This is a genomic window from Corynebacterium sp. HMSC074C01, assembly GCF_001814605.1.
Taxonomy (GTDB): Bacteria; Actinomycetota; Actinomycetes; order Mycobacteriales; family Mycobacteriaceae; genus Corynebacterium.
In genome coordinates this window covers 24,720-82,390 of record NZ_KV817280.1, presented here as the reverse complement: position 1 = coordinate 82,390, position 57,671 = coordinate 24,720, and the positions used below count along the sequence as shown (strand labels likewise).

Sequence of the window (57,671 nt, the reverse complement as noted above, 5' to 3'; positions counted from 1 at the left end):
CCCAATGGTTCGCAGACCTGGGCCACCCTGACCCAGGAGTACCTGCAGAAGCAGGTGGCTATCACCCTTGACTCCGCCGTGATTTCCGCGCCGGTGATCCAAGGTGCGACCCCGGTTGGTTCTGCTACTTCCATCACCGGTGACTTCACGCAGGAGGAGGCCCAGAACCTGGCCAATAACCTCCGTTATGGTGCGCTCCCGCTGTCCTTTACCGGCGCTAACGGCGAGCCGGGCGGCACGGTAGAAACCGTTCCGCCATCGCTGGGTAAGGCAGCTCTTGAGGCAGCGCTCATCGCGGGCATCGTGGGCCTCATTCTGGTTTCGCTGTATTCCATCTACTACTTCCGTGCTCTGTCTTCGGTGGCCCTGTTGGTCCTCATCGCAACCTGCGTCCTGCTTTATGGCGCACTGGTTCTGCTGGGCCGGTGGATCGGTTACTCGCTTGACCTTTCCGGCATGGCGGGCTTGGTTATCGGTATTGGCGCCACGGCTGACTCCTTCGTGGTTTACTACGAGCGTATGAAGGATGAGCTCTTGAGCGGACGTACCTTCCGCTCCGCCACCCGCACTGGTTGGGAGCGTTCGCGAGCCACGATTGTCACCGGTAAGGCCGTGACCCTCATTGGCTCCGTGGTGGTCTACTTCTTGTCCATTGGCGCAGTCAAGGGCTTCGCCTTCACCATGGGCCTCACCACCATCTTCGACCTCGTCGTATCCTTCCTGATCATGGCACCGCTCATGCAGCTTCTTGGTAGCCGCCCGGCCTTTGCCAAGCCGTCCATGAACGGCCTGGGCGGTATTTACAACCTTGTGGAGGAGCGCCGTGAACGCGGCTTTTATGCCAAACCGGCCAAGAAACTCGTGGCTACTGCTACGGATGAGGAGAAGTAACCATGGCTGTCGAAACTACTAACCGCAAGATTTCCCGTTTTGACCGTCTCTATGTGGACGGCAGTGGATTTGACTTCGTGGGCCGGGCTAAGACCTGGTACACCATCGCCGGCGTGCTGCTTATTGCCTCGATCCTGGCTATCGTACTTCGCGGCTTCAATCTGTCTCTTGATTTTGAGGGCGGAACGAAGCTCAACATGCCTGCCGGCGATCTTTCTACTGAACAGGTAGAAGAAACCTTCACTGAAGCCACCGGTGTCACTCCGGAGCTGGTGCAGATTGTGGGTGCCGGTTCCTCGGAGACTCTGGAGATCACCTCCGAGCGCCTATCGCAGGAGGAGGTTAACCAGGCCCGCCAGGCCATCTTTGAGACGTACCAAGTCAAGGACGACAACGGCAAGCCGAGCCCGGATGCAATTGGCTCCTCGACGGTGTCGGAATCCTGGGGTTCGTCGATCACCCAACGCATGGTCGTTGCCATGGCGGTCTTCCTCGTACTGGCCACCATTTATGTGGCGGTCCGCTTGCAGCGCGATATGGCCTTTGCCGCAATCCTCGCGCTCATCTTTGACGGCGTCTTCATCGCGGGTATCTACGCGCTCTTCGGCTTCGAGGTGTCCCCGGCCGTCATCATCGGTCTGCTGACAGTTCTGACCTTCTCCCTCTACGATTCCGTCATTGTCTTCGACAAGGTGGATGAGAATACAACGGGCCTGGAAGGCCAACGCAGGAAGACCTACGCCGAGCTCACTAACTTGGCCGTTAACCAGACCGTGATGCGTTCCATCTCGACCTCCGTGATTTCGGCCTTGCCTATCATCGCGCTGTTCGTCGTCGCTGTGTGGTTGATGGGCATTGGTACTTTGCGAGATCTGGCATTGGTCCAGTTCATTGGCGTTATTGAAGGTGTCTTCTCCTCTATCTTCCTAGCCACCACGTTGCTGGTGACCTTGTCGAATCAGCGCAAGAGTGTCAAGAAGCACAACGAGGTGGTCGCTGCCTACCGTGCTGAGGGTGGGAGCGCCGAAGCAGAGGGTGAGGATGCGCCGAAGGCAACGCGCACCGTGGCATCCCCGGCCGCAGCTTCCGCACCAGCCGTAACGCAGACCGAATCCGGGCCGCGTAGCGACGAGTCTGGTAGGGCGTCCTGGCGCCCTGGGCGCTAAACCGTGCGTATTCCATCAGTCGCGGCGCTGCTTGCAGCCGTAGCGCTTGCTGTGACCGGATGCGGGGCACAGGAAGGCGGCACTGACAAAGACACACCACCTTCGCGCTTTGCGGTGCTGGCCGACGCCCCCATTGCCACCAGCAATGCCGCCACGGCGTGGGGGGATGCGGTGGGTGCTGCCCAGCTGGCAAGCCGCGTGTTCCCGGCACTCTACGTACCGGGCCCGGCGGGGCAGATGGTCCCTAATTCAGATCTCGCCGATGCTGAATTCTTCCCCGCCGAGGGGGAAAACGCTGGGGCGCACGTGGACTTTACGCTTACCGAGCAGGCGCGTTTTGCCGACGGCGAACCCGTGACCTGTGACGACTACCTTTTGGCCTTTACCGCCGGGCAGTTGAGCGAGACTTTCGGTTCCCACCTTCCACTGATGGAGGAAGTGACGGAGGTGGAATGCGCGCCCCATAGCAAGAAGTTCACCGTATGGTTTACACCCGATTCCGGTTCGCGGTGGCGCTACTTGTTTGGGCCGGGTTCGGTAGTCCCAGCACACGTGTTGGCCAAGCGGGCCGAAATGAGCATCGAAGAACTCAATGCAGCTCTGCATTCCCAGGACGTTGCGACTTTGCAGCCGGTAGCAGAGGCGTGGCGCTATGGTTTCTCTATGGAACCAGGCCGCTTTGACCCGGAGTTACAGGTTTCCTTCGGTCCTTATAAAATCGAACGCGTGGAGGATGACGGTGCTATCGTGCTGACCTCCAACGAAAACTATTACGGCGATAAGCCGACTCTGCGCGAAATCCTCATGCTTCCGAGAAGCGCAGACGCCGCCGCGTTTGTCGCCTCAGATGAGCTCCGCGTTGCCGAAGCCGCCACCGCGTCACCGTCGTGGTTCGACCGGGATGCAGAGGGCAAGCCAGTGGAGGTGACGTCTGTAGCGGGAAGTCTGACAGACACCTTAGTATTCTCCGATGCTGGGACTCTTTCCCAGCCGTGGGCACGCGCTGCCTTTGCGGCCTGTGTGGATGCACAGCGTTTGGCGCAGGTCTCGTCGAAGGAATCGGGCGTGGACGTTCCTGCTGTCACAGTCCGTACCGTGCGCAATGATGATCCGGTCGCGGCGCAGATGTCCTCGCTGACAACCGTTCCGCTAGACAATGCAACGGCATCCGGCCTATCCGGCTACACCATCGGAGTGGGTTACCTCGCGCCTAACCCGCGTTATAAGGCGATGGTGGAGGAGCTCCGCGCGGCGTGCGAACCGGCGGGAATCACGGTGGAGGACCGTTCCGGTGAGCGGGTTTCCCGTGCGCAATTGGCCGCAGATCCTGCAAGTGGGCTGCCGGAGATAGATGTCTACCTCGACGCCGTGGATCCGATGCGTGAGCATTCCGCGCCGTCCTCTAGCGTGAAGCACGCGGCGGCGCTGCGGAATCTGGAGCAGGAATTGTGGGAGGAGCTGCCTTCTATTCCCATCGCCGCGCAGCCTCGCACATTCATTGTCGACCGCGCTGTCACCGGCGTGGTGCCCTACACTGGCCTTGCGGGTATCGGGTGGAATCTCGACCGTTGGAGCTATAGCCCCACAACAGCAACTGAAACAAAGGAAGAGTCGTGAGCGAGATTTACGTCGCAGCAGCACAAGCCTTGAAGGATAAGGTGCGCCTTGTCCAGGATTTCCCAGAGGAGGGAATTCTTTTCGAGGATCTGACCCCGGTGTTGGCTGATGCTGATTCCTTCACCGCGGTTGTCGATGGCTTGGCAGAGGCCTGCAAGGAGCTTGGCGCTGACATGATCGGTGGCCTCGATGCACGCGGTTTCCTGCTGGGTTCAGCCGTAGCCTACAAGCTGGGACTAGGTATTTTGGCTATTCGCAAGAAGGGCAAGCTCCCGCCGCCCGTCTTGACCCAGGAGTACGAGCTGGAATACGGCACTGCAGCACTGGAGATCCCCAATAGCAGCATTGACATTAAGGGCAAGCGCATCGTGCTTGTCGACGACGTCCTCGCCACCGGCGGCACACTCCACGGCGCCACCTTGCTCTTGGAATCCGCTGGAGCTGAAGTCGTGGGCAACGTCGTGGTCTTAGAGGTTCAAGGACTTGAGGGCCGCGAGCGCCTGCAAGGTTCTCCGCTGATTGTGCTCAACCAGATGGGGTCGAAGGACTAAGGTTGTATGCCTAAGCTACTTCGCGGAGGCAGACATGACGACTGAAAAGCAGGACAAGACTGCATGGCGGCCAGGCAGCGTGCGCGGCATGTCCGCCCGCTTGGCCCGCTCCCTGACGGGTGGCCGAGTAAAGATTAACCCGGCGCTGGACCCTTTGATGTCTATCCACCGGGAATTTCATCCGAAGGCGGACGCGGAGCTGCTCAACAATGCCTACACCACGGCACAGCGCCTGCACGAAGGCGTTTTCCGTAAGTCCGGCGAGCCCTATATCACGCACCCGTTGGCGGTGGCGACCATTGCGGCTGAAATTGGTATGGACACCACGACTGTCGCGGCGGCTTTGCTCCACGACACGGTGGAAGATACTGACTATTCGCTGGAGGACCTTACCCGTGACTTCGGTCCCGAGGTGGCCCGGTTGGTCGACGGCGTAACGAAGCTCGACAAGGTCGCCCTCGGTGCCGCCGCGGAAGCAGAAACAATCCGCAAGATGATCGTGGCCATGGCCACCGACCCGCGCGTGCTCGTCATCAAGGTGTGCGACCGCCTGCACAACATGCGGACCATGCGCTTCCTGCCACCCGAGAAGCAAGCGAAGAAGGCACGCCAGACCCTCGATGTCATTGCGCCGCTGGCTCACCGCCTAGGAATGGCCAGCGTCAAATGGGAGCTTGAGGATCTGGCCTTCGCCATCCTGTACCCAAAGAAGTACGACGAAATCGTGCGCATGGTGGCGGATCGTGCTCCCTCACGTGATCGAGCGCTGAAGGAAATTAAGGCCCAGGTAGGCCAGGCCCTCAAGGCCAATGGCATTGAGGCCGAGGTCATGGGGCGCCCGAAGCACTATTGGTCGATTTACCAGAAGATGATCGTGCGCGGCCGTGACTTCGCGGAAATTTTTGACCTCGTGGGAATTCGCATCCTCGTCGATGACATCAATTCCTGCTACGCGGCCATTGGCGTGGTGCATTCGCTGTACCAAGCTCTTCCAGGGCGCTTTAAGGACTATATTTCCTCGCCGCGCTTCGGCGTCTACCAATCACTGCATACCACCGTGATCGGAGCGGGTGGGTCCACCCTTGAGGTGCAGGTGCGCACGCACGAGATGCACTATAACGCGGAGTTTGGCGTGGCCGCCCACTGGCGTTATAAGGAAACTAAGGGCAAGAATTCGGGCCACCAAGAAGAAGTGGACCAGATGGCGTGGATGCGTCAGCTGCTGGATTGGCAGAAGGAAGCTGCAGACCCCAACGAGTTCTTGGATTCCCTGCGCTATGACCTTACGGCCAAGCAGATTTTTGCCTTTACCCCCAAGGGTGACGTGGTTAACCTGCCCGCCGGTTCTACCCCTGTGGACTTCGCCTATGCGGTGCATACTGAGGTCGGGCATAGGTGCATCGGTGCCAAAGTCAACGGCAAGCTCGTAGCCCTGGAATCGGAGCTGAAATCTGGCGATAAGGTCGAGATCTTTACCTCTAAGGATCCGAATGCTGGTCCCTCGCGGGATTGGCAGGACTTCCTCGTATCACCTCGGGCAAAGACGAAGGTGCGGCAGTGGTTTGCCAAGGAGCGCCGTGAAGAGCACCTCGAGGCCGGGCGCGATGCCTTGGCTGCTGAGGTGCAACGCGGCGGCTTGCCCATGCACCGCCTGTTTACTGCCAGCTCCATGAAGCAGGTTGCTGAGCAGCTGCACTATCCAGATGTGGACGCTCTCTATACCGCTATTGGCGCGGGCCACGTGTCGGCGCAGCACGTTGCCAACCAGCTCATGGCTCTTTTCGGGGACCAAGACGATGCCGTCGATGCCTTGGCTTCGCGTACCCCACTGAGCGAGCTGGAAAACTCCCGCGCTCAGCACACGAAGGATTCCGCAGCCGGTACCGGCATTTTGGTGGAGGGCAGCCCAGACGTTATGGCCAAGCTGGCGAAGTGCTGCCAGCCTGTGCCTGGAGACGCCATCTTTGGCTTCGTGACCCGCGGCGGCGGTGTGTCCGTCCATCGAGCCGATTGCACCAATGCCGAAAAGCTGAAGTCTGAGCCGGAGCGCATGATGCAGGTGGAGTGGGCCGGCGGGCCGAAATCCTCCGGCGCATTCGCAGCAACCTTGCAATTGGAGGCGATCGACCGCCAAGGCCTGCTTTTTGAGCTCACGCGAATCTTCAGCGAGCAGAGCCTCAACGTGCTGTCGATGACGTCCAATCGCGGTGATGATCACATCGCCACCGTGCGCTTTTCTTTCTCGGTTTCCGATACCAAGCAGCTGGGGCAGCTCATGACAACGTTGCGCAACACGGAGGGTGTCTTCGACGTTTATCGCGTCACCGCTTAACCCGCCACCCCCTGATTCGGGGGTGCATGGCTGAACTCAAGGTTGCGCGTGGGTGAAACTGGGAAAGATCTTTGATGAACGCGCAGGTGGCGGATTCAACGTGCGCTGCGCCTTCGTGATGCATGCGTTATAAACACGTGGACAAGATTCCTCTCATTCTCAGGAGAACCACGTGAACTTCCGTCGCTTTGGCCAGCTACTGGCCGCTACCACAGTCACCGCCGTTGCACTCTCCGGCGCACCTGCTTTCGCCGCTGAAGCTGACCAGGTGACCATTTCCGTTACTAATTTCACCGACTTCCACGGCCACCTTGAACCTGCGAACGACCGTGCGGGCAATCCTGATGAGCTCGGTGCTGCACGTATGGCAGCCCTTATCAAGCACGTCAACCAGGACCAGGAATACGCGTTGACTTCCTCCGGCGACAACGTCGGTGGTTCTCCGTTCGTGTCTGCCATCACCGGTGACAAGTACACCACCCAGGCCTTGAACGCCATGGATCTGGATGCAACCGCCGTTGGTAACCACGAGTTCGATAAGGGCACCGAAGACCTTACCGGGCGCATCATGAAAGAGTCTGATTTCCCAATTCTTGGCGCCAACGTGATGAAGGACGGGAAGCGCCTGCTCGAGGCTTCCGCAGTCCGTGAGATCAACGGTGTGAAGGTCGGCTTCGTCGGTACCGTCACCGAGAACACTAAGTACAAGGTGTCCGCTGCGTCCATCCCGGGCGTCGAGTTCACCGATCCAGTACAGGCCACTAACGAGGAGGCCACCCGTCTGAAGGAATCCGGCGAGGCCGACGTTGTTGTCGCCTTGTTCCACGAGGATGCACAGGGCTTTGCCAAGGACTTCAACAAGGACGTTGACATCCTCTTTGGCGGAGATACCCACCAGAAGACTGTGGGCGAGGTTGAGCGTGAAGGTGCGCTCCCGCTGCAGTGGGCACAGGGCCACGAGTACGGAAAGCTTCTGAATGACGCCGACATTACCTGGGACAAAGCAGAGAAGAAGGTCACCAAGATTGAGCTGAAGCAGTACACAGCTGCCGACGCCGCAGAGCTTGCCGACGACCCAGAGGTTGCCGAGATCGTTGCTCAGGCCAAGGCCGAGTCTGACGAGGAAGGCAACAAGGTTGCCGCCACCATCGAGCAAGCCATGTACCGTGGTTCCGATGAGGGCGGCGAGCCAGGCTCCAACCGTGGTGTGGAATCTACCCTCAACAACTACATTGCGGATGGCCAGCGCTACGCACTGTCCCAGCAGATTGGCAAGGACATTGACCTTGGCATTATGAACGCCGGCGGCGTCCGCGCAGACCTCAAAGCAGGGGAGGTTACCTACAAGGACATCTTCGCGGTCCAGCCTTTCGGCAACCAAGTTATCACCGGCACCGTTTCCGGTCAGGAGTTTATCAACGCCCTAGAGAACCAGTGGCAGCCAGGCAGCGAGCGCGCTCGACTGGCTATGGGCCTGTCCAACAACGTCACCGTGGTTTATGACCAGAAGGCAGAGCAGGGCAACCGCGTCAAGGCAGTGACCATCAACGGCGAACCGCTCGATCCGAAGAAGGACTACACCATTGCGATGTCCTCTTTCCTCGCTCCGAGCGAGACCGAGAAGGGCGGCGATGGCTACTTCAACGCCGGTGCGCTGAAGGACCGCAACGACGTCGGCTACATGGACACCCAAGCGATGATTGACTATGCCAAGTCCGACAAGGCTGAGGTGCGCACCGGCCAAGGCCAGATCGGTGTCCACATCGAAGGTGATGTGAAGCCGGGTAACGAAATCGCTATTGACCTGTCCTCTCTGAACTACTCCAATGCGGAGGAACCGCAGGCTAAGAAGGTCAGCGTTGCTCTTGGTGATGCAAAGGCAGAGGCCGAAATCGACAACGCCGCGCAGGAAGGGGACAAGGGCTTCGGTGAGCGTGGCCGCGCAACCGTCAAGCTCACCATCCCGGAGGGGCTGAAGGGTGAGCAGAACCTCGTCATTACCACCGATGCGGGTACTGAGGCTGTTCTTCCGCTGTCCCTTGATGGCCAGGATGGCTCGCAGGATGGTGGCTCCGCTAAGGACGCCGGCTCCTCCATAGGCTTGGGAGTAGGCATCGCTGCCGCAATCGCTGCTGCCATCGCGGCAGTTATCGGTGCAATTAATATGCCGGTTGCTGCACTCCCAGCGCCGGTACAGCAGATGATTGAGCAGCTGCGAAAGCAGTTCAACATCTAGTCACTTCTAATGCACAGGCCCGCACTACGGTGCGGGCTTTAGCTTTTTCACCCGGAAGGTAGGGTAGTAGGTTGTGGATACACTGAGGCTTTTTGGACGCGAGGCAGTTTACCAGCTCGGCATTGAGCCTCACCGAATCCCCCTGGTGATGCTCGCTACGCTGGGTATCTATCTGGCCTTCATGGTCTTGGTCAAGCTTTTCGGCAGCCGTGTTCTGACATCCATCACTGCCTCTGACGCCGTCATCATCATTATGTTCGGTGCGGTCTCTGGCCGCGTCATCGTGGGAAACCCACCGACGCTCGCTGCGGGCGTCATCGGCCTTTTCACCCTGATGCTTTTGGAAGCTGCATTCGGTACCTTCCGGCAATTAGTGACGTGGTCACGGTTTATCGACCGTAGGCCTGTCTTGCTGGTCTATAAGGGGCAGTTGCAGGAAGACAACATGAGCTTCGCCCACATCACTGAAAGGGACATTAATTCCGCCGTGCGCAAGGCTGGCCTGGGTCGGCGCAGCGACGTCCAGTTGATGATCTTGGAGCCAACCGGCCAGATCTCCGTCATCCGTCGAGGCCAGCTCGTTGATGCCTCCGTGTTCAAGGATGTCCTTGGCGCCGAGCGCATCGAGGAAGTAGATGAACAGGACTAAGAACTGTCTTCCAGGTTGCAAGAGTAGCCGCGCTTAGAAGCCGCGTCGTGTTTGGATGTTGAATCCGCTGTTAGGAAAAACGAAAAATCTCCCCCTGCGCGGATTGCGCAAGGGGAGAGAGCGGCGCTTGTGGCTTACTTGATGCCAGCGAGCTTATCGCCGAGACGCAGAGCGTCATCCATGGCGCCGATGATGGAGGTGAAAACCTTGATCCACTCGCGGATCTCCTTCGGCGTAACGTTGCCTTCATCGTCGGAGGAGAGAGCGAAGAAAGCCTTGGAGGAACCCTCATCCTCAGTCGGAGCTGCGGAAGCAACTGCGGTACCGGAGAAAGCGATGGTTGCAGCGGTAGCAGCAGCAACGATGGACTTACGGGAGAAGAACTTCATAGTGTGTCCTAATCTGTCTCGAAGGTGAACGAAAAGTCTGACTTATGTGGTCTGACTTACTTAGCGAAGTTCTTGTTGTAGAAAGCAAAGACGGTGCCCAGGGCGCCGATGATGGCGGTGAAGACAGCGATCCAGTCACGGATCACCTTCGGGTCCATGTCGGAGAGCGAGGAGCCCTCGGAAACGCTGGAGGACTCTTCGTCCTTCTTCTTATTGCCGTCGGTGTTCTGATCCTTGTTCTTACCGTTCGCGGAGTCGTCGGTGTTCGGTGTGGCTGCGACCGGGGTACCCTCTGCAGGGGTCTCAGCAGTAGCAACGGTCACGCCGGACAGGGAAACGGTAGCGGCGGTAGCGGCGGCAACAAGTGCCTTACGGGAGAAGAGCTTCATTCTCGTTCCTTAGGTATCTCGGGAATTTCAAAGACCTCACAAATGCTACTGAGACGCTGTGTGTTTTGCAAGGGTTCTGTCATTTGGATGGCCAGTCTGGAGGACTGCTGACCGTCGCATGTGAGCTGGGTTTATCCCGATGTGACGCCTGTGACTAAGCATGGTTTGGCAAACGAACAGCTCAAGGCTAAGAAATTCTTAGTACGCGATGGATAGTGTGGGATGGGAAAGGAAAAGCCCCGCTCACTGAACGTGAGCGAGGCTGATCACCGTAAAGGGGGTAAAACTTAGCTTTCGATGGTGGCCTTAGTAATGCGAACCTCTTCAGCAGGTTCACCATCGGATTGCCCATCCTTGACGCCCTTAGCGGCAATGGCGTCGATGGTCTTCTGGCCCTTCTCCGTCAGGTTGCCAAAGTAGGTGTAGGCAGGCGGAAGCTCCGAATCCTTGTAGTTAATGAAGAACTGGGAACCATTGGTGTCCTCGCCGGCGTTAGCCATGGCGATGGAACCCTTCGGGTACAGAGCCGGCTGGGCCATTGCGGCGTCGTCAGCCTCATCGGTGGGGTACTCGTTGGCAAACTGGAATCCCGGTCCACCCGAACCCTTGCCGGACGGATCACCGCACTGCAGGACGAAGATGCCGCCATCAGTCATGCGGTGGCACACGGTGTCGTCGTAGTACTTCGCCGAAATCATGTCCGTAATCGCGTTGACGGTGCACGGAGCCAGGGAGCGATCAAGAGTCATTTCAATATCGCCTTGCTTGGTGGCGAAGTTGACGGTCACCTCACCCTTGGCAGGAATGTCCTTGCCCTCCGGAGTGGGGACCTCACGGGAAGCGTCGCCGGACTCGGGGTATTCACAGGTGACGGTCTCGCCAAGGGGCTTAGCGCGCTTGCCGCTCAAAGCCTCGGCAGTGGGGGCTTCGGTGGTGGTTTTCCCAGCGGAGGTCTCTTCTGCCTGGATTTCTTCTTCTGATGAGCGCGTGGACAGGAACCAGATACCGCCAACGAGGGCAACAATAACGACGGCGGCCATCAGAACGACGCCGAGCGGGCGGCTCTTCTGTTTACGGTCGCGGGATTTCAGCTCGCGATCGAGCTGGTTGAGCGCATCATCCAAGCGCTGGCTGTTAGTAGACACCTATGTTTCCTCCACAGTGGTGGTTTAAAAACTTTGACCCACCTATCCTAACCGCACGGTAGTACGCCGTGGCGCGCCGCCCCGCACGTCAGTACGCTTGGGTGCCATGGCTACTACGAATTTTCAGAATGAACCCGTCGAAACCAATGCTGATCTGCCGAAGGTCGGTGACGCCCTGCCGGACTTCACCCTCGTCGGCACTGACTTGTCTGAGCTGACCAATGCGGACTTCGCTGGTAAGCGCTTGGTGGTGTCCTGCTTCCCGTCCGTGGATACCGGCGTGTGTGCAGCGCAGCTGCGCAAGTTCAATCAAGAGGCGGCTGGTCTGGAGAACACCGTTGTCCTGTCCGTCTCCCGTGACCTGCCTTTCGCACAGGAGCGTTTCTGCGCTGCTGAAGGGATTGAGAACGTCGTCAGCGCTTCTGATTTCCGCTCCGATTTCGCCGACAAGCTGGGCCTCGTCCTGGAAGGCTCCCCGCTCAAGGGTCTGTTTGCCCGCGCGGTCATCGTTACCGATGAGAACCACAAGGTGACCTACACCGAGCTGGTTCCGGAGGTTACGACTGAACCGGACTACGACGCAGCTTTGGCAGCACTCAAGTAATGAGCGCTCCCGAAATCTACGGTTTCGCCGCTGGGCCCTATAAAACCAACACTTATGTGGTTGCTAACGGTTCCCGGGCGTTCATCGTGGACCCAGGGATGCACACGCGCGAGAAGCTCGAGCAGCTCGCGCGTGAGAAGTCCCTGGAGTTTGAAGCCGTCGTGCTCACCCACGGTCACATCGATCACACACGTGATGCCGCCGAGTTTGACCTACCGGTTTACATCCACCCGGATGACGCGTTCATGCTGGTGGATGGCTCCGGTGTGTCTCCCGAGTCGCAGATGCTCTTTGCTGCCGCCTCCATGAAGCAGGTAGCGGACCGCCGCGACTTGATCGGCGGAGAAACGTTGAGTCTAGTTGGCCTTGAATTCGATCTGCTCCATGCACCGGGGCATTCGCCGGGATGCGTCATCCTCGTGGCTGAGGGGATTGGCCTGACCGGCGACGTGCTGTTTAAGGGCTCCATCGGGCGCACTGACTTGCCGCACTCTGACCACGCCGCGATGCAGCGTTCACTGCGCGGTCCGGTGTGGGGACTTGATGACTCCCTTGCTATCTTGCCGGGCCACGGTCCAACGACGACCATGCGCCGCGAACGCGCGACTAATCCGTTTCTCCGTGCGGCGGGGGATGTACTCTAAAGGGCGTGAGTGATAAGAAGCAGTTCAAAGCCCTGTCCGCGCCCAAGGGTGTGCCGGACTACGTTCCGCCGCAATCGGCCATCTTTGCCAAGGTTCGTGAAACCTTCGTGCATCAGGCACATCTGTCCGGCTTCCAACACATCGAGCTCCCCGTCTTTGAGGACACCTCACTGTTCGCCCGCGGCGTGGGGGAGTCCACGGACGTCGTGTCGAAGGAGATGTACACCTTCGCCGATCGCGGCGACCGTTCCGTGACTCTGCGCCCCGAAGGCACCGCGGGTGTCATGCGCGCAGTTATCGAGCACAACCTCGACCGCGGCCAGCTTCCAGTGAAGCTCAACTATTTCGGCCCTTTCTTCCGCTACGAGCGCCCGCAGGCGGGCCGCTACCGCCAGCTGCAGCAGGTCGGCGTCGAGGCCATTGGTGTCGATGATCCGGCGCTGGACGCGGAAATCATCGCGCTGGCGGATCGCTCCTACCGCAGCTTGGGGCTTAGCCAGTTCCGCCTCGAGCTGACCAGCTTGGGTGACCACGACTGCCGCCCGGCCTACCGTGAGAAGCTGCAGGAGTTCCTGTTCAAGCTGGATCTAGATGAGGAGACCAAGGCCCGCGCGGAGCTTAATCCCCTGCGCGTGCTCGATGACAAGCGCCCAGAGGTCCAAGAGCAGCTTGTCGACGCCCCCCTGATGCTCGACCACCTCAATGCCGAGTGCCGCGAGCACTTTGAAACGGTCACCGGCCTGCTCGATGACATGAGCGTGCCGTACACCATCAACCCGCGCATGGTCCGCGGTCTTGACTACTACACGAAGACCTGTTTCGAGTTTGTCCACGATGGCCTTGGCGCGCAGTCCGGCATCGGTGGTGGCGGCCGCTACGACGGCCTCATGGCCCAGCTTGGTGGGCAGGAACTGTCCGGCATCGGCTATGGCCTTGGTGTGGACCGCACTATTCTGGCCCTCGAGGCAGAGGGCGTCGAGCTTGAGGGCGTCGAAGAACGCGTGGCCGTCTACGGTGTAGCTCTGGGCGCTGCGGCAAAGCAGAAAATGGTCAGCATCATTAATGACCTGCGCAAGGCCGGCATTTCTGCCGATATGTCCTTCGGTGACCGCGGCCTTAAGGGAGCGATGAAGGGCGCTGACCGCGCCAACGCCCGCTTCGCGCTCGTCCTCGGTGACCAAGAGTTAGAGGCTGGTTCCGTGGCGCTCAAGGACCTGCGCGCGCACGAGCAGCACGACGTCCCCGTTGGGGACATCGTCAACCAGCTCCGTCAGCTGGTTTAGCACTCCACCTGGGAGACGGTGAAGCCCATCGTCTTCGCTAGGCCGCCGAGCGAAGTCTCCTTGTACTTGGAGAGCATGTCGCGTCCAGTTTCGGCCATGGTGCGCACCGCGTTATCGAGGGTAACGTGGTGCGTTCCCTCACCCATGCGGGCAAGGCGCGCAGCGTTGATGGACTTGACCGCGCCGATGGCGTTGCGCTCGATGCAGGGGATCTGCACGAGGCCGCCGACGGGGTCGCAGGTCAGACCAAGGTTGTGCTCGAGTGCGATCTCGGCGGCGTTTTCCACCTGTTCTGGGGTTGCACCGAGCAGCTCAGCCATGCCAGCCGCCGCCATGGAGGAGGCGGAGCCTACCTCACCCTGGCAGCCCACCTCAGCGCCGGAGATGGAGGCATTGGACTTGATAATGATGCCCACGGCACCCGCAGTGAGCAGGTAGCGGCGAGCATCGGCGCGCGTAAAGTCCGCCATGAAGTCGCGGGCATAATGGAGTACCGCCGGTATGATGCCACAGGCGCCATTCGTCGGCGCAGTAATGACGCGGCCGCCGGCGGCGTTCTGCTCGTTGACGGCGAGCGCGTAGAGGTTTACCCATTCCATCGCGGAAAAGCCACAGGACTCGTCGTCTTGCTTGGCCAACAACTGCTGGTACATCTGCGGCGCGCGGCGGTTGACGCGGAGACCACCAGGCAAGATTCCCTTGGTGGAAATTCCTTCGGTCACGCATTCGCGCATGATGTCCCACACAAGGTCGAGGTGCTGGTAGACGTAGTCGAGCCCACCTTCTTCGCGGTGCAGGACTGCCTCATTGGCGGCGACGATTTCCCAAATGGCCATGTCGTTGGCCGCGCACAGGTGAAGCAGGTGCTCACCAGATTGGAATTCATAAGGAACGGTGTCCTCGGCGGTAGCCGCAGCGACACCGGCCGGAACGCCAGTGTCGGTTTCGAGCTGGGCGTTGTACTCCTCGCGGGACAGAATGAAGCCGCCGCCGACGGAGAAGTATTCCGCGTTCTCGGCGAGGATGGAGCCATCTTCGTCCCAAGCGGTGAAAATGAGGCAGTTCGGGTGCTCTGGCACCGGCTCGTTGTTGAACTCGATGATGTACTGCACATCGCCTGCAGGGCCTGAGATGGAGCCCTCGCTAGGGATGAAGGCATCAGCGCGCGGCTCGGCGTCGAGCGGTACTGACAGCGGGTCCCAACCAGCAAGGCCCAAAATTACGGCGCGATCCGTAGCGTGGCCGCGGCCGGTAGCAGAGAGCGAGCCGCGCAGCACGACGTGGACCTTTGCAGGGTGTTCATCCAGTGTCTCGAGGAAAGCCTTGGCGGCACGCATGGGGCCGACGGTATGAGAGGAGGAAGGGCCGATGCCGATGGAGAAGATATCGGTCACGCTAATTGTCATGTGGGGTCAAACCTCCTTAGAAGCGTTAAATAAGTTACGTCTTACGATAGTACCGAGAGCCCTCCATACCTGTTTAGTCCGGTTGGCCGTCGTGGCGGGACAGGAGTGCGCGGAAACTGGCAGGATCCGAATCCAGTATGGCTTCGGAACTGTCCTGCGGCGTTTCCTGCGTTTCGCTGAGGGGGCCGGTAAGCCCAGCGACGCGGTCGAGCGGGCGCACCATGAGGTCCGCTAATTCCCCAGCGGCGCGCTCGATGCGCCTTTCATTACGCGCGCCTTCCGCGGTGCCATAGTCCTCCGTGGCTTGGAAGACGCCGGTAGGGACCACCGTGGCGTGCAGGTAATTGAGTAGAGGCCGCAGGGCATAGTCCAGGACCAGTGCGTGCCGGCTGGAGCCGCCTGTGGCCGCGATGAGGGTAGGAAGCCCCTCCAGGGAATGCGGCTCCAAGGTATCGAAGAACATCTTGAACAGGCCCGAGTAGCTTCCTTGGAAGACTGGACTGACGGCGATGAGACCGTCGGCATTCAGCACGGCGGACTGTGCCGCGTTCAGACGAGGCGTAGGCGAGACCCAGTTGGTCATGGCTTCGGCCAGCTCACCCGCGAGCTCGCGTAGCTCCACGACGGTGATATCCACGCCCTCACCCCGGGCAGTGACGTGAGTGGTGGTGGCGGATGAAAGGGCGTCGCCAAGCGCGCGCGTCGACGACGGCGAGGACAGCCCAGCCGTAACAAGCACGAGTGAGCGCATTTATTTCTCCTCTCCAGGGCTGACCAGTGCGTGTGGGGCATAGGAGCCGAGCGTGGCGTGCGTTGGCGGGTCAGAAGGTACATGATCTGGGCGGCGTTCCTCAAAGCGGCGGCGCAGTTCCGGCACTACCTGGTTGCCGAGGATTTCGATCTGCTCAAGCACCACCTCTTGCGGCAGTCCGGCGTGATCGATGAGGAAAAGCTGGCGCTGATAGTCACCGACCCAATCAGCAAACTGCAGCGTGCGCTCTACCACTTGCTCTACGGTGCCTACCGTCAACGGGGTCTGAGCCGTGAATTCTTCTAGGGAAGGGCCGTGGCCGTAGACCGGAGCGTTGTCGAAGTAGGGGCGGAAGAAGTCCTTCGCTTCCTGCTCAGTAGACCCGATGAAAACATGTCCGCCGAGGCCCACGATGGCCTGATCGGCACGGCCGTGCCCATAGGATTCATAGCGGTTGCGGTAGAGGTTCACCATCTTCGCGGTGTGTTCTTTGTTCCAAAAGATGTTGTTGTGGAAGAAGCCATCGCCATAGTAGGCGGCCTGTTCGGCAATCTGTGGGGAGCGGATGGAGCCGTGCCAGACAAAGGGTGGGACGCCATCGAGAGGTGCGGGCGTGGAAGTAAAACCCTGCAGCGGGGTGCGGAACTTTCCTTGCCAGGACACGACGGGTTCGCGCCAGAGGCGGCGCAGTAGGTGGTAGTTCTCAACGGCGAGGGGAATGCCCTCACGGATGTCCTTGCCAAACCACGGGTAAACCGGGCCGGTGTTGCCGCGGCCTAGCATGAGGTCGACGCGCCCATCTGCCAGGTGCTGGAGGAAGGCGTAGTCCTCCGCGAGGCGGACGGGGTCGTTGGTAGTGATCAGCGTGGTGGCAGTAGAGAGTTGAAGGTTCTTTGTCTGTGCCGCGATATAGGCCAGGTGAGTGGTGGGTGCCGATGGGACGAAAGGTGGGTTGTGGTGCTCGCCGGTGGCGAAAACGTCGAGACCTACCTCCTCCGCCTTGAGCGCGATCTCCGTTATCGCGCGGATGCGCTCGGCCTCGGTGGGGGTGCGGCCGGTGGTGGGGTCTTGCGTGACGTCACCGATGCTGAATACTCCAAATTGCATGCCAATCTCCTTTCTGTGACGTGTCAACAATAATGTACCAGGAGATTATTCCCATTCGAGGGCGTCGACCAATACTGCGAGATCCCCCGGTGTCGCGATACCCAGCGGACGCTGCGAAGGCTTTCCGTGCTCGGTGAGGAGAACTGCGCTGGCATGGACGCCATCTGCGGTGGGCTCCGTGAGAGCGTCGATGACCTCTTGCGCGCTGGCTGTGCGAGGCAGAAATTCGGCGCGGTCCTTCTTCTCGGCGAATTCCAAAACGGCGCTAATCGACGCCGCGTTGACCACGCCATCGTCTCCCAAATCGGCCGCAATCCACCGCGCGATGACGTTGGTCGTGAGCAGCGCCTGGTATGCCCCCGACTCATAGATAGGTATCTGAGAATAGCCGGTCTGGTTAATGAGCCGCAAGGCCTCCATGATTGGGGTATCTGGGGCAAGGATCGTCACGTCACGGTCAGAAAGAAGGGACTGCGCCGTAGGCGGATCCGTGAGCAGGCGTCGCAGGTTTTCCAGCTGCGTGATGACCTGTGGGTGCGGGGTGGCGATGGGTGCGCCGTCGAAGTAGCGGCCATGGGCAATGGCATTGCGTAGGTTGCCAAAGTCTTTCAGTTGTTCTGCTTGGCGCTTGCCCAATAGATGCTTGTCGTGTGCGCGATCAACAATCCACCAGAAAGAATCTGAATTCTTCGCCCCAATAGCCTGGCGGAGAAATTGCTCAATGTCGTTGAAGGCGGAAAAGAATCTAGCCAGGGAGTTATCGCTCATGGGCACCCAGTGTACGGATCTGGCGGTGCGTGCTGTGCCCAGTCGCTAAAGCACAATCGCCGCGAGGTCCCCGGCTGATGGGGGCACTCGCGGCGATAGAGCACTATTGTGCTGTGCGCGTGATGCGCTGAAGTCTTAGAAGGCGACGCGCAGGATGGAAACCGTCACGGCTGCGATGGCAGCTGCTGCGGGGAGGGTGATGACCCACGCGAGGGCGATAGGCTTCATCAGCTTCCAGTTGGCGGCGCGGTTTACGATGCCGACACCAAGGACAGCACCGATGAGGATGTGGGTCGATGAGACCGGGAGGCCCAGGAGGGAGGCTGCCATGACGACGGCCGCGGCGGCCAGCTCAGCGGCGAAACCGGAGGAAGGGTGCATCTGAGTCAGGCCCGAACCGACCGTCTGGATAACGAAGCGTCCAATGAACCAGAGGCCAGAAATCAGGGCGATACCCATGGCCACCATGACTGGGAGGGGGACAGTGACTTCATTGGAAATCTGGTTCGTCTGCAGGACGTCGAAGACGGCGGCGAAGGGGCCAATCGCGTTAGCGATATCGTTCGAGCCATGTGAGAACGCGAAGGCCGAAGCAGTGAAGACCTGCATCCAAGAGAAGAGAAGGAAGGTCGATCGTGACAGGGACTTCTTCTTCAGGGAGCGGGCGAAGATGAACACTGCCATCCAAACCACGGCGCCAATCATGCCCATGACCAGGAAGGTCTCCAGGGTGGAGAAGTCAACGCCGGTGTTCTTCAGACCCTTGAAGAGCATCATCGCGGAGATAATGATGGCGCCCAAAGCGGCTAGCAGCGGGACCCAGTTCTCCAGTGCGCGATGCGCGTTGATGTCCTCGAGATCCTTGTTGAGGTTGTGCAAATCCCGGTAGTAGTCGGACTCGAGGGCCTCTGGGTCGTAATCATCTTCCGCGGTGAGGGCGGCATCACGGGCCATGGCGTTGGTGTAGGAAATCTGCTGTAGTTCGTTCATGCGCTCGAAGCGGGTCTTGTGCTCCTTGCGCAGCGCGGCGCGGCGAACCTTGATCTCGCGCAGGCGCTCGTCTGCGGTGTCGTTGTACACCAAGATGGACGTCTTGATCCACTTGAAGAGCAGGAAGGCGGCAACACCACCAAGAACTGGGGAAAGGACCCAGGAGAAAGCGATGGTGCCAATGCCGCCCCACTGCACCATATCCATGCCGCCCTTGCCGGTGATGAAGCCGACGGTCAGTGCGGCGCCGACGATACCGCCGACGATGGAGTGGGTCGTGGAAACTGGCCAGCCCATGCGGGTGGCGACGAGCAGCCAGATGGCAGCGCCAAGCAACGAGGCCATCATGATGTAGACGAACTCCATGGGGTCGAGCCCGTCAATCGCTTCCAGGTCCACGATGCCGGAGCGGACGGTATCGGTCACCTCGCCGCCTGCGAGGATGGCACCGGATACCTCGAAGACTGCTGCGACCGCGAGGGCCTGCTTCATCGACAAGGTTCCTGCACCCACGGAGGTACCGAAGGAGTTGGCGACGTCATTGCCGCCAATGTTGAAGGCCATGAATACGGCGAAGATGATCGCTGTAACCAGGACTACGCGATTAGCCCCCTCAGCAACTTCGCCGTTGCTCCAAATGATGAAGAAGATCAGCGTGACAGCGGTGATGGCGCCGAAGAACAAGTGCCAGATCCAGTCCTTGTTCTTGCCATTCATCGATTCGAGGTCAGGCATCGTCGGCGTGGCGGTGCTCAAAACGTCGTTCCTTTCATGAAGAGAACGTTGCGTGATGAGGAAGCGCGGGCTGCCGCGGGCAGGGCGGATGCGCCGTGAAAGCAGGGGATAGTGTGCCTGTCGCGGTGCAGGGTGATGGCATCACGCATGGTTCTTTTATGCTTTTAAAGACAGAGCGGAACCCACCGCAAACCGGCGGGAACTTGATCAGGGTAAAGCATCAAGATTGCCAGCAGGTAAACACTTCATGTATTTGAATTTAATCTGCATTTTTGTGGCACATTTGGGGGTGGTGCGACCTTGTGGCGACCGCACTAGCACTATTTAAGCTCAGTATTAAGACTTGTATACGCCTCGGCCCAAGGTGTCGCACTGTTCCATCTTGCCGGTGTTATATCCAGCGAGGAAGGCCTGAGCGCGGTCCTCGGAGGAGCCGTGCGTCCACATGTCTGGGCGTACTTCGCCGCCCGAGCGGCGCTGGATGTTGTCATCGCCCACAGCACGAGCGGTGTTCACGGCATCGGTTACTTGTTGTTCAGTAATCGTCTCGAGCAGAGCGTCTTCGCCCTCATCGGCGTAGTGTGCCCAGAGGCCGGCATAGCAATCAGCTTGCAGCTCAATCTTCACAGCGTTGGAATCCTCGCCGGGCTCGTTGTAATTGGACAAGCTGAGCGTGCCTTCCAGCTTTTGAATGTGGTGGCCAAATTCGTGGGCCACGATGTACATCTGTGCCAGAGGAGCATTCTCGCCGCCGAAATTGCGGAGCTGATCAAAGAAGGCGGTGTCGAAGTAGGCCGACTCATCGGCCGGGCAGTAGAACGGGCCCGTGGCGCCGGAGGCTTGGCCACAGCCGGACATGGTGGTGTTGTTGAAGATGACGCGGCCCGGTTCGATGTACTCGATGCCTGCCTGATCCGGCAACTGCTGGGCCCAGACCTTATCGACGGACTGGGCGGCAAACATGACGCGGCAATCGTCGTACTTATTGCCGTCCTCGGCAGTTTGGCAATGCGCAAATGCGTCTTCGCCGCTTTCCTCTGGTCCCACCTGGGTCTGGTCGGTCTGGGGATCGCTTCCGGTGATGGCGCCAGGATCGCCGCCGAGTAGTAGATAGAGACCAATAAGAAGGAGAGAGCCAATGCCGCCGCCGGTAGCGATCATGCCGCCGCGGCCTCCACCGCCGGAGCTAGCTCGCTTACCATCAAAATTGGCGCCAGATTTAAAAGTCATGCCAGAGATTTTGCCACAAGCTGTAGGTGGTGTCTGCTCGATAAGTGGACTGCCGACAAGCACATGGTGTTCACCCTAGCGCTGAGCAAGTCCGGTGCGGGCGGTAGACTTGGGCCGTTCAAGTACTTGCATCCCTCGGCGCGTGCTGTCTACGCGTGGCGTGAGTGGGTGCGAGCGTCAACGATGAGAAGGGATTGAACGAAAGTGCTGCGTACACATTTGGCAGGCGAACTGCGCAAGGAGATGGCGGGGGAGACCGTCACCCTGACGGGTTGGGTAGCACGCCGTCGCGACCACGGTGGTGTTATCTTCATTGACCTGCGTGACCGTTCCGGCGTTGCCCAGGTAGTTTTCCGCGAGACCGAGGTGGCTGAGCGTGCCCACGACCTGCGTTCTGAGTACTGCGTGAAGGTCACAGGCGTTGTGGAGCCGCGCCCTGAGGGTTCGGCTAACCCGAACCTGGCCTCCGGTGAGATTGAGGTCAACGTCACCGATCTGGAGATGCTCAACAAGTCCGCAGCACTGCCGTTCCAGATTGATGATCCGTCTTCTTCCGGCGAAGTCGGTGAGGAAACCCGACTGAAGTACCGCTACCTGGACCTGCGCCGCGAGCGTCAGCACGAGGCGCTGCGTCTGCGCTCGGCAGCGAACCGCGCCGCCCGCGAAGTTCTGGACAGCCACGACTTCACCGAGATCGAAACCCCGACCCTGACTCGTTCCACCCCGGAGGGCGCTCGTGACTTCCTCGTGCCCGCCCGCCTCAAGCCGGGTAGCTGGTACGCACTTCCGCAGTCCCCGCAGCTGTTTAAGCAGCTACTCATGGTGGCCGGCATGGAGCGTTACTACCAGATCGCTCGCTGCTACCGCGATGAGGATTTCCGCGCGGACCGCCAGCCTGAATTTACGCAGCTTGACGTTGAGATGTCCTTCGTGGACCAGGACGATGTTATTGCCCTAGCGGAAGAGATTGTATCCGCTCTCTGGAAGCTCATCGGCTACGAGATTAAGACGCCCATCCCGCGCATGACCTACGCCGATGCCATGAAGTACTACGGCTCTGATAAGCCGGACCTGCGCTTCGACATCAAGATCGTGGAGTGCACTGAGTTCTTCAAGGACACCACCTTCCGTGTCTTCCAGAACGAATACGTCGGTGCTGTTGTCATGGACGGCGGAGCTTCCCAGCCGCGCCGCCAGTTCGACGCTTGGCAGGAATGGGCAAAGCAACGCGGTGCGAAGGGCCTGGCTTATATCACGATCGCCGAGGATGGCACCCTGGGTGGCCCAGTGGCCAAGAACATTACTGATGCCGAGCGCGAGGGCATTGCCGAGCACGTCGGTGCTAAGCCGGGTGACGCCATCTTCTTCGCCGCAGGTGACGTAAAGTCTTCCCGTGCTTTGCTGGGCGCAGCGCGCGGTGAGATTGCAAAGAAGCTGGACCTCATCAAGGACGGCGACTGGGCCTTCACCTGGGTTGTGGACGCACCGCTCTTCGAGCCGGCCGCTGATGCCACCGCTTCGGGCGACGTTGCTCTGGGCCACTCCAAGTGGACGGCAGTCCACCACGCCTTTACCTCGCCGAAGCCGGAGTACCTGGATAACTTTGATGAGAATCCGGGAGAGGCCTTGGCCTACGCCTATGACATCGTCTGCAACGGCAACGAGATCGGCGGCGGCTCCATCCGTATCCACGACCAGGATGTGCAAAAGCGCGTCTTCGATGTCATGGGCATTGGTGAAGAGGAAGCACAGGAGAAGTTCGGCTTCCTACTCGAGGCTTTCCAGTTCGGTGCTCCGCCGCATGGCGGCATCGCTTTCGGCTGGGACCGCATCGTCTCCCTGCTGGGCGGATTCGATTCCATCCGTGACGTCATTGCCTTCCCGAAGTCGGGTGGCGGCGTAGATCCCTTGACCGATGCTCCGGGCACCATCCCTGCTGAGCAGCGCAAGGAGACCGGCGTAGACTTCAAGCCGGAAAAGGCCGCTAAGGCTGCACAAGGGGAGAAGGCTGGGAAGGAGTCTTAAGACCGCGCAGCGCCGGTAATGTAGTTGGGCCTACGACAAGTGGAGGCAGGCAAGCAAGTGAATTCGATGGGACACGAGTCCATGAATAGTTCTGCGGCTGATGCCGTGGTGACGGAAGCATCGCTGATGATTTCCCGCCGCTATGGCGGCGAGCCTGAGCTGAGTGACATTCAACAGCTCACCGGCTCGGGCAATGCTGTGGTACTTCGTGCCCGCACGACACCAAGTGCCTTCTTTCCACATCGGTCGGTCGTCATCAAGTACAACCCGGTCACCGGGCACACTATTGATGACGCTGCGCTTCTACGCGAAGTGGTGGCCTATCAATTCACCACGGCGCTGTCTGAAGAGGTCCGCCCAGGCCCAGTCCTGCTTGCGCACGATGTGGAAAAGCGCATCCTCGTGCTTACCGACGCCGGCGATGGCGACACCTTGGCGGATACCCTCGCCCACAGCAGCGATGAGGATCGCGGTGAGCTGCTCCGATCCCTGGGCAGCGCGCTGGGCAAGATGCACGCAGGAACGGCGGGGCGCGAAGAGGATTACGAGGCCCTGCTGAACCGTCAGCTGCGCCGGCATCCCGAATATGCTGAGCACCAGGCGCTGCGTGATGATTCGCTGAAGCGCTCCATTATGATCGGCGCTGACATTCTCAGTGAGGCCGGACTGGAACCGCCGGAGCACGTCCGCGACTTGGCTCGCAGCGCCATGCAGAGCTTTAGCTCTGGCCGCAACCGCGCTTTTACTCCCTTCGATCTGTCCCCAGACAACATCATTGCGGGGACAACGTTGACCTTCCTGGATTATGAGTGGGCTGGTTTCCGTAACGTTGGTTTCGACGTGGCCTGCGTTGTTGCTGGCTTCCCGCAATTCCTGTTCTCACGGCCGATTACTGATAGTGAAGCGGATGTCTTCATCCAAGCCTGGCAGCGCCGCATCGTCGATGTATGGCCCCAGTTTGCTGATGAGAAGACACTGCATGAATTGCTCGTGGCCTGCCTCATCGGTTGGGCTCTGTCGAGCGTGACAACCATGTATGCCGGTGGGATCGAAGGTGTTGTAGCTCTGGCGGAGGGCAATGCCGAGATTTATCGTGACCCGCGTCGCTCGCTGCTTCGCCGCTCCGATCAAGGGCCCTTCACCGAAGATGAGGCCCTCATCCGCCGTGATCTTTATGAAACCTTCGAGGCGCTGTCGCGGTTTGCCGCGCAGTGCAAGAATGATGGATGCTCCGCGGTGGCCGCATTTGGCCGCGCAGTAGCTTCCCGTCTCCGGGAGTCCTGATGGGGCAGGAGTCACTCTTCGGCGATGACCAGTCAGCGCCACGCCTGCCGGGTGGCCCCGATATGTTTGCAACTCATTCCGGCTCACCCCTTGCCGCTCGTATGCGGCCGCAGAGCCTTGATGAAGTGGTGGGGCAGAAGCACCTACTGGAGCCGGGGACCCCGTTGCGCCGGCTGGTGGAGGGCTCGGGGGAGGCCTCAGTCATCCTCTACGGCCCGCCGGGAACCGGAAAGACAACGCTAGCCTCCCTCATCGCTTCCTCCTTGGGGGATAACTTCATTGGGCTTTCTGCCCTAGACTCTGGGGTTAAGCAAGTCCGCGAAGTGATTACTCATGCGCGCCGCGAGCTCATCGAGGGCCGCCGCACGGTGCTCTTTATCGATGAGGTACATCGCTTCTCCAAAACCCAGCAGGATGCATTGCTGGCTGCCGTGGAGAACCGCACTGTCCTTCTCGTGGCCGCGACCACCGAGAATCCTTCGTTCTCTGTGGTGGCGCCGCTGCTTTCGCGTTCGCTGCTGCTGCACTTGGAGCCGCTTGACGACGCCTCCCTCCGCAGCCTCGCGGAACGGGCGCTGAGGAGTGAGCGCGGTTTGGCGGGGCGAATAACCGCATCGGAAGACGCTTTGGATCAGCTGGTGCTGCTCGCCGGCGGTGATGCGCGACGCACGCTGACCTATCTCGAGGCGGCTGCCGAAGCGGTACCGGATGGCGGCGAGCTCACCGTCGACATTCTCAAAGACAACGTCAACCGCGCGGTGGTGCGCTATGACCGTGACGGGGACCAACACTATGACGTTGTCTCCGCCTTTATTAAGTCCATCCGCGGCTCCGACGTGGACGCAGCGTTGCACTACCTCGCCCGCATGATTGAGGCCGGTGAAGACCCACGCTTCATCGCGCGCCGGCTCATCGTGCATGCCTCCGAAGACATCGGGATGGCGGATCCCACCGCTTTGCCCACCGCCGTGGCCGCGGCGGAGGCTGCGGCCCTGATTGGCCTGCCCGAGGCGCGCATTCCGCTGGCGCAGGCCACAATCCACCTGGCCACGGCGCCGAAGTCGAACTCTGTTATTAATGCCATCAACGCCGCCCAAGCCGATGTCCAGGCCGGTAAGAGCGGGCACGTGCCCGCGCACCTGCGCGACGGTCACTACGAGGGGGCTAAGCGCTTGGGAAACGCCGTCGGCTACCAGTACCCGCACGATGATCCACGCGGTGTGCTAGCCCAGCAGTATTTGCCGGAGACGCTGGCTGATGCCGAGTATTATCAGCCCACCGACCACGGCGCGGAAAAACGGGTGCGCGAGTACCTGGGGAGGTTGCGGGACATCATCCGGGGGCGGCGTCGCTAAGCACAGCACCGGACGGGTAAAGTTGAGCGCTGACTAGAAACCATTCAACAGTGAAGGACTTTTGCTCGTGAAGACTCATGAGATCCGGGAACGCTTTACCCAGCACTTCGTCAAGGCCGGCCACGAGGCTGTGCCCAGCGCATCGCTGATCCTGGATGACCCGAACCTGCTCTTCGTCAACGCCGGCATGGTTCCCTTCAAGCCCTACTTCTTGGGCCAGCAGAACCCGCCTTTTGCTAACGGTACGGCGACCTCTATCCAGAAATGCGTGCGCACCTTGGATATCGAGGAAGTAGGCATCACCCCCCGCCACAACACCTTCTTCCAGATGGCAGGCAACTTCTCCTTTGGCCAGTACTTCAAGGAGGGGGCCATTACCCACGCCTGGAACCTTCTGACGAACTCGGTAGAGGATGGCGGCTTGGGGCTCGACCCCGAGCGTTTATGGGTCACGGTCTACCTCGATGACGATGAGGCAGCTGATATCTGGCACAACAAGATCGGCGTTCCCCGCGAGCGCATCCAGCGCCTCGGAATGGAGGATAATTACTGGTCCATGGGTATCCCCGGCCCGTGCGGTCCGTGCTCCGAGATCTATTATGACCGCGGTCCGGAATATGGCCAGGACGGTGGTCCCGTCGCGGACGATAACCGCTACATGGAGATCTGGAACTTGGTCTTCATGCAGAACGAGCGCGGCGAAGGCATCGGCAAGGGCAACTTTGAAATCATTGGTGAGCTGCCCAAGAAGAATATCGATACCGGCATGGGCATCGAGCGCGTCGCCTGCATCCTGCAGGGCGTGGACAATGTTTATGAGACGGATCTGCTGCGCCCGGTTATCGACGTAGCCGAAGAGCTCACCGGTGCGAAGTACGTTCCGGATGCGCCGAAGGAAGACCTGATCCGTTTCCGCGTAGTGGCAGACCACTCGCGCACCGGCATGATGCTCATCTTGGATGGCGTTACCCCCGGTAACGAGGGGCGTGGCTACATTCTGCGTCGCCTGCTTCGTCGCATCATTCGCTCCGCTAAGTTGTTGGGCGCGAAGGGGGCGACCATGGAGCGTTTCATGAACACCATCATGGACACCATGACCCCGTCCTACCCGGAGATCGCAGAAAACCGCGAGCGTATTCTGCGCGTTGCCGTGGCGGAGGAGAAGGCCTTCCTGAAGACGCTGGAGTCGGGCACCAAGCTTTTCGACGAAGCCGTGACCGAGCTGAAGAACACCTCTCGTGCGGCCACTCCGAAGGTCCTCTCCGGCGAGAAGGCTTTTGAACTGCACGATACCTATGGTTTCCCCATCGACTTGACCCTGGAGATGGCGCAGGAAGCCGGTTTGACCGTAGATATGGACGGCTTCGACGCCGCCATGGGCGAGCAGCGCCGCCGTGCCAAGGCTGATAACCAGGCCAAGAAGCATGGTCATGCTGACTTGTCGCTCTACCGCGAGTGGGTGGATAATCACCCGACCCTGTTCACGGGCTATGAAACCTTGGAGTCCGAGGCCAAGGTCATCGGCCTTGTGCGCGATGGCGAGAAGGTCACTGAGGTCGAGACAGGAGACACCGTCGAGGTAATTCTGGACCAGTCGCCGCTCTACGCCGAAGCCGGCGGCCAGACCGCCGACCGGGGCCGCATTATCGCTGGCGAGACCCTCCTTGAGGTCAACGACGTGCAGAAGATCGGCAAGAAGCTGTGGGTCCACAAGGCCACGGTGACCGCCGGCGGCCTTGAGTTGGGCAACGGCGTGACGGCTGCCGTTGATGAACAATGGCGCCACGGCGCCGTGCAGGCGCACTCCGCCACGCACCTCATCCACGCCGCGCTGCGCCAGGTACTGGGCCCGACTGCAGTCCAGGCTGGTTCCTTGAACCGTCCGGGCTACCTGCGCTTTGACTTCAACTACACCGACCAGCTCACCCAGGAGCAGCTCGATGAGATCGCTTTGGTGACTAACCAGGCAGTGGACCAGCACTTCCCGGTCAATACCATCGAGACCTCCTTGGACAAGGCCAAGGAGATGGGCGCGATGGCCCTCTTTGGTGAGAACTACGGTTCTGAGGTCCGCGTCGTGGAGATGGGCGGACCCTTTTCCATCGAGCTTTGTGGTGGTACGCACGTAAAGAACACCGCAGAGATCGGCCCGGTGTCTGTCCTCGGCGAATCCTCCGTGGGCTCGGGCGCGCGCCGTATCGAGGCTTATTCGGGCCTGGATGCATTCCGCTACTACTCGAAGGAGACCGCCCTCGTAGAGGGGGTCTCCCGCGAGCTCAAAGTCCAGACTGAGGACCTGCCGGAGCGCATCGCGCAGTTGACGGAGAAGCTCAAAGCCGCTGAGAAGCAAATTGCCGAGCTTCACAAGGCCCGGCTCATGTCCCAGACCGCGGAGATGATCTCGACGGCGAAGACCATCAACGATTTCACCCTCGTGGCTGCCAAGCTACCAAAGGGCGTGAACGGCGGTGACCTGCGTACGCTGGCCTCCGATATCAAGAACCGCCTCGGCGATGTCGCTGCTGTGGTCGTCTTGGCGTCGGAGAATGAGGGCGGCAAGTTGCCATTCATCGTGGGGGCTACCAAGGCTGCCAACGAACGTGGTGTCAAGGCTGGGGACTTGGTTAAAGTGGTTTCCGGCTATGTTGACGGCAAGGGTGGCGGTAAGCCCGATATGGCACAAGGCTCCGGCGCCAACGTCGAAGGCCTCCAGCAGGCCTTCGACTCCGTCCGTGATGAGCTCGAAGCCCACTAACGAGCGCGCCTTAATTGGCGTGCAGTTGTAGCTGACTCGCAGAACCAGGAGGAGCACGATGGCCGTAGAACCCGACAAACCAGGTGTGGACGATCCCGGCCCGGGGCGCCGATTGGGCCTCGATGTCGGTACCGTCCGTATCGGCGTGGCGGTATCTGACCGGGACGCGCGCTTGGCCATGCCGGTCGAAACCGTCCGGCGTGAGACCGGGTTTAAGGATCGCGACAAGGGCGATATTGACCGTTTGCTTGACCTGATCCATGAGTATGACGCCGTCGAGGTGGCTGTTGGTTTGCCGCGTGATCTCAAAGGCAATGGCTCATCAAGTGTTAAACATGCCAAGGAAATCGCGTTTCGTATCCGCCGCCGCTTGGCAAAAGATGACAGGATGAAGGAACCTCCGCCCGTGCGAATGGTGGATGAGCGCCTCACTACGGTGGTGGCAACCTCTGCTTTGCGGGCCTCTGGCGTGTCAGAGAAGCGTGGCCGCTCGGTCATTGACCAAGCGGCCGCGGTGGAAATTTTGCAGTCCTGGCTGGATGCGCGCCATTTCGCGTTGAACGGCCACAGCCCTTCAAACGTAGGAGACGAAGTACGTGAGCCGTAAACCTTCACGCATCGGACGCTCGATGGAACCTCAATATGTCAAGCGCCGTCAGCGCGGCATGGCCGTGCTCATTGCGAGCTTGGTCCTCATCATCGGTGGACTCGGCTACATCGGTTTCCGCCTGTTGGGAGGAGGCAGCACCTTGGACTACGAGGGACAAGGTAATGGAGTAACCCAGCTCGTTCAGGTCCCAGAAGGCTCATCCATGGGTGAACTGGCACCCGAGCTGGCAGAAAAGAACGTGGTGAAGACATCCGAAGCTTTCTCCTCAGCGGCCAACTCCAACCCACGCGCAAGCCAAATCAAGCCCGGCTTCTACCGTCTCCAGGAGGAGATGAGCGCGAAGGCAGCCGTCGAAGCGCTGCTCGATGAAGCTAATATGGTGGACCTCCTCGACGTCCAAGGCGGTGCAACGCTGCTCGATGTCAATGTGCTCGGCGGTGATGTTCGCTACGGCATTTACTCCTTGATTTCCCAGGTTTCGTGTAAGGAAGGCGGCTGCGTTTCCGCTGAAGAGCTCGAGAAGATTGCGGCCACCGTGGACCCGGCTGAGCTGGGCGCACCGGAGTGGGCCCTGGAAGAGGTTCGCGCACGAGGCGAGGACCCGAAGCGCCTTGAGGGGCTGATTGCCCCAGGCCAGTATGTGCTCGACCCGAACATGGATGCCCAGGAGATTCTGACGGATCTGATCACCCGCTCGACGAAGAAGTACAACGACACCAACATCGTTGACCGCGCCCAAGCAATTGGTTTGAAGCCCTATGAGCTTCTGACTGCGGCTTCCCTGGTGGAGCGCGAGTCCCCGGCTGGTGAATTCGACAAGGTTGCTCGAGTGATCCTCAACCGTCTCGATGAGCCGATGCGCCTGGAGTTGGACTCCACCGTGAACTATGGCCTCGAGGACGTGGAGCTGGCCACCACCGATGAGGACCGCCACCGCGAGACGCCATGGAATACCTATGCCAAGGACGGTCTTCCTGATTCGCCGATTGCCTCTCCTTCGGAGGAAGCTATCCAGGCCATGGAGAACCCAGCGGAAGGTAACTGGCTCTTCTTTGTCACCGTCGATGACAAGGGCACCACGGTGTTTACCGATAACTACGATGAGCACCTCGCCAACGTTGATGATGCGGTGCGCTCCGGCATCCTGGACAGCCAGCGCGAGGCCGTTGGTGAGGCACCGGCCGAGGAGCAGTAATCTGATGCCGCGCGCCGCAGTCTTGGGCAGCCCCATTGCCCACTCGCTTTCACCAGTCCTGCATAACGCAGGGTATGAGGCCTTGAGCCTGAAGGAGTGGGACTATACCAAGCATGAGGTGACGGACTTGCCCGCCTTCCTCGCCGAAGTAGGCGAGGAGTACTGCGGTTTCTCCGTCACCATGCCGCTCAAGTTCGATGCCCTCGCCTGTGCTGATATCGTCAGCGATCGAGCTGAGCTCATCGGCTCCGCGAACACCTTGGTGCGCACCTCGGAAGGGTGGCGCGCGGATAACACGGATACCGAAGGCGTGCTGGGCGCGCTGGATGAGCTTCTGGGCTCTTCCCAGCCGTCTTCGGCGCTGCTCATCGGCGCCGGCGGTACCGCGCGGCCGGTCCTGTGGGGTCTGGCTCAGCGCGGCGTGAAGCATGTTACCGTGTTGAATCGCTCCGACCGTTTAGCAGAGCTGCGCCCGCTCGCTGAGGCCCTCGGTCTCACGCTCTATGCGGCAGACTTCGAGGATGATCTAGCAGGGCTTGCGAGAGCAGCAGATCTCCTTGTCTCCACCGTGCCCTCTGCTGCGGTGGAGGGATACCTGACGCAGCTGGCCAAGGCGCCGGTCTTTGACGTTATTTACGATCCGTGGCCTACTCCGCTCACAGTGTATGCGGCCGCTGATGGCTACCCGACCGTCGGCGGGCACATCATGCTGGCGAACCAGGCCTATTCACAGTTTGAGCAATTTACCGGGCACACCGCCCCGCGGGCAGAGATGCTGGCGGCGCTCAACAAGGCGCTCAAGCTGCTCTAAGCAATTCCCCGCAGCTTACCGCGTGCGTCTTGTCCGCCCACGCGGTAGGCTGCGGGACCATGGGGGACGTGCTTTTCTTGGCGTGGGGGTGCACCTTAATTATTTATGACCTGCGTTTCAAACGCCTGCCTAACTATTTGACCCTGCCTGCCGCCGTACTGTCGCTGTGGTGGTTCGACCCTGCCGGGCTGCTGTGGCCAGGACTTTATATTCTGGTTGCCTTGCTGAGCCGTGCCGGAAGCGTGGGCGGGGGAGACCTAAAGCTGGCGCTGCCGCTAGGAATGGTGACCGCCCATGCGGCGGGAGTACCGGGGGTCGCGCTGGCGATGATGGGGGCGTCGTTAAGCACGGTGCTCTGGGGCTATATAGCCAGGGATAGGACACCTGCGCATGGACCCGGGATGCTGATTGCCGCAGGACTTGTCGTGATATTTTGCCCCGACACGGTGTAATAGTCGGCCTAGTGGCCCCGAAGGAAACCCTGGCGTGTGATAATAGTCCGCATGCTTCGTTGGACTACCGCAGGTGAATCTCACGGCCAGGCACTCGTTGCACTCATTGAGCACATGCCAGCCGGGGTTCCCATTTCTCAAGACGATATTGCTCTCCAGCTCTCTCGCCGCCGCCTCGGCTATGGCCGGGGCGCCCGCATGAAGTTCGAGGCCGATGATCTCACTCTGCTCAGCGGCATCCGCCACGGTCTTACCCTGGGAAGCCCCATCGCGATCATGATCGGCAACACGGAGTGGCCAAAGTGGACTACCATCATGTCGCCCGAGGCCTTGGATCTTGAGGACCCAGAGGTCGCTAAAGCTATGGCCTCCGGTCGCGGTGCCCCGCTGACTCGCCCGCGTCCCGGTCACGCCGATTTCGCTGGAATGGTGAAGTTTGATCACTCCGAGGCTCGCCCCATCTTGGAGCGCTCCTCCGCGCGTGAAACCGCTGCTCGCGTGGCCGCAGCCACGGTCGCGCGCAACTTCCTCCGCGAAACCCTGGGAGTCGAGGTGCTGTCCCACGTCATCTCCATTGGTGCCTCTGAACCTTATGAGGGCCCGCACCCTAGCTTCGCGGACCTTGAGGCTATTGATGCTTCACCGGTACGTGCCTGCGATAAGGCCGCAGAGGAATCGATGATTTCAGAAATCGAGACCGCCAAGAAGCAGGGCGATACCCTCGGCGGCATCGTAGAGGTCATCGTGGAGGGCTTGCCGATTGGCTTGGGCTCGCACACCTCGGGTGAAGACCGCCTCGACGCACAGCTCGCCGCCGCCTTGATGGGTATTCAGGCGATCAAGGGCGTCGAGGTCGGCGATGGTTTCGCTGAGGCCCGCCGCCGCGGTAGCGAGGCACACGATGAAATGGTCCGCACTGACAATGGTGTGGATCGTGAGACCAACCGCGCTGGTGGTCTGGAAGGCGGTATGACCAACGGCCAGACGCTGCGTTTGCGTGCGGCGATGAAGCCGATTTCCACGGTCCCGCGTGCCCTGAAGACCGTTGATATGTCCACCGGTGGGGCAGCCACTGCCATCCATCAGCGTTCTGATGTCTGCGCAGTTCCAGCGGCTGGTGTAGTGGCCGAAGCCATGGTAGCTCTCGTCCTTGCGCGTGCCGTGTTGGAGAAATTTGGTGGCGATAGCTTGGCCGAGACCAAGCGAAACATTGCTGCCTACCAGGATTACGTGGCTAGCCGCCTGGATTGGGGTGAGGCATGAACTCCCCGCACGTCGTTCTCGTAGGGCCTCCCGGTTCCGGAAAGACCACGATTGGCAGGCGCCTCTCCCGGGCGCTGAACTGCGAGGTTGTTGACTCCGATGCCCTTATCGAGGCCCGCTACGGCAAGGCTTGCGGCGAGGTTTTCTCTGAGCTGGGTGAACCAGCATTCCGTGAGGTCGAAGCCGAAGTAGTGCGCGAGGCACTCGCCACTACTGGTGTGGTGAGTTTAGGCGGCGGGGCAGTACTGACTGAATCCACGCGAGCCCTGCTCGATGGCCTGACTGTTGTATTCCTTGATATCACTCCCGAAGAAGGCGTAACCCGCACGCTGGGGGATAGCAACCGACCTGTGCTGGAGTCTGCGGACCCGCTGGCGCACTACACCCAGCTTTTGGAAGCGCGCCGGCCCCTCTACAGCGAGGTGGCTGACCTAAAGGTGCGCACGGGTGTGCGCTCCCCGCAGCAGGTGGTGGGTGACATCTTGAGCTTCCTCGAAACCTTCTAGGAAAACGAACCTTCTTTACCCGCTACATGTCAACGCCTCACGAACCTTGCCACCCCAGCCAAAGGAGCACCACCCATGCACACCATTGCTGTTAATGGACCATCACCTTATGAGGTCACTCTTGGCAGTGGCCTGAGTACCGCCATGATTAAGCGCGCCGCGGCGATTGGTGCGGCTAAGGTCGCAATCATCCACCAACCGCCGCTCGCGCAAGCTGCCCATGACCTAGTTGAACAGGCTCGAGCACAGGGGATTAAAGCCACCTCAGTTGCGGTCCCCGATGCCGAAGCCGCAAAGCAGCTCGACGTGCTCGCTCGCTTGTGGGATATTTTCGGCGAGGCAGGGTTTAGTCGCCGTGACGCAGTCATTGGCCTAGGCGGTGGTGCGGTGACAGACCTGGCTGGGTTTGCTGCGGCCACGTGGATGCGCGGTATCCCGGTGATTCAGGCACCGACGACGTTGCTCGCCATGGTGGATGCCGCCGTGGGCGGCAAAACCGGCATCAACACCGCCGCGGGAAAGAACCTGGTTGGGGCTTTCCACGAGCCGGACTCAGTCTTTGTTGATCTGGATCATTTGCGCACGCTACCGGCCGACGAAATAGTCGCCGGTTCTGCAGAAATCATCAAGACTGGCTTCATCCATGACCCGCAGATCATTGAGCACTACCTGAAGGATGCCGCTGCATGTCTTGAGCCCGACGGCCTGCTGCCGGAGCTCATCGAGCGTTCTATTGCGGTCAAGGCACACGTGGTGGGCCAGGACTTGAAGGAATCCGGGCTGCGCGAGACCCTCAATTACGGTCACACCTTCGGCCACGCAGTGGAGCGTCGCGAGAATTACTCGTGGCGCCACGGCCGCGCGGTGGCGGTGGGAATGATGTTCATTGCTCACCTATCCCACGCGCGCGGGCTTATCGATGCCAACCTCGTGGCCACGCACCGCGACATCTTGACCCGGATCGGGCTGCCGACCACTTATGAGCAGGGACATTTCGAGGAGCTGCTGGATGCAATGCGCCATGACAAGAAAAACCGCGGCGGCCACATCCGCTTTGTAGCGCTCACCGGGATCGGGGAAACCACGCGATTGGAAGATGCCACTGATGAGGAGCTGCGCGCAGCCTACGCGCAGCTCACCGCTTAGGAATTTAAGGAGTTCGCCATGACTATTCTCGTCCTCAACGGCCCGAACCTTAACCGCCTGGGCAAGCGCCAGCCAGAAATCTATGGCAGCGAAACCTTGGAGGATATAGAGACTCGCGTCCGTGCGGCGGCGGGGGAGGAAGAGATCGTCTTCTTCCAATCCAACCACGAGGGCGAACTCATTGAACAGGTGCATCGCGCTGCCGATGAGGGCTGGCCGGTCATCATCAACCCGGGTGGTTTTACACATACCTCGGTGGCCCTGCGTGATGCCTTGGCGGAGGTAGCCGATGGCCCAGGATTCGTTGAGGTACACCTCTCCAATGTGCATGCGCGGGAAGCGTTCCGGCAGCACTCTTACATAAGCCCCATCGCTCGCGGTGTTATTGCGGGCCTCGGTTCTTATGGCTATGTCGCGGCACTGGGGTACTTCCTGGCGCATTAGCTATCATGAAGTATCGCTTGAATTGATTGGAGTGGTTCTCTCATGGCATTAGCCGATACTCGTTATAGCAACCGCCGCCGCAAGCTCATGACTGAGCTGACTGGTCAGCGCATTGACGCCATTATCGTTACCCACCTGACGCACGTGCGTTACTTGACCGGGTTCTCGGGGTCGAATGGTGGACTGCTGTTGCGCAAGGACCTCTCCGCGCTCATGGCAACGGACGGTCGCTATACCACGCAGATCGCCGAAGAGGTTCCAGACATTGAAGCCAGCCTCGGTCGCGATGTGGGCCCGCACTTGCTGGGGCAGGTTTCCCAAGATCTACGCGTGGGCTATGAAGCCGACTACCTCACCGTCTCACAACTGGAGCGTCTGGAGAAGGCGAAGCCGGAGGGCGTGACGCTGGTACCGGTCACCGGCGTGATTGAGAAGATCCGCTTGGTCAAGGATCGTGTTGAGCTGCAGAAGCTCGAGGAAATCGCTGCCCTGGCAAATCAGGCACTCACCGATCTCGTGGAGGCCGGGGAGGTTGCCGCTGGGCGCACGGAACGTCAGGTCGCTGCTGATTTGGAGTACCGCATGCGCATGCTCGGTTCGGAACGTGTGAGCTTTGACACCATTGTGGCTTCCGGTGAGAACTCCGCTAAGCCACACCACGGCGCGGATGACCGCGAGTTGCGCAAGGGAGATTTGGTCACGATCGACTTCGGAGCCCACCTGCGCGGCTTTAACTCCGACTGCACCCGCACCTTCGTTATCGGTGAGGTCACTGACTTCGCCCGTGAAATCTACGACATTGTCCTGCGCGCCCAGGAAGCTGGCGTGAAGGCGGCGGTGCCAGGTGCCAAGCTTGTCGACGTCGACGCGGCCTGCCGTGACATCATCACTGAGGCCGGCTATGGCGAGTATTTCGTTCACTCGACTGGCCACGGCATCGGCCTCGACGTGCACGAAGGACCCTCCGCTGCGCAAACCGGCAAGGGCGAGCTGGCCGAAGGAATGACGCTGACCATTGAGCCGGGCATCTACGTTCCGGGTAAGGGCGGTGTACGTATTGAGGACAGCCTCTTTATCACCTCAGGGGCGCCAAAGATCATCACGGCCTATCCGAAGGAACTTCAGGTGCTGTAGCCAGCACCCCTTCGCGCCGCTGGTGCGGCGCGTGAGGTATGCTTAGACACTGTTTTCATAGTTTCGACTACAAGTAATTTGGGAGAGTCATTTCATGGCAGATACCACTGATTTCAAGAACGGCCTCGTTCTGAAGATCGACAACAAGCTGCAGCAGATCGTTGAATTCCAGCACGTCAAGCCTGGCAAGGGTCCTGCATTCGTGCGTACCAAGCTCAAGGATGTGGTCTCTGGCAAGGTCACCGACAAGACCTTTAACGCTGGCGTGAAGGTGGAGACCGCCAACGTTGACCGCCGCGACATGACCTACCTGTACAACGATGGCCAGAACTACGTGGTCATGGATGATAAGACCTACGAGCAGTACGAGCTGCCGTTTGATAAGTTCGGCGACGCTGGCAAGTTCCTCCTGGAAAACATGCGCGTGCAGGTCTCCTTCCATGACGGCGAGGCTCTGTTCGGCGAGCTGCCGATCTCCGTTGACCTGAAGGTTGAGCACACCGAGCCGGGTCTGCAGGGTGACCGCTCCAACGGCGGCACCAAGCCGGCGACACTCGAGACCGGCGCCGAGATCCAGGTTCCGCTGTTCATCGAGATCGGAAACGTTCTTAAGATCGATACCCGTACCGGCGAATACCTCTCCCGCGTCAACAACTAAAATGACCCAACCAGAGCCAAACTATAAGCGGCACACCGCGCGCTACCGCGCGCGCCGCCGAGCTGCGGATATTCTCTTCGAGGCAGAATCACGCGACGTTGATCCGGTAGCTATCGTGGAAGACCGCGTCGAGCTTGCTCGTGATCCGGAAAACGGCGTGGCGCCGATCGCGGACTACACCCGCGAAATTGTCAGTGGAGCAGCTGAAGAGCTGGATGCCATCGACGATGCGATTGCTCGTTACCTCTCCAGCGAGTGGTCGCTCGAGCGCATTCCCGCCGTTGACCGCGCGATCATGCGCGTATCGGTATGGGAAATCCTCTTCAACGCGGATGTTCCGAACGCTACCGCGCTTGTTGAAGGCGTGGAGCTTGCTTCCGAATACTCTAATGACAAGGCCGCGCCTTATATCCACGCGGTGCTGGATGACGTCATCCAATCCCAGTCTGCGGATAGCCCGATGGCCTCGGCCTCTTCCGAGGAGTCCGAAGAGCCCGCTGAGACTGCGGAAGACGAAGGCGACTCCGAGTAGAGCCCACGTCTTTCCCTGAAGCCCGAAACTCCGGCCAGTTACCCTTTGCGGACTGGCCGGAGTTTTGTCTTGGACGGGTTCAAGTAGAGAACTGCCCAAGCGTTCTACAAGAGCGAAGAGAGGAAATCCTTCGTCCGTTGGTGCTGAGGATTGTCCAAGACCTGCTCCGGGGTGCCGGTTTCGATGACGCTGCCGCCGTCCATGAAGACGATGTTGTCGGCGACCTCCCGGGCAAAGCCCATCTCGTGGGTCACGACGAGCATGGTCATGCCATCGGCGGCAAGTTCCTTCATCACGCGGAGCACCTCACCGACGAGCTCGGGGTCGAGGGCCGAGGTGGGTTCGTCGAAAAGCATGAGCTTCGGGTCCATGGCAACCGCGCGGGCAATGGCGACACGCTGCTGCTGACCACCAGAGAGCTGTACCGGGTAGGCATCCGCCTTGTGCGCGAGGCCAACCTTTTCCAGCAGCTCCATGGCCTTCTTCTTCGCCTGCTCCGGGCTCTGCTTCTTTACCTGGACGGGGGCCTCGATGATGTTCTCCAGCACGGTGCGATGGCTAAACAGATTGAACTGCTGGAAGACCATGCCGATATCTTGGCGCTGGGCTGCAGCTTCCTTCTCGGAGATTTCATAAAGCACGCCATTGCGCTCGCGGAAACCGATGAGTTCGCCGTCGATGTAGAGGCGGCCGGCCGTGACCTTCTCCAGGTGATTACAGCAGCGTAGGAAGGTGGACTTACCGGAACCAGAGGGGCCCAGTAGGCACGTGACCTCGCCAGGCATGACGGTGAGGTCGATACCTTTGAGAACTTCGAGCTGGCCGAAAGACTTGTGCACATTCTGCGCGGAAATCATGGGAGTCGGCATTAGTTCTTTACCTCCGGGATGACAGAGACGTTGCGGGGGATAGTTCCTTCGGCGTCCGCAAGCGCGGCCAGCTGGCGGCCGGTGAGCTCGCGGGTGGCGCCGCGCTCAAAGCGGCGCTCCAAGAAGTACTGGCCCACCATGAGCAGGGAAGTGATGGCCAGGTACCACGTCGCCGCGACCATGAGCAGGGGGATGGGCTCGAAGAGCGCAGCGGAAATGTCCGTGGCGCGGCCAAAAATCTCCGCCGTGTAGGGAATTGCCACGACAAGAGAAGAAGTCTTGAGCAGTGAAATAAACTCGTTGCCAGTCGGCGGGATGATGATGCGCATGGCCTGCGGGAGCACCGTGCGGCGCATGGTCATCCACCAGCCCATTCCCAAGGCCTTGCTGGCTTCCTTTTGGCCCTCCGGAACAGAAGAGATACCGGAGCGGACAATCTCCGCCATGTACGCGGCCTCGTTTAGGCCCAAGCCCAAAACCGACAGGAGGAATGCGTTATTAAGTACCTCGGTGAGGGAAATCTCTGTGAATCCAAGGTTGATGGATTGATAGAGGGCCGAAAGTAGACCCCAGAAGACCAGCTGTACGTAGATTGGGGTGCCACGGAAGAGCCACAGGAAGACCCACGACACGCCACCCAGCACAGGGTTAGGGGACATACGCATCACCGCGAGGGCCGCACCGCCCACGACGCCAATGATCATCGCCAGAATCGTAATAGCAATGGTGTGCAGTGCAGCGGTGGCAATCCGAGTATCGAAAAGATACTGGAAGTAGGTTCCCCATCCGAAGGCTTCATTGCGCGCCGAGGAGATGATGAACCATACGGCAAGCAACGCGAGGAGGGTAGCAAAGACCCAGCGCCAAGGGTGGCGCAGTGGGCGGGCTTCGATCTTTTCTGGGGTAGTCGAAGCCGACGACTCCGACGCTGCTGGGAGAGAGGAGTTAGTCATTGATCGGCCTTTCGTTAATCATTGCGTGTTCGACGAGTCCGTCGTTAACACCCCATTTATCGAGAATTTCGGCGTATGCCCCGGTATCGATGAGATGCTGGAGCGCCGCCGCTACGGCAGGGCCGAGGTCGGAATCCTTCGGGACGGCGAAGCCGTAGGGCGCGGCGTCGAACATCTCGCCGACCATGGACATACGTCCATCTGAGCGGTTGACAGCCCAAGCAGAGACTGGTGAATCTGCTGAGAGCGCATCCGCGCGGCCCATCAAAACCGCAAGAGCGGCGTTATCGCTTGTGTCATAGGGCAGGATGGTCAGATTGCCATCGCAGGCCTCCTGTTTGGGGCGCAGATCGTCGGTCTCCGACACCGTGGTGCGTTGCACCGCGACGGTGAGGCCACAAGGGTTAGATGGGTCTACCTCGTGGGGGCCATCGGTGAGCTTGGCCCACTGAATACCGGCGTAGAGGATGTCGACGAAATCGAAGTTCTCCCGGCGCTCTTCGGTATCGGTGAACCCGGAACCGCCGAGATCAATCTGTCCCGACTGAACCGCCGGCAAGATCATGGAGAAGTCTTTCTCTACCGGCTGGAACTCGAGCCCCAACACTTGGGCGACTGCATTGGCTAGGTCCATTTCCAAGCCGATGATCGAGCCATCGGAATCCTTGAACTCGAAAGGTGCGAATGGTGGGTTCGTGCCCACGGTGAGGACTCCATCTGCGTCCTCATACATCGCGGCAATCTCGGGAACTTTCTCCACGTTGGGCTCGGACCAGCCTTCTGGCAGCGCCGGCTCCTCGTTGGTGACGCAGCCGGAAAGAACAGTAGCGGCAAGTGCTCCGACGACGCCCACGATGCCCGTTTTCTTAATCATGCTTTAACTCTCTTGGTAGCTTGCGGCTTTGCGCCGGTCCACAACGATGAAAATGGCCACGATGATGCCGCCAATCGCGAACATAAGCAGGATGAGCGGTGTGGAAGCATCTTGGTCAGCGCCCCACGGCCACAACGCGCGCAGGGAGCCGAGCATGAAGCCGGCCATGGCCGCGAGGGTGATATCGCGGTGATTATCCAGCAGGTAGTTCAACACCTTGACGAAAGCCGCGAGGCCGCACACCGCGCCGAGTGCGAAGACACCCACGACGATCATGTTGCGGTCCGAGACTGCACCGATGATCGGCGCGTAGAGGCCCATCGTCAGCAAGATAAGGGAGCCTGAGACACCAGGAAGAACGAGCGCACACACAGCCACCATGGCCGCTATGAAGACCACGACAAGGTTGGGGTCTTCTACTGGGGTGGAGGTGAAGCCGGTGACGAAGAAGATTGCGACGGCGGCGATAACAAGCGCGGCGATGGACGCGGGAGAAAAACGCGACATCATGCTCAGTGGCACGACGATGGAGACGGCGACCATGCCGAGGAAGAGGGCGCTGGATAGCGAAACCTGACCCTCCACAAAGTTATGGAGGATCGTGGAGAAACCGAAAACAGCGGCGAACATGCCGACGGCTACGGAGACGAGGAAGCCCCATTCGACCTTCTTGAAACGGCCGGAGATGAGATCATTGGCGTTATGCAAAGCGCGCTCATAGATGCCGACGATGAGCGCAACGGTGCCGCCGGAGATTCCGGGGACTAACTCGGCCATGCCAATGAGGGCGCCGCGAATGGCGTTAAAAAGATAATGCATAAACCGAAAGTAACCTTGACTGTCTACCCGGTGGGATTGCCGTGCCGGGAAGAGTGGGTGAGCAGATGACTTTTTATTCTCTCACCGCACAACAGGCTTATGCAAACTATTCAATTTACGGAAGGTTATACGCCTTTTACATGGGCAGGCGCTTAGCTATCTCGCCGTAGATTGAACCCAAGATGGCGAAGGCAGCGAGGCCTACAAGGCCATCGAGAAGCACAGTGGCGAAAGTGTTGAGCTGCGGATCATCCGAGAAAGCCGCAGATTTACGCAGCTCTTGGTAGTAGGAGGAACCTTCGATCTTGGGAAGGACCTCTTTATTAGCGCTCGATTCTGCAGCGGTAGCCACGGTGGTACCACCCAGAGTAAGGGCAACCGCGGTGCTCAAAGCGATGATAGTGCGACGCATAGAAACGGGTTCCTCTCAGTTGAAAAAACGCTAACACCCCACAACAGACTCTGTTGTGGGGTGACATTGTGCCCCTGGTGAGACTCGAACTCACACTACACGGGTTTTGAATCCGTTGCCTCTGCCAATTGGGCTACAGGGGCGCACAAGCAACGATAGTAGCGCAGTAGACCAACGTGAACCTAATTGCCTGCCTAAGGCCCTCAACGGTGCCGCTCCATGCAACACGTTAGGATGGGCCGGGTGACTACTTCTCAGCCCCGACTCTTGCTCATTGACGGCCACTCCATGGCCTTTCGCGCATTTTATGCACTGCCCGCGGAGAACTTTTCAACCTCGGGCGGCCAGCACACGAACGCTGTGTACGGATTCCTTTCCATGTTGGCGAATATCCTGGCCGAGGAGAAGCCAGACTTCGTCGCTGTAGCTTTCGATGTGGGCCGCAAGACCTTTCGCACTGACATGTTCCCCGAGTACAAGGCGCAGCGTGAGGCCGCCCCCGAAGAGTTCCGCGGCCAAGTTGAGCTCATCCGGGACGTGCTGGAAACGCTGGGAATCACCACGCTCTCGCGCGAGAATTTCGAGGCAGATGACATCGTGGCCACGTTGTCCACCGAGGCGGGCGCAGATTATGAGACCTTCTTGGTCACTGGTGACCGCGACTATCTGCAGCTTGTCGACGACTCCACGACCGTCCTCTATCCCATGCGTGGGGTGTCCAAGCTGCATCGCTTCACTCCAGAGGCGGTGAAGGAGAAGTACGGCCTGAGCCCCAAGCAATACCCAGATTTCGCAGCCCTGCGCGGCGACCCTTCCGATAACCTGCCGTCTGTCCCTAAGGTGGGGGAGAAAACCGCCACGAAGTGGATTACCCAGTATGGCTCCCTCGATGGCCTCATCGAGCATGCCGAAGAAATCAAGGGCGTGGCGGGGCAGAACTTCCGCGATCGCATCGAGCAGGTCAAGCTCAACCGACAGCTCACCCAGATGGTGACGGATATGGACCTAGAGGTCGGCCCGGCGGATTTGGAATTCAAGGGTGCGGTCGCCAACGAAGTCGCGGCACGTTTCGATGAGCTGGAGTTTGGTACCAACTTGCGCGAGCGAGTCTTCAACGCCGTTCCTCATGACGCCGCCGCCGAGGCTGCTGCGGTAGAGGAAGCACCAGAGGTAACGGTGACCGTGGTGGATACACGGCTGACTGAGTGGATCAAGGGCAAGGAACATGTCGCGGTATTCGTGCAGGGCGATGGGACCCCGGGCGCGGGTGATGCTGCGGCACTGGCACTGGTTGATTCCTCCTTTGAGGGCCGCCAGATTGAGTTAGCAGATCTCGATGCTGAGGACGACGCCGCGCTCGCCGCGTGGTTGTCGTCAGATGCGCCGAAGTATTTGCACGAGGCAAAGGCTGCTTGGCACATGCTGGCGGGGCGAGGGATCGAACTGCGCGGAATCGCCCATGACACAGCCCTCGCTGCCTACCTCCTGCGTCCGGGTCAGCGCACGTATGCGTTGACGGACGTGTACCAGCGCCATCTGCAGAAGTCCCTGGGAGCAGCGACAGAGCAGCTTTCCATCTTGGATGAAAACCCGCTGGTGGATCAGGCCGCTGCCATTATGGAACTAGCAGCAGAACTGACGCGTCAACTCCAGGAGATTGACTCCTTCGAGCTGTATACAGACCTTGAGTTGCCACTCGTGAGCATCCTGGCCCAGATGGAGGCCGCTGGTATTGCGGTCGACCGAGACGTCTTGGAAACGCAGCGCGATGCCTTCATTGAGCAGGTCAATGAGCAGGAACGCGCCGCCCGCGAGTTGGCTGGTGATGAATCACTTAATCTGAACTCCCCGAAGCAGTTGCAGGCGGTGCTCTTCGATACCTTCGATATGCCGAAGACGAAGAAGACTAAGACAGGTTATTCGACCGCCGCTAAGGAAATTGAGCAGCTTGCTGCCACGCACCCGCACCCGTTCCTAGACCACCTGCTGGCGCACCGCGAGTACCAGAAGATGAAGACGACGCTGGAGGGGCTCATCAAGACCATTCAGCCAGATGGTCGTATTCATACCACGTTTAATCAGACGGTGACCTCAACCGGACGCTTGTCGTCGACGGAGCCGAACCTGCAGAATATCCCGGTGCGCACGGAGGCTGGACGCCAGATCCGTTCGGCCTTCGTGGTTGGTGAAGGCTACGAGACCTTGATTACGGCTGACTACTCACAGATTGAGATGCGCGTCATGGCGCACCTCTCCGCTGATCCGGGGCTTATTGAGGCCTACCGCGAAGGTGAGGACCTCCACAACTATGTCGGCTCCAAGGTCTTTGACGTTCCGGTGGATGAGGTAACCCCGGAGCTGCGCCGCCGAGTCAAGGCCATGTCCTATGGCTTGGTCTATGGTCTCTCCGCCTTCGGCCTATCGCAACAGCTGGGAATTCCGGCGCGTGAGGCCAAAGAGATTATGGAGAGCTATTTCGAGCGTTTCGGTGGCGTCAAGCGTTACCTCGACGAAGTTGTCGTGCAGGCCCGAAAGGATGGCTACACCTCCACGGTCTTTGGGCGTCGCCGCTACTTACCGGAGCTGAACTCTGATAATCGTGTTGCCCGTGAAAATGCGGAGCGAGCTGCTTTGAATGCACCCATCCAGGGAACTGCAGCAGACATCATCAAGGTGGCCATGATCCGCGTGGACAGGGCGCTTGAAGGTTTAGCATCGCGTGTGCTGCTCCAGGTTCACGATGAGCTTGTCGTGGAGGTGGCTCCCGGCGAAGCGGAGGACGTGCAGCGCATCTTGGAGCGAGAGATGGACAAGGCTATCGGGTTGACTGTGCCCCTTGAAGTCTCCGTTGGTGTGGGTAAGAACTGGGATGCCGCGGCGCACTAGGCCTTAGGTTAAGCCCACCGCGCGCTCGTCCTCGGTGGGCGTGCGGCGCTCGACCAAGCACCCGGCAAGGAGGTCGAATGGGGTTTGTCCCAGCAGCAGGACACTGAGACCGAGGATGCCCAGGATGGTTGCCTCCACGAAGGGGAGTCCTGTCAATGCCAGAAGTGTGAGGAGGAGCCAGCTGTTGCGAACGGCTGCGCTGCCGATTCCGGGATGCTCAGCAATAACCTCTAGCCTCAGCGACCACTTGCCCAGGGAGGTCTGCTTTGCAGCCTCAATCCACACTCGGAAGACGTAGAAGACGAGCGCAAGGGCGACGATGTCATAGACCGCGCCCGCTCGGCCGGTTAGCACTCCATCGGTGATGAGGTTGATAAGCCACTTGAGCGCCACGATGATGGCGGCGGCGAGAAAGGCATCAATCCACCAGGCCACTGTGCGGCGCACGAAAATCCCGAGGCGTTCTAGAAGCATGCCTGTCAGCTTAGTTCGCTGCAGCCGATTGATTCGATACCAGGGGAGGCAGTGTCTGACCTAACGTGCTTCGCACACGAAGATGGCGGTACCGGGAAAGACCGCACCTCGCTCAGGAGACCACTGGCCCCAAGTGATGTCGAGGCCCTCTGGCCACTCGGGTTCAATGAGGTTGCAGATCTCGAAAGAACCGCGAGCCTGCAGTGCTCGTACCCAATCACCCATCGTGCGGTGGAACTCGGCGTAGGTGAGCTCACCGTTAGCGTCCTGTTCTAGGTAGGCGCGCTCAAAATAGGACAGCTCCGCGGTGAGGTCCTGTGGATTGTCAGGGAAAACCCAACGCATAGGGTGCGGCACGGAAAAGACGAAGCGGCCATGAGGTCGCAGAACACGGTGGACTTCGCGCAGTGCCGCGTCTAGGTCGGCGACGAAGGGTAGGGCGCCGAAGGCAGAAAAGGCGATGTCAAAGACTTCATCACGATAGGGAAGAGCTAGGACATCAGCCTGAACGAGCGGTAGGCCACCCTCGGCATGGGAGAGCATGCCGGACGAGAGATCGAAGCCCGTCGCAAAGCGTGCGCGTCCTTGCAGCCACCGCGTGCAGGGCGCGGATCCGCAGCCGAGCTCGAGGACGGTCGCGGAGGAGACATCGCCAAGCAGCTGCGCATCAGCCTCGTGCAGCATCTCGGGGCACCAGTAGAAAGAGGATAGATACTCGGGATGTTCGGCGTGGTAGGAATCGGCGTCACGATCCCAAAAATCACGATTGGCTGAGGACGCAGAAAAAGTTACAGAAGACATTGATCTTTTTCGATTCTTATTCCATGGCGCATTTGCCGTTTTAGCTGCGAGGATGTAGGGTTGTACGGGCGTGTCTATGACTTGGGACGCGCTGGGCTACTGTAGGAGAGCTCAGCTCGGCTGCGAGTCGGGATTGAAATCCATCTTAAGTCTTGCGCATCTGCGCTGCTTAATGACGCTTTTCAAGAGACACGTAACTGTCCAATTACGATCTCCTACGTTTATTCGGAGCATAACTACATGCCAACTTCTAACACCCCTCAGGTTGCGATCAACGACATCGGAACCGCAGAGGATTTCCTCGCTGCCGTCGACGCCACCATCAAGTACTTCAACGATGGTGACATCGTCGAGGGCACCGTGGTCAAGGTTGACCACGATGAGGTCCTGCTCGATATCGGCTACAAGACCGAAGGCGTCATCCCGTCCCGCGAGCTCTCCATCAAGCACGACGTCAACCCGGATGAGGTTGTCGAGGTCGGCGACCAGATCGACGCACTTGTTCTCACCAAGGAGGACAAGGAAGGCCGTCTGATCCTGTCCAAGAAGCGCGCACAGTACGAGCGCGCTTGGGGCGCCGTCGAAGAGCTGCACGCCAAGGAAGAGCCGGTTACCGGTACCGTCATCGAGGTTGTCAAGGGTGGTCTCATCCTCGACATCGGCCTCCGTGGCTTCCTCCCGGCTTCCCTCGTTGAGATGCGCCGCGTTCGCGACCTGGAGCCGTACATCGGCCAGGAGCTCGAGGCCAAGATCATCGAGCTGGACAAGCAGCGCAACAACGTTGTCCTGTCCCGCCGCGCATACCTCGAGCAGACCCAGTCCGAGGTCCGCTCCGAGTTCCTGCACCAGCTGCAGAAGGGCCAGGTCCGCAAGGGCGTTGTCTCCTCCATCGTCAACTTCGGCGCCTTCGTCGATCTCGGCGGTGTCGACGGCCTGGTTCACGTTTCCGAGCTGTCCTGGAAGCACATCGACCACCCGTCTGAGGTTGTCACCGTGGGCGACGAGGTCACCGTCGAGGTTCTTGACGTCGACCTGGACCGCGAGCGCGTGTCCCTGTCCCTGAAGGCAACCCAGGAGGATCCGTGGCGCGTCTTCGCCCGCACCCACGCTGTGGGCCAGATCGTCCCGGGCAAGGTCACCAAGCTCGTTCCGTTCGGTGCCTTCGTTCGCGTCGAGGAGGGCATCGAGGGCCTCGTCCACATCTCCGAGCTGGCTCAGCGCCACGTGGAGGTTCCGGACCAGGTTGTCAACGTTGGCCAGGAAGTCATGGTCAAGGTCATCGACATCGACCTCGAGCGTCGCCGCATCTCCCTGTCCGTTAAGCAGGCAGACGAGGACTACACCGACGAGTTCGATCCGTCCAAGTACGGCATGGCTGACTCCTACGACGAGCAGGGCAACTACGTGTTCCCGGAGGGCTTCGACCCGGAGACCAACGAGTGGCTCGAGGGCTACGACGAGCAGCGCCAGGCTTGGGAGGCTCGCTACGCAGAGTCCGAGCGTCGCTTCAACCTGCACACCGCTCAGATCGAGCGCAACCGTGCTGCAGCCGCTGAGGCCGCCGAGTCCGCTGCCAACTCCAACTACTCTTCCGAGTCTCAGGATGCAGCTCCGGCATCCGATTCTCAGGCAGAGGTTGGCGGCTCCCTCGCTTCCGACGAGCAGCTTGCTGCTCTGCGCGACAAGCTCGCTGGCAACTAAAAACTAAGTCCTCTCGGATAGGCTCCGCCGCTTAGTCCGAGACGATGTAGTTCTTGCAGAAAGGCCGCTTCTCCCCGCTGTGGGAGGGGCGGCCTTTCGCGTATCCTAAGCCGGTATGAAACTCATTGGACTCACCGGCGGAATCGGCAGTGGAAAATCGACTGTGGCGCAGCTTCTCGTGCGCCACGGCTGGGAATTAGTGGATGCCGATCAGATAGCCCGGGACATTGTTGAACCGGGTCAACCAGCGCTCGCTGAGTTAGCGGACGCTTTCGGGGAGGATATCCTTCAAGCCGATGGAAGCCTCGATCGAGGGCAGCTGGCTTCTCGCGCCTTCGCCAGCCGGGAGAAGACCAATCTCCTCAACTCCATTACGCACCCGCGTATTCAGGAGGAGACCCAGGCCCGCTTTGACTCCGCGCGCCGCGCTGGAGCCGATTTCGTGGTTTATGACATGCCGCTCCTCGTGGACAAGGGTCTACACAAAGATATGGACGCCACCATCGTCGTTGACGTTGAAGCGGCGGAGCGGGTGCGCCGTCTTGTGGAGTATCGCGGGCTGGATGAGGAGGATGCACGCCGCCGGATAGCGGCGCAGATCCCAGACGATGTGCGTCGTGCCGCTGCTGATTTCATCATTGATAACAACGGTGCTCGCGATAAGCTCGATTCGCAGGTTGACGGGCTCGTCGAAAAGCTCCGCGCTTTCCTAAGAGCAAGCAGCGCTACGTGGTCAGAAAGCTAGTGGTATTTGGGTTTTCTTTGCTTTCTCTTGCAGAGGCCGGAGTAGTGCACATCACGTATCCTGCGCCGGAGAGCGCCAACTTTTAAAGGATATGGTGGCCAAAATTTACCTTGTGCTCGCACCCCGTTCACTTTCCCTGCTTAATCTGCACCTTCATGGGAACGTGGGATGTTGGGCCTTTTGATAATCACGCCGCGTGCGAAGTGCTCGCGGCAATCCGTGATGGCTCCTTCGATCTTGATACGTTTAAGAGAAGCTGCGTGGATTCTCCCATCGATGTCGACGATGCTGGGGTAATCATCGCCCTGGGTGCATTGGCCACCACGCCTGTAGATAGGCTCCCCGCTGGAATTAGCGCGGATGACGTCAAGGTATTGCGCACACCGCAGACCCGGGCCTGGTTGCGCAAGAAAATCAACACAGCGATGGAACCCAACAGTTCCCCGATTTATGCGCTGTGGGAAACCACGGGTGAGCTTGAACTGTGGTTGCGCAGGACGCGCGCCGCGTTGCCCTAAAATGCAGTGAGGTCTCGTTCCACAGGCACAGATGAGGCAGGTTGCCCAGCCTGTGGGGCCTAGCAGGTTTCGTGGTGGGCGCGTTAGACTGGTCAGCATGGCTTTTGCTGCTGAACACCCCATCCTGCCCGTCTCCGAACATCGCCCTGTTGGTGAAATCGAGCGGCGCTCAGCCGAGTTCCGTGTTGAGTCCGAATTCCAGCCCGCTGGCGACCAACCCGCCGCCATCGCGGAACTGGATGAGCGTCTCAGCCGCGGCGAGCGGGACGTGGTACTCATGGGTGCCACGGGTACCGGTAAGTCCGCGACCGCCGCCTGGCTCATCGAAAAGCAGCAGCGTCCAACACTCGTGATGGCGCCGAATAAAACGCTGGCAGCGCAGCTGGCGAATGAGCTGCGCCAGCTTCTCCCGCACAACGCGGTGGAGTATTTCGTCTCTTATTACGACTACTACCAACCGGAAGCCTATATCGCGCAGACGGATACCTACATTGAAAAGGATTCCTCCATTAACGGGGACGTGGAACGCCTGCGCCACTCCGCCACGTCAGCTCTTTTATCCCGCCGTGATGTGGTTGTGGTTTCTTCTGTGTCGTGCATCTATGGCCTGGGCACGCCGCAGTCCTATCTCGATCGTTCTGTTGTGCTGGAGGAAGGGGAGGAGATCGACCGGGATCGCTTCCTGCGCTTGCTCGTGGATATCCAGTATGAGCGCAATGACGTGGGCTTTACGCGCGGAACCTTCCGCGTCAAGGGCGATACCGTGGATATTATCCCCGCCTATGAAGAGCGCGCTGTGCGCATCGAGTTCTTCGGCGATGACGTGGACGAGCTCTACTACATCCACCCCTTGACGGGCGACGTGCTGGAGCGGGTCGACGAGGTAAGAATCTTCCCCGCAACGCACTATGTAGCTGGGCCAGAGCGCATGGCTCGTGCCATCGAGGACATCAAGGAGGAACTCACGGAGCGCCTCGCGGAGCTGGAGAACCGCGGCAAGTTGCTCGAAGCGCAGCGCCTGCGCATGCGTACCGAATATGACCTTGAGATGATCGAACAGGTGGGCTTTTGCTCCGGCATTGAGAACTATTCGCGCCACGTTGACGGACGTCCCGCTGGTTCCGCGCCGGCGACGCTCTTGGATTATTTCCCCGAGGACTTCCTCACTATCATCGATGAGTCTCACGTGACCGTCCCGCAGATCGGCGGCATGTTTGAGGGCGATATGGCCCGCAAGCGCAACCTCGTGGAGTTTGGCTTCCGTTTGCCTTCTGCCGTAGACAACCGGCCGTTGACCTTCGATGAGTTTGAGGAGCGCGTGGGCCAAACCGTCTACATGTCGGCCACACCAGGTGACTTCGAAATGACGGCTTCCGGCGGCGAGTTCGTGGAACAGGTCATTCGCCCCACCGGCCTCGTAGATCCCAAGGTGACGGTCAAGCCCACCAAGGGCCAGATCGATGACCTCATCGATGAGGTCCGCGCCCGCACCGCTAAGCAAGAGCGTGTACTGGTCACCACCTTGACTAAGCGCATGGCAGAAGACCTCACCGATTACCTTCTGGAGCATGGCATCAAGGTGCGCTACCTCCACTCGGATATCGATACGCTGCAGCGCGTGGAGCTATTGCGGCAGCTGCGCTTGGGTGAATTCGATGTCCTCGTGGGCATCAACCTGCTGCGCGAGGGCCTCGACCTCCCTGAAGTGTCACTCGTCGCCATTTTGGATGCCGATAAGGAAGGTTTCCTGCGTTCCACTACTTCGCTTATTCAGACAATTGGCCGCGCCGCCCGAAACGTCTCTGGTGAGGTCATCATGTACGCGGATAAGATTACGGACTCGATGCAGGAGGCCATCGAGGAGACTGAGCGCCGCCGTGAGAAGCAGATTGCCTATAACAAGGAGCACGGCATCGACCCGCAGCCGCTGCGCAAAAAGATCGCCGATATCTTGGATCAAGTCTATGAGAACGCCGACGAGCAAGGGCAGGACGCGGATCCCACGGCGATCGTCGACAAGCCGGATGTGTCCTCCATGGCTGCCGACGAGGTGCAGGCGCTTATCGACGACCTAACGACTCAAATGCGCGAGGCAGCCCGCGAGCTCAAGTTCGAGTTAGCAGGGCGCTTGCGCGATGAGATTGCTGATCTGAAAAAGGAGCAACGCGGTCTTAAGGAGGCCGGGATCTAGTGGCGCGCGTCAGGGCTCAGAGTTTTGCCCACTCAATGTGCGGGTAAAACCCATCTCTGTGCAGAAGACCGTGTCATACTATTAAGGATTAATCGCTACTTATAAGGAGAATTATGCTGAGCTACAACGTGATCGCCGTCGGAACCGATGGCTCGCAGACTTCCATGCGCGCTGTCCAATCTGCCGCATCAATGGCGCGCGCCTATGACGCCACGCTGATTATCGTGTCCGCTTTCTACAACCACTCGGGTTCGATGCTCGGCGCCCCGAACTCAGAGGACGCACGAGTACCGGTGGTGAGCGAAGAGATGTCCGAAAGCTTCCTCAACAATGCCGCGGAGATTGCGCACGGTGAGGGTGCGAAGCGCATTGAAATCATTGCTAAGTCCGGTGATCCTGTGAATTCGCTCCTCGAGGTGGGCAAGGACTACGACGTGGATATGTTCGTCGTGGGCAACAAGGGAATTCACTCGGTGCGGGGTCGCGTCTTTGGCTCTGTAGCGACGGAGCTCACTCGTAAAGCCCACGCCGACGTCGTGGTGGTCAACACCACTGACTAGGACAGAACATGGCGCGCTGCGCCTCGTGCGCGCTGATCGACGTGAACGCGCCAGCGTTGTTAGACTAGCGGGTGCGCAAAAGCTTTAAAATTTTGTCAAGCGGTGGCCTCATGGTTGGGGCCAGCGAAGAAAGGTCATCATGAGCGATTACAACAAGATCGTGGTCGGCACCGACGGTTCCAAGTCCTCCCTGCTTGCAGTGGAGCGCGCCGCCAAGATCGCCGCAGCCTTCGATGCCACTCTCATCATCGGTTGCGCCTACTACGAGAACCAGGAGCAGGCTTCCAAGACTTTGCGCCAGGATTCTGTGACGATTCTCGGTGATGAGAAGGCCCAGGCCAACCTCGCCTCCGGCAAGGAGCACGCAGAGAAGTTCGGCGTGACGAAGGTGGAGACCGCTGTGCGCCCGGGCACCCCGGTTCAGGCCCTGATGTCCATTGTCAACGACAACAAGGCAGACCTGCTCATCGTGGGTAACCGTGGAATCAATTCCCTGACCGGCCGCCTGCTTGGTTCGGTTCCGGCGGATGTCGCACGTCAGTCTGATTGCGATGTCATGATTGTCCACACCGTCAACTAACGCTTCATTGCGTTCACGGCGCGCAGCGCTCAGAGACCTTCAAAGAAGAAGCCTCCTGGGCCGCTGCGCGCCTTTTCTTATCGTCCTAACTGGAAGGAAGCGTGCGGTAGGCACGGGCAAGGGCGTTACCGTCAGTGCCTTGAATGAGCGGAATATTGAAAGAAGACTGTTCGTTGACCTTCACCAAGGGAGCGAGCGAACCATGGGAGAGCAGCTGCTCCTGCGGGGTGAGGTTGCGTATGGCAACTGCGGCCACATGGTTGGGGTGCTCCGCTGCCGCGTCGGCATAGGTTAAGGGATCGTGCTGGCCATCATCACCGATGAGCAGCCAACGCAGTTTGCGGAAAGCGATGAACAGGTTTCGCAATTGGACGCGCTTGTGCTCGAGGCCATTGCGGAAGAGGCCGGTGGGTGTCGGCCCCCAATCCGTCAGCAGTAGCGGGCCGCGAGGGAACCCGTTTTCCGCCATGAAATTCACCAAAGTGTCATAGGTGTTCCACGCACCGGTGGAGAGGTAGATGAAGGGAGCCTCTGGGTGCTGTTGGGAGATCTCGCGGTAAAAGCTGGCCATGCCTTCTACGGGTTTGCGCGTATTGGTGCGCTTGACCCAGGAATTCCACGCCGCAATCATCGCGCGTGGTAGCCACGTCACCATGATGGTGTCATCGATATCGCTGACCACACCGAAGGTCGTGTCTTTGTCCACGATGAGGACCTCCGCGCTGGCCTCCGCGGCGCCCTTGGCACGGATGGTGACCCCGTGCCAACCGGGTTCTAGCCCGTGGTCATGGACTAGCACGTCGATATAGCCGTTGTCGTTCGTGGCGCCCGCTACCGTCTTCCCGCCAACAGTAACTTCGACCTCGTGGTGAGTGACTTGGATGGTGAAGAACTGGCGGTATCCGCGTTGAGCCCACGTATCGCGCTCTTCGGCGGCAGGGTCATGCATGAGAACCCGCCCCAGCACGTGGACGAATTCCTCATTGCCGTAGCCGGCATAGCCAGTAACACTGGGGCGCCAGCCCTTGCGTGCTGAGCGCTTGAGAGAATAAGCATTCGCGGTGGATTCGACTTTGCGGGCGATATCGGAAAGTGCCATGCGCACCAGATTAACGGAAAACCTCCGCGTAGCGGCCGGCGATGGTGAGGGATTGCGTCGCACGCGTCAGCGCCACGTAGAGATTGTGCAAGCCCTGCGGGGACGCTGCCACGATGTCATCCGGGTTGACTACGGTGACGTGGTCAAACTCCAGGCCTTTGATCTGCTCAACATTGGCCGCGGTGATCACAGCGCGTAGGCGCCCGTCAGCGTCCTGGATGGTTGCTGGCTGCAGGTCGCTCTCGCCGTCCTGCCAGATAACGTCCACACCGTCGCGCACCGCGATTCCTGGCGTGGCCTCCGGGTTAATGGATTGAAGGAGTTGGTTGGCCAGCTCCGTGATCGGGCGTGGGGTTCGGTAGTTAACGCTCAGGCCGTGCAATCGGAAGCGCTGGCCGACGAAAGGTTCGAGTGTCTCGCCCCAATCATCAACGCCGGCGGGGGCTCCAGTCTGGGAGGTATCGCCGACGAGCGTCATCCACCGGGAGGGGCTGCGACGGAAGATCATGCGCCACTCCATCGGGGTCAGCTCCTGGGCCTCATCGACGATGACGTGCCCGTAGGCCCACGTGTAGTCCTCGCGGGCACGTTGAGCGGTGGTGCGGGAATCCCGAACTTCGTGGCGTCGAGCGAGGTGCTCGGCATCGATGACGTCGTGGGCGGAGAGAATCTCCGCTTCGAACATGTCATCATCGTTGTCGGTGGAATCGGAGGAGCTCAGAATATCGAGGGCATCTTCTGCTTCAGCAACTTGCTCACGCCATTCCTTCTCCTCGGCAGCGCGTTCTGCCTCTGGGTCAGGCATACCGATGAGGACAGCGAGCTCGTCGAGAAGCGCAGCATCGGACGCCGCCCAAGCCCTGCCATCCTCGCGGTAGAGGGCACCTCGGGTTTCCTCATCGTAGGCGCTGGCCGCCGAATCGATGCGTTCGGTGCTGCTCAGTAGTTCGGCGAGTACCTCGGTAGGCGCGAGATGGGGCCAGAACTCGTCGATGAGTTCTGTGACCTGTGGTTCCTCGGCTAGATCATCGTGGAGCTGGTCCACGTCCGCGCGGGAGAGCAAGTTGGCGCCTCCCAGCGGATCAGAACCGATCCGTTCGGCCATCTGTTGGGCCAACGATTCGATGAGGTGTTCCGCAAACGCCGCTTGAGCATCGTTGTGCGGCTTGCGGGAGCGCCGTGCGCGGGTTCGTGCTGCCTTCACCATCTGGGGGTCCACGGTGAGCTCGAGCCGATCGATCTCCAGCGTGCGCGGATGCTCGGGCAAACGCTGGTGGTCCTTCACCGCGTTGCCGAGGATCTCCACCATGGCTTCGGAACCCTTAATCTCGCGGGCGAGTAGAGACTCAGCGTGCGTGGCCTCGATGCCGGGGAAAAGGGAAGAAATGGTGGAGAGCACAACGCCGGTCTCACCAAGTTCCGGGAGCACTCGGGAAATGTATTCCAGGAAGGTGGAATTGGGGCCCACGATGAGCACGCCCGTGGCGGCTAATTGTTCGCGGTAGGTGTAGAGCAAGTAGGCCACACGGTGCAGCGCTACCGCAGTCTTGCCGGTTCCTGGTCCGCCTTCAACTACCATGACACCGCGCGTGCTGTCACGGATGATTTCATCTTGCTCGCGCTGGATGGTCTCCACGATGGATGGCATATGGCCGGTTCGGGCGCGCTGCATGACGTGGTGGAGGGCGGATTCGCTAGCGACATCGCTGCTTTCTGCAGCGTTGTCTCCTTCGAGGATCTCGTCGCTGATACCGGTGACAGTGCGACCAGTAGTCCTGATGTGCCGGCGTACGTGAACCCCTTCAGGGTGTGCAGTGGTTGCCAAGTAGAAGGGCCGTGCCATCGGGGCACGCCAATCCAAAAGAAGCGTGCGGTAATCCTCCTCCCGGGCATCGAGTCCCATACGGCCGATATAGCGGCGGTCTAGGCCTTCTGGGGTGGGGTTATCGCCAGGTGCATCAATGTCGATGCGGCCGAAAACTAGACCGAGTTGGGCGATGTTAAGCCGATCTAATTTTGCTTGCAGGCCGTGGTATTCGGTTTCGCGGCGCACGAGCGCATCAGCATCTGGGGTATGAGGGTCGACGGCTGCTTGCACCTCGTTGAGGCGCACATTGGCGGCGTGGACCTCGTTGTCCAGACGCTCGAAGAGGCCATCGACATAGGCTTGCTCGCTAGCTATTTCCGCGCTCTGCTCGCTCGCGTGGGCGTCGACTTTCCCGGTGTGAGTCGCGAATGAAGATTCAGACACAAGGCTCCTTGGGTGCGTATGAAGACTTCTCGTGGACAGACGGGAAGTTAAAAGGAGATAAGGATGGGTGGACAGGAAAAAGAACAACGGCCCAGCATACTAGCTGAGCCGTTGATGTCTCCACCGCGGTCATTATCGCGGTGTGTTGCGGGGCTTTCCGCAGCGTAGGAGGGAGAGCTTAGAAGCGGTCTCCAAACTTCTTGAAAGCCTTATCCAGCTTCTTGGAAGCTTCCTTCTGCAGCTTTTCGGCGCGCTTGCGAGCCTTCTTCTGGGCACGCTTTCCATCGAGCGAATCCGCCTTGGCCAGTGCTTCGTCAGCGCGGTCCTGTGCCTTGCCGGCTGCCTTTACCAGACCCTTGCGGGCGGTTTCGGTGTTGTCACGTGCAGCGTCGAGCCAATCATCCTTGTTGTCTTCAAAGAACTCACGAGCGGTTTCAGCCTTGTCCTCGACGAAGGAGCGCGCGGAGTCGATGAAGTCCCGGCCAGCGGACTCCCAATCATCACGGTTGTCCTCGACGTATTCCTTGGTGGTTTCGAACCAGTCATTGGCCTTGGTGGTCACATCAGAAGAAATCTCGTTGGCGCGGTTGGAGAAGTCTTCTGCGAACTTCTGCTGCTCGGACTTACCCGGCAGAGCCTGCTGGATCTTCTTGTTGGCACGCTCCGAGGCCTTGGCAGCACGCCAACGCACGGAGGGCTTGCCCTCAGTGTCCTGCGTAACAATGGCCAAGGCGCCAAGCAGGGCGGTGTTGGTGATGAAGCTGTTGCGCTGTGCTTCCTTGTCCTTCTTGGAATCGGCGGTCCAGAAAGCATTGCCCACCAGGTTAGGGACGTGGGTCAGCGCGAGCACTGCAGCCGAGGTACGCGGGGCCTTGCCCAGCGCCAAAGTGGTACCTGCAGCGGTCTTTGCACCGCCGAGTGCGCGGGTAACCAGCTCTGGGTCATTCGGGATGTAGCCTGCGTATTCGCGGGGCAGCACCTTGCGTAGGCGCTTGAGCACGGACTCGGTGTCCGCGACGTGCTCCGAGGTGTTGCGGAGCGTATCCACACCATCCCAAACAAACACGGAGGCCAGCATAGGACGGGCAAATTTACGAATCATAACGTGCTCCATTCAATAGATCTGTAAAGACGTTCGTCACACCATAGTACGCGGGTTAAACAATTGCCGCTGTCAGCGCAGCAGTTAATACGCAGTTACCAACGGCGCTTCCACCACGCATCTATGTGCGGGCGCTCCGCGCCAAGCGTCGTGGGTGCGCCGTGCCCGGGGCGGACGATCGCTTCGTCCGGGTAGACATCGAAGAGCCGACGGGTGACATCCTTGTACAGGCGCACGAAGTCACCTTCCGAGGTGGTCTTGCCCACGCCGCCGGGGAAGAGGGAATCACCGACGAAGAGGTTGGTAACGCCATCAATCTCTGCGGCAATGGCCGCACCTCCGGGGGTGTGTCCGCGCAGGATAATGACGGGCAGATCGTGGCCGGCGAAAGAAAGCGTATCGCCATGCTCCAATTCGACGTCGACGGGGGCGGGTAAGGCAGGCGAGTCCAAGAAAGAGGAGTAGTGCACGGCGCCGGTTTTATTCAGGACCTCTTTGAGCGCGCGCACGTGGTCCCAGTGGCGGTGCGTGGTGAGCACTGCGGTGATTTTAACGCCGTGCTCGGCGGCCAAAGCAAGCAGTGCCGGGGCGTCAGCGGAAGCGTCGATAAGCAGCGCCTCGTCACCAGCACACAACAGGTAGCAGTTGTTGTCCATTTCAGAAACGGAAATTTTATGAAGCTTCAGGGCGTTGTTCATAAGTCCAACCATACGGGTAGATTCTGAGTGAGAACTCTCTGAACACACATTCTTTTGTGTAGGAAGGCAGCAACTAGTGGCTGATCGTTTGGTCGTACGAGGTGCGCGTGAGCACAACCTCAAGGGCGTGGATATCGACATTCCACGCGATAACCTGGTGGTGTTTACCGGTCTATCAGGCTCCGGCAAGTCCTCACTCGCCTTTGACACCATCTTCGCCGAGGGCCAGCGGCGCTACGTGGAGTCCTTAAGCTCTTATGCGCGTATGTTCCTTGGCCAAATGGATAAGCCGGACGTCGAATTCATCGACGGTCTATCCCCGGCGGTGTCGATTGACCAAAAATCCACCAACCACAACCCGCGTTCCACCGTGGGAACCATCACAGAAATCTATGACTACCTGCGTTTGCTCTTTTCCCGCGCGGGTACTGCGCACTGTCCTGAGTGCGATGCCGTCATTGAGCGCCAAACCCCGCAGCAGATCGTGGATGAGGTCTTAAGCCACGAGGAGAAGCTGAAGTTCCAGGTCCTTGCCCCTGTGGTGCGCCGCCGTAAGGGCGAGTTCGTTGACCTCTTCGCAGACCTCGCGGCGCAGGGCTACTCCCGTGTTCGGGTGGATGGTGAGCTTTATCAGCTCAGTGATCCGCCGAAGCTGAAGAAGCAGATCAAACACGACATCGATGTCGTCGTGGACCGCCTGCAGGTGAAGGCTTCCCAGAAGCAGCGGCTGACGGATTCGGTGGAGACGGCACTGCGCTTGGCAGACGGCCTCGTCACCCTGGATTTCGTTGACCACGAAGAGCTCACGCACACCTACTCGGAAAAAGCTGCCTGCCCCAACGGCCATACGCTGACCATTGAGGAATACGAGCCCCGCGCGTTCTCGTTCAACGCGCCTTTCGGTTCCTGCCCGGTGTGCGATGGCTTGGGCACGCGCCTTGAGGTGGATGTGGATCTGTTGATCCCGGATCCGGATGCCCCGGCTGTGGAGGCCATCCAACCTTGGACGTCGAGCCCCAATGCGCGGTACTTTGTCAAACTAGTTGAAGGCCTAGCGAAAGCCCTGGACTTTGATCCGCGCACCC

At 59.8% G+C, this 57,671-nt stretch carries 52 protein-coding genes, 1 tRNA gene and 1 pseudogene (1 of these 54 only partly in view); 33 read left to right on the top strand and 21 right to left on the bottom strand.

Annotation, left to right across the window (positions count from 1 at the left end; genetic code table 11):
* The 7 genes from secD to HMPREF2978_RS06940 all read left to right on the top strand — a co-directional run.
* Positions 1–891, top strand: the 3' portion of a protein-coding gene (secD, locus tag HMPREF2978_RS06970; RefSeq protein WP_210383640.1) for a protein translocase subunit SecD. The gene continues 903 nt to the left of window position 1, outside the view; 891 of the gene's 1,794 nt are visible here — the last part of the coding sequence; its start codon lies off the left edge, out of view; the stop codon is at positions 889–891.
* 2 nt (positions 892–893) lie between these two features.
* Positions 894–2,057, top strand: a complete 1,164-nt coding sequence (gene secF, locus HMPREF2978_RS06965; RefSeq protein ID WP_070527362.1) for a protein translocase subunit SecF — start codon at positions 894–896, stop codon at positions 2,055–2,057.
* A gap of 3 nt (positions 2,058–2,060) precedes the next feature.
* Positions 2,061–3,674 carry an ABC transporter substrate-binding protein gene (locus tag HMPREF2978_RS06960; RefSeq protein WP_070527365.1) on the top strand — a complete coding sequence of 538 codons (1,614 nt, stop codon included), beginning with the start codon at positions 2,061–2,063 and terminating at the stop codon, positions 3,672–3,674.
* Positions 3,671–4,225, top strand: coding sequence for an adenine phosphoribosyltransferase (locus tag HMPREF2978_RS06955; RefSeq protein ID WP_070527368.1), 555 nt, complete (start codon positions 3,671–3,673; stop codon positions 4,223–4,225). The genes HMPREF2978_RS06960 and HMPREF2978_RS06955 overlap by 4 nt, the downstream gene beginning before the upstream one ends.
* 34 nt (positions 4,226–4,259) lie before the next feature.
* Positions 4,260–6,557 (top strand): RelA/SpoT family protein, encoded by a 2,298-nt coding sequence (locus HMPREF2978_RS06950; protein ID WP_070527372.1) that lies wholly within the window; start codon positions 4,260–4,262, stop codon positions 6,555–6,557.
* Between the two features lie 172 nt (positions 6,558–6,729).
* Positions 6,730–8,793 carry a bifunctional metallophosphatase/5'-nucleotidase gene (locus tag HMPREF2978_RS06945; RefSeq protein ID WP_070527375.1) on the top strand — a complete coding sequence of 688 codons (2,064 nt, stop codon included), beginning with the start codon at positions 6,730–6,732 and terminating at the stop codon, positions 8,791–8,793.
* Positions 8,794–8,866: 73 nt separating this feature from the next.
* Positions 8,867–9,442: a DUF421 domain-containing protein gene (locus HMPREF2978_RS06940; RefSeq protein ID WP_210383634.1), complete on the top strand. Its 576-nt coding sequence runs from the start codon at positions 8,867–8,869 to the stop codon at positions 9,440–9,442.
* Between the two features lie 134 nt (positions 9,443–9,576).
* Here the strand turns inward: HMPREF2978_RS06940 and HMPREF2978_RS06935 are convergent, their stop codons facing one another.
* From HMPREF2978_RS06935 to HMPREF2978_RS06925, 3 genes are all read right to left on the bottom strand, one after another.
* Complete coding sequence (locus HMPREF2978_RS06935) at positions 9,577–9,831, bottom strand: hypothetical protein (protein WP_070527378.1); 255 nt, start codon at positions 9,829–9,831, stop codon at positions 9,577–9,579.
* Between the two features lie 56 nt (positions 9,832–9,887).
* Positions 9,888–10,220, bottom strand: coding sequence for a hypothetical protein (locus HMPREF2978_RS06930; protein WP_070744767.1), 333 nt, complete (start codon positions 10,218–10,220; stop codon positions 9,888–9,890).
* A 287-nt stretch (positions 10,221–10,507) separates the two neighbouring features.
* Positions 10,508–11,365 (bottom strand): peptidylprolyl isomerase, encoded by an 858-nt coding sequence (locus tag HMPREF2978_RS06925; RefSeq protein ID WP_070527384.1) that lies wholly within the window; start codon positions 11,363–11,365, stop codon positions 10,508–10,510.
* Between the two features lie 106 nt (positions 11,366–11,471).
* Here HMPREF2978_RS06925 and tpx point away from each other — a divergent pair, with 106 nt between their 5' ends.
* Genes tpx through hisS form a run of 3 tightly spaced genes read left to right on the top strand, consistent with a single transcriptional unit; the run spans position 11,472 to position 13,896 of the window.
* Positions 11,472–11,969 carry a thiol peroxidase gene (tpx, locus tag HMPREF2978_RS06920; RefSeq protein WP_070744765.1) on the top strand — a complete coding sequence of 166 codons (498 nt, stop codon included), beginning with the start codon at positions 11,472–11,474 and terminating at the stop codon, positions 11,967–11,969.
* Positions 11,969–12,613 (top strand): MBL fold metallo-hydrolase, encoded by a 645-nt coding sequence (locus HMPREF2978_RS06915; protein ID WP_070527391.1) that lies wholly within the window; start codon positions 11,969–11,971, stop codon positions 12,611–12,613. The genes tpx and HMPREF2978_RS06915 overlap by 1 nt, the downstream gene beginning before the upstream one ends.
* A gap of 5 nt (positions 12,614–12,618) precedes the next feature.
* Complete coding sequence (gene hisS, locus HMPREF2978_RS06910; RefSeq protein ID WP_070744763.1) at positions 12,619–13,896, top strand: histidine--tRNA ligase; 1,278 nt, start codon at positions 12,619–12,621, stop codon at positions 13,894–13,896.
* Here hisS and HMPREF2978_RS06905 read toward each other — a convergent pair.
* The 6 genes from HMPREF2978_RS06905 to HMPREF2978_RS06880 all read right to left on the bottom strand — a co-directional run bounded on the left by HMPREF2978_RS06905 (position 13,893) and on the right by HMPREF2978_RS06880 (position 20,883).
* On the bottom strand, positions 13,893–15,302 hold the full coding sequence (locus tag HMPREF2978_RS06905; RefSeq protein WP_070527398.1) for an L-serine ammonia-lyase: 1,410 nt from the start codon (positions 15,300–15,302) through the stop codon (positions 13,893–13,895). The genes hisS and HMPREF2978_RS06905 overlap by 4 nt on opposite strands.
* A 73-nt stretch (positions 15,303–15,375) precedes the next feature.
* On the bottom strand, positions 15,376–16,053 hold the full coding sequence (locus HMPREF2978_RS06900; protein ID WP_070527401.1) for an FMN reductase: 678 nt from the start codon (positions 16,051–16,053) through the stop codon (positions 15,376–15,378).
* On the bottom strand, positions 16,054–17,160 hold the full coding sequence (locus tag HMPREF2978_RS06895; protein ID WP_070744761.1) for an LLM class flavin-dependent oxidoreductase: 1,107 nt from the start codon (positions 17,158–17,160) through the stop codon (positions 16,054–16,056).
* A 45-nt stretch (positions 17,161–17,205) separates the two neighbouring features.
* Positions 17,206–17,928: a CBS domain-containing protein gene (locus tag HMPREF2978_RS06890; RefSeq protein ID WP_070744760.1), complete on the bottom strand. Its 723-nt coding sequence runs from the start codon at positions 17,926–17,928 to the stop codon at positions 17,206–17,208.
* Between the two features lie 135 nt (positions 17,929–18,063).
* Positions 18,064–19,674: an inorganic phosphate transporter gene (locus HMPREF2978_RS06885; protein WP_070527410.1), complete on the bottom strand. Its 1,611-nt coding sequence runs from the start codon at positions 19,672–19,674 to the stop codon at positions 18,064–18,066.
* Positions 19,675–19,989: 315 nt separating this feature from the next.
* Positions 19,990–20,883 (bottom strand): KPN_02809 family neutral zinc metallopeptidase, encoded by an 894-nt coding sequence (locus HMPREF2978_RS06880; RefSeq protein ID WP_070527413.1) that lies wholly within the window; start codon positions 20,881–20,883, stop codon positions 19,990–19,992.
* A gap of 204 nt (positions 20,884–21,087) precedes the next feature.
* Here HMPREF2978_RS06880 and aspS point away from each other — a divergent pair, with 204 nt between their 5' ends.
* The 15 genes from aspS (at position 21,088) to nusB (ending at position 37,053) form a co-directional block, all read left to right on the top strand.
* A complete protein-coding gene (gene aspS / locus HMPREF2978_RS06875; protein ID WP_070744758.1) occupies positions 21,088–22,908 on the top strand; it encodes an aspartate--tRNA ligase in 1,821 nt (606 codons plus the stop codon).
* 81 nt (positions 22,909–22,989) lie between these two features.
* Complete coding sequence (locus HMPREF2978_RS06870; protein ID WP_246818740.1) at positions 22,990–24,192, top strand: phosphotransferase; 1,203 nt, start codon at positions 22,990–22,992, stop codon at positions 24,190–24,192.
* Positions 24,192–25,547 (top strand): replication-associated recombination protein A, encoded by a 1,356-nt coding sequence (locus tag HMPREF2978_RS06865; protein WP_070527422.1) that lies wholly within the window; start codon positions 24,192–24,194, stop codon positions 25,545–25,547. The genes HMPREF2978_RS06870 and HMPREF2978_RS06865 overlap by 1 nt, the downstream gene beginning before the upstream one ends.
* A 67-nt stretch (positions 25,548–25,614) precedes the next feature.
* Positions 25,615–28,302, top strand: a complete 2,688-nt coding sequence (gene alaS / locus HMPREF2978_RS06860; protein WP_070744756.1) for an alanine--tRNA ligase — start codon at positions 25,615–25,617, stop codon at positions 28,300–28,302.
* A 58-nt stretch (positions 28,303–28,360) separates the two neighbouring features.
* Complete coding sequence (gene ruvX / locus HMPREF2978_RS06855) at positions 28,361–28,909, top strand: Holliday junction resolvase RuvX (protein ID WP_070527428.1); 549 nt, start codon at positions 28,361–28,363, stop codon at positions 28,907–28,909.
* Between the two features lie 22 nt (positions 28,910–28,931).
* Complete coding sequence (mltG, locus tag HMPREF2978_RS06850) at positions 28,932–30,107, top strand: endolytic transglycosylase MltG (RefSeq protein WP_070527621.1); 1,176 nt, start codon at positions 28,932–28,934, stop codon at positions 30,105–30,107.
* 4 nt (positions 30,108–30,111) lie between these two features.
* Positions 30,112–30,918, top strand: a complete 807-nt coding sequence (locus HMPREF2978_RS06845) for a shikimate dehydrogenase (protein ID WP_070744751.1) — start codon at positions 30,112–30,114, stop codon at positions 30,916–30,918.
* Positions 30,919–30,977: 59 nt separating this feature from the next.
* Complete coding sequence (locus tag HMPREF2978_RS06840; protein ID WP_070527433.1) at positions 30,978–31,370, top strand: prepilin peptidase; 393 nt, start codon at positions 30,978–30,980, stop codon at positions 31,368–31,370.
* Between the two features lie 51 nt (positions 31,371–31,421).
* The gene (gene aroC, locus HMPREF2978_RS06835) at positions 31,422–32,633 is read left to right on the top strand and encodes a chorismate synthase (protein ID WP_070527437.1); all 1,212 of its coding nucleotides are present in this window, start codon (positions 31,422–31,424) and stop codon (positions 32,631–32,633) included.
* Entirely contained in the window at positions 32,630–33,139 is a 510-nt protein-coding gene (locus tag HMPREF2978_RS06830) for a shikimate kinase (protein ID WP_070527440.1), read from the top strand. Before aroC ends, HMPREF2978_RS06830 begins: the two co-directional genes overlap by 4 nt.
* A gap of 75 nt (positions 33,140–33,214) precedes the next feature.
* Positions 33,215–34,285: a 3-dehydroquinate synthase gene (gene aroB / locus HMPREF2978_RS06825; protein ID WP_070527443.1), complete on the top strand. Its 1,071-nt coding sequence runs from the start codon at positions 33,215–33,217 to the stop codon at positions 34,283–34,285.
* Between the two features lie 18 nt (positions 34,286–34,303).
* Positions 34,304–34,729 carry a type II 3-dehydroquinate dehydratase gene (gene aroQ / locus HMPREF2978_RS13040; RefSeq protein WP_070527446.1) on the top strand — a complete coding sequence of 142 codons (426 nt, stop codon included), beginning with the start codon at positions 34,304–34,306 and terminating at the stop codon, positions 34,727–34,729.
* Positions 34,730–34,771: 42 nt separating this feature from the next.
* Positions 34,772–35,863, top strand: a complete 1,092-nt coding sequence (locus tag HMPREF2978_RS06815; protein ID WP_070527449.1) for a M24 family metallopeptidase — start codon at positions 34,772–34,774, stop codon at positions 35,861–35,863.
* A 94-nt stretch (positions 35,864–35,957) separates the two neighbouring features.
* Positions 35,958–36,521, top strand: a complete 564-nt coding sequence (gene efp / locus HMPREF2978_RS06810; RefSeq protein ID WP_070527452.1) for an elongation factor P — start codon at positions 35,958–35,960, stop codon at positions 36,519–36,521.
* A gap of 1 nt (position 36,522) precedes the next feature.
* Entirely contained in the window at positions 36,523–37,053 is a 531-nt protein-coding gene (nusB, locus tag HMPREF2978_RS06805) for a transcription antitermination factor NusB (RefSeq protein ID WP_070744749.1), read from the top strand.
* A 104-nt stretch (positions 37,054–37,157) separates the two neighbouring features.
* Here nusB and HMPREF2978_RS06800 read toward each other — a convergent pair whose 3' ends face one another.
* The 6 genes from HMPREF2978_RS06800 to HMPREF2978_RS06775 all read right to left on the bottom strand — a co-directional run bounded on the left by HMPREF2978_RS06800 (position 37,158) and on the right by HMPREF2978_RS06775 (position 41,123).
* A complete protein-coding gene (locus tag HMPREF2978_RS06800; protein WP_070527457.1) occupies positions 37,158–37,922 on the bottom strand; it encodes an amino acid ABC transporter ATP-binding protein in 765 nt (254 codons plus the stop codon).
* On the bottom strand, positions 37,922–38,875 hold the full coding sequence (locus tag HMPREF2978_RS06795) for an amino acid ABC transporter permease (RefSeq protein ID WP_070527460.1): 954 nt from the start codon (positions 38,873–38,875) through the stop codon (positions 37,922–37,924). The genes HMPREF2978_RS06800 and HMPREF2978_RS06795 overlap by 1 nt, the downstream gene beginning before the upstream one ends.
* The gene (locus HMPREF2978_RS06790; protein WP_070744747.1) at positions 38,868–39,749 is read right to left on the bottom strand and encodes an ABC transporter substrate-binding protein; all 882 of its coding nucleotides are present in this window, start codon (positions 39,747–39,749) and stop codon (positions 38,868–38,870) included. Before HMPREF2978_RS06790 ends, HMPREF2978_RS06795 begins: the two co-directional genes overlap by 8 nt.
* Before the next feature lie 3 nt (positions 39,750–39,752).
* Complete coding sequence (locus HMPREF2978_RS06785) at positions 39,753–40,568, bottom strand: DUF368 domain-containing protein (RefSeq protein WP_070527466.1); 816 nt, start codon at positions 40,566–40,568, stop codon at positions 39,753–39,755.
* A 136-nt stretch (positions 40,569–40,704) separates the two neighbouring features.
* Positions 40,705–40,980 carry a hypothetical protein gene (locus HMPREF2978_RS06780; RefSeq protein ID WP_070527469.1) on the bottom strand — a complete coding sequence of 92 codons (276 nt, stop codon included), beginning with the start codon at positions 40,978–40,980 and terminating at the stop codon, positions 40,705–40,707.
* 69 nt (positions 40,981–41,049) lie between these two features.
* Positions 41,050–41,123, bottom strand: a tRNA-Leu gene (locus HMPREF2978_RS06775).
* Positions 41,124–41,214: 91 nt separating this feature from the next.
* Here HMPREF2978_RS06775 and polA point away from each other — a divergent pair.
* Positions 41,215–43,866, top strand: coding sequence for a DNA polymerase I (gene polA, locus HMPREF2978_RS06770; RefSeq protein WP_070744746.1), 2,652 nt, complete (start codon positions 41,215–41,217; stop codon positions 43,864–43,866).
* Between the two features lie 3 nt (positions 43,867–43,869).
* Here the strand turns inward: polA and HMPREF2978_RS06765 are convergent, their stop codons facing one another.
* Both HMPREF2978_RS06765 and HMPREF2978_RS06760 read right to left on the bottom strand, forming a co-directional pair.
* Positions 43,870–44,340: an RDD family protein gene (locus HMPREF2978_RS06765; RefSeq protein ID WP_070527474.1), complete on the bottom strand. Its 471-nt coding sequence runs from the start codon at positions 44,338–44,340 to the stop codon at positions 43,870–43,872.
* A 60-nt stretch (positions 44,341–44,400) separates the two neighbouring features.
* A complete protein-coding gene (locus HMPREF2978_RS06760; protein ID WP_070527477.1) occupies positions 44,401–45,141 on the bottom strand; it encodes a class I SAM-dependent DNA methyltransferase in 741 nt (246 codons plus the stop codon).
* Between the two features lie 240 nt (positions 45,142–45,381).
* Between HMPREF2978_RS06760 and rpsA the strand changes: the two genes are divergently transcribed.
* The 6 genes from rpsA to HMPREF2978_RS06730 all read left to right on the top strand — a co-directional run bounded on the left by rpsA (position 45,382) and on the right by HMPREF2978_RS06730 (position 51,436).
* Positions 45,382–46,842 (top strand): 30S ribosomal protein S1, encoded by a 1,461-nt coding sequence (gene rpsA, locus HMPREF2978_RS06755; RefSeq protein WP_070527480.1) that lies wholly within the window; start codon positions 45,382–45,384, stop codon positions 46,840–46,842.
* A gap of 115 nt (positions 46,843–46,957) precedes the next feature.
* Positions 46,958–47,587: a dephospho-CoA kinase gene (gene coaE / locus HMPREF2978_RS06750; protein ID WP_070744744.1), complete on the top strand. Its 630-nt coding sequence runs from the start codon at positions 46,958–46,960 to the stop codon at positions 47,585–47,587.
* 155 nt (positions 47,588–47,742) lie between these two features.
* The gene (locus HMPREF2978_RS06745) at positions 47,743–48,105 is read left to right on the top strand and encodes a DUF4259 domain-containing protein (protein WP_246818739.1); all 363 of its coding nucleotides are present in this window, start codon (positions 47,743–47,745) and stop codon (positions 48,103–48,105) included.
* A 97-nt stretch (positions 48,106–48,202) separates the two neighbouring features.
* Positions 48,203–50,296, top strand: coding sequence for an excinuclease ABC subunit UvrB (gene uvrB / locus HMPREF2978_RS06740; RefSeq protein WP_070527489.1), 2,094 nt, complete (start codon positions 48,203–48,205; stop codon positions 50,294–50,296).
* Positions 50,297–50,409: 113 nt separating this feature from the next.
* A complete protein-coding gene (locus HMPREF2978_RS06735) occupies positions 50,410–50,856 on the top strand; it encodes a universal stress protein (protein ID WP_070527492.1) in 447 nt (148 codons plus the stop codon).
* Between the two features lie 139 nt (positions 50,857–50,995).
* Positions 50,996–51,436 (top strand): universal stress protein, encoded by a 441-nt coding sequence (locus tag HMPREF2978_RS06730; protein ID WP_010190091.1) that lies wholly within the window; start codon positions 50,996–50,998, stop codon positions 51,434–51,436.
* Between the two features lie 85 nt (positions 51,437–51,521).
* On the opposite strand, the gene HMPREF2978_RS06725 is transcribed toward HMPREF2978_RS06730, so the two are convergent.
* From HMPREF2978_RS06725 to HMPREF2978_RS06710, 4 genes are all read right to left on the bottom strand, one after another.
* A complete protein-coding gene (locus HMPREF2978_RS06725) occupies positions 51,522–52,535 on the bottom strand; it encodes an App1 family protein (RefSeq protein ID WP_070527624.1) in 1,014 nt (337 codons plus the stop codon).
* 10 nt (positions 52,536–52,545) lie between these two features.
* Positions 52,546–54,786 carry a HelD family protein gene (locus HMPREF2978_RS06720; protein WP_070527496.1) on the bottom strand — a complete coding sequence of 747 codons (2,241 nt, stop codon included), beginning with the start codon at positions 54,784–54,786 and terminating at the stop codon, positions 52,546–52,548.
* Between the two features lie 178 nt (positions 54,787–54,964).
* On the bottom strand, positions 54,965–55,888 hold the full coding sequence (locus HMPREF2978_RS06715; protein WP_070527498.1) for a DoxX family protein: 924 nt from the start codon (positions 55,886–55,888) through the stop codon (positions 54,965–54,967).
* 95 nt (positions 55,889–55,983) lie between these two features.
* Positions 55,984–56,586, bottom strand: coding sequence for an MBL fold metallo-hydrolase (locus HMPREF2978_RS06710; RefSeq protein WP_070744742.1), 603 nt, complete (start codon positions 56,584–56,586; stop codon positions 55,984–55,986).
* Positions 56,587–56,662: 76 nt separating this feature from the next.
* Here HMPREF2978_RS06710 and HMPREF2978_RS06705 point away from each other — a divergent pair.
* Positions 56,663–57,671, top strand: a pseudogene (locus HMPREF2978_RS06705) (excinuclease ABC subunit A); the annotation flags it as partial.

Coding starts and splice junctions, on each gene's coding strand:
- ruvX (WP_070527428.1), top strand. CDS start 28,361: ATGGCCGTAGAACCCGACAAACCAGGTGTGGACGATCCCGGCCCGGGG.
- HMPREF2978_RS06840 (WP_070527433.1), top strand. CDS start 30,978: ATGGGGGACGTGCTTTTCTTGGCGTGGGGGTGCACCTTAATTATTTAT.
- HMPREF2978_RS06905 (WP_070527398.1), bottom strand. CDS start 15,302: ATGACAATTAGCGTGACCGATATCTTCTCCATCGGCATCGGCCCTTCC.
- HMPREF2978_RS06880 (WP_070527413.1), bottom strand. CDS start 20,883: ATGACTTTTAAATCTGGCGCCAATTTTGATGGTAAGCGAGCTAGCTCC.
- HMPREF2978_RS06930 (WP_070744767.1), bottom strand. CDS start 10,220: ATGAAGCTCTTCTCCCGTAAGGCACTTGTTGCCGCCGCTACCGCCGCT.
- HMPREF2978_RS06725 (WP_070527624.1), bottom strand. CDS start 52,535: ATGGCACTTTCCGATATCGCCCGCAAAGTCGAATCCACCGCGAATGCT.
- HMPREF2978_RS06950 (WP_070527372.1), top strand. CDS start 4,260: ATGACGACTGAAAAGCAGGACAAGACTGCATGGCGGCCAGGCAGCGTG.
- HMPREF2978_RS06900 (WP_070527401.1), bottom strand. CDS start 16,053: ATGCGCTCACTCGTGCTTGTTACGGCTGGGCTGTCCTCGCCGTCGTCG.
- HMPREF2978_RS06815 (WP_070527449.1), top strand. CDS start 34,772: ATGGCATTAGCCGATACTCGTTATAGCAACCGCCGCCGCAAGCTCATG.
- polA (WP_070744746.1), top strand. CDS start 41,215: ATGGGCCGGGTGACTACTTCTCAGCCCCGACTCTTGCTCATTGACGGC.
- HMPREF2978_RS06845 (WP_070744751.1), top strand. CDS start 30,112: ATGCCGCGCGCCGCAGTCTTGGGCAGCCCCATTGCCCACTCGCTTTCA.
- secF (WP_070527362.1), top strand. CDS start 894: ATGGCTGTCGAAACTACTAACCGCAAGATTTCCCGTTTTGACCGTCTC.
- tpx (WP_070744765.1), top strand. CDS start 11,472: ATGGCTACTACGAATTTTCAGAATGAACCCGTCGAAACCAATGCTGAT.
- uvrB (WP_070527489.1), top strand. CDS start 48,203: ATGGCTTTTGCTGCTGAACACCCCATCCTGCCCGTCTCCGAACATCGC.
- rpsA (WP_070527480.1), top strand. CDS start 45,382: ATGCCAACTTCTAACACCCCTCAGGTTGCGATCAACGACATCGGAACC.
- HMPREF2978_RS06830 (WP_070527440.1), top strand. CDS start 32,630: ATGAACTCCCCGCACGTCGTTCTCGTAGGGCCTCCCGGTTCCGGAAAG.
- HMPREF2978_RS06765 (WP_070527474.1), bottom strand. CDS start 44,340: ATGCTTCTAGAACGCCTCGGGATTTTCGTGCGCCGCACAGTGGCCTGG.
- HMPREF2978_RS06780 (WP_070527469.1), bottom strand. CDS start 40,980: ATGCGTCGCACTATCATCGCTTTGAGCACCGCGGTTGCCCTTACTCTG.
- HMPREF2978_RS06715 (WP_070527498.1), bottom strand. CDS start 55,888: ATGATTCGTAAATTTGCCCGTCCTATGCTGGCCTCCGTGTTTGTTTGG.
- coaE (WP_070744744.1), top strand. CDS start 46,958: ATGAAACTCATTGGACTCACCGGCGGAATCGGCAGTGGAAAATCGACT.
- HMPREF2978_RS06865 (WP_070527422.1), top strand. CDS start 24,192: ATGGGGCAGGAGTCACTCTTCGGCGATGACCAGTCAGCGCCACGCCTG.
- HMPREF2978_RS06710 (WP_070744742.1), bottom strand. CDS start 56,586: ATGAACAACGCCCTGAAGCTTCATAAAATTTCCGTTTCTGAAATGGAC.
- HMPREF2978_RS06890 (WP_070744760.1), bottom strand. CDS start 17,928: ATGAGCGATAACTCCCTGGCTAGATTCTTTTCCGCCTTCAACGACATT.
- HMPREF2978_RS06870 (WP_246818740.1), top strand. CDS start 22,990: ATGAATAGTTCTGCGGCTGATGCCGTGGTGACGGAAGCATCGCTGATG.
- HMPREF2978_RS06795 (WP_070527460.1), bottom strand. CDS start 38,875: ATGACTAACTCCTCTCTCCCAGCAGCGTCGGAGTCGTCGGCTTCGACT.
- HMPREF2978_RS06760 (WP_070527477.1), bottom strand. CDS start 45,141: ATGTCTTCTGTAACTTTTTCTGCGTCCTCAGCCAATCGTGATTTTTGG.
- HMPREF2978_RS06745 (WP_246818739.1), top strand. CDS start 47,743: ATGGGAACGTGGGATGTTGGGCCTTTTGATAATCACGCCGCGTGCGAA.
- aroQ (WP_070527446.1), top strand. CDS start 34,304: ATGACTATTCTCGTCCTCAACGGCCCGAACCTTAACCGCCTGGGCAAG.
- HMPREF2978_RS06785 (WP_070527466.1), bottom strand. CDS start 40,568: ATGCATTATCTTTTTAACGCCATTCGCGGCGCCCTCATTGGCATGGCC.
- mltG (WP_070527621.1), top strand. CDS start 28,932: ATGGAACCTCAATATGTCAAGCGCCGTCAGCGCGGCATGGCCGTGCTC.
- HMPREF2978_RS06895 (WP_070744761.1), bottom strand. CDS start 17,160: ATGCAATTTGGAGTATTCAGCATCGGTGACGTCACGCAAGACCCCACC.
- HMPREF2978_RS06735 (WP_070527492.1), top strand. CDS start 50,410: ATGCTGAGCTACAACGTGATCGCCGTCGGAACCGATGGCTCGCAGACT.
- HMPREF2978_RS06800 (WP_070527457.1), bottom strand. CDS start 37,922: ATGCCGACTCCCATGATTTCCGCGCAGAATGTGCACAAGTCTTTCGGC.
- efp (WP_070527452.1), top strand. CDS start 35,958: ATGGCAGATACCACTGATTTCAAGAACGGCCTCGTTCTGAAGATCGAC.
- HMPREF2978_RS06730 (WP_010190091.1), top strand. CDS start 50,996: ATGAGCGATTACAACAAGATCGTGGTCGGCACCGACGGTTCCAAGTCC.
- HMPREF2978_RS06915 (WP_070527391.1), top strand. CDS start 11,969: ATGAGCGCTCCCGAAATCTACGGTTTCGCCGCTGGGCCCTATAAAACC.
- aroB (WP_070527443.1), top strand. CDS start 33,215: ATGCACACCATTGCTGTTAATGGACCATCACCTTATGAGGTCACTCTT.
- HMPREF2978_RS06790 (WP_070744747.1), bottom strand. CDS start 39,749: ATGATTAAGAAAACGGGCATCGTGGGCGTCGTCGGAGCACTTGCCGCT.
- nusB (WP_070744749.1), top strand. CDS start 36,523: ATGACCCAACCAGAGCCAAACTATAAGCGGCACACCGCGCGCTACCGC.
- aroC (WP_070527437.1), top strand. CDS start 31,422: ATGCTTCGTTGGACTACCGCAGGTGAATCTCACGGCCAGGCACTCGTT.
- HMPREF2978_RS06935 (WP_070527378.1), bottom strand. CDS start 9,831: ATGAAGTTCTTCTCCCGTAAGTCCATCGTTGCTGCTGCTACCGCTGCA.